The following is a 56433-nucleotide window of genomic DNA, read 5'->3' on the forward strand; positions in this document are numbered from 1 at the left end:
TGATCCGGCTCGGATGGCCGGTGGCGTTGCCCAGGTTCACCAGGCGGCCTTCGGCCAGCAGGATCAGGTAGTCGTCGTTGGTCGGGTCGACGGTCTTGCCGGTGCGGTGGATCTTGTGCACCTGCGGCTTGACCTCTTCCCAGCCCCAGTTGGCGCGCATGAAGGCGGTGTCGATCTCGTTGTCGAAGTGGCCGATGTTGCACACCACGGCGCGCTTCTTCAGCGCCTTGAGCATGCCGGCGTCGCACACGTTGACGTTACCGGTGGTAGTGACGATCAGGTCGATCTTGCCCAGCAGGGCCGCGTCGACGCTGGCTTCGGTGCCGTCGTTGATGCCGTCCTTGTAGGGGGAGACCAGCTCGAAACCGTCCATGCAGGCCTGCATGGCGCAGATCGGGTCGACTTCCGAGACCTTGACGATCATGCCTTCCTGGCGCAGCGACTGTGCCGAACCCTTGCCGACGTCGCCGTAGCCGACGACCAGCGCCTGCTTGCCCGACAGCAGGTGGTCGGTGGCGCGCTTGATGGCATCGTTCAGGCTGTGACGGCAACCGTACTTGTTGTCGTTCTTGCTCTTGGTGACCGAGTCGTTGACGTTGATCGCCGGAATCTTCAGGGTGCCGCCCTTGAGCATGTCAAGCAGGCGGTGCACGCCGGTGGTGGTTTCCTCGGTCACGCCGTGGACGCGCTCGAGCACCTGCGGATACTTGTCATGCAGGATCTGGGTCAGGTCACCGCCGTCGTCCAGCACCATGTTGGCGTCCCACGGCTGGCCGTCCTTGAGGATGGTCTGCTCGATGCACCACTCGTATTCTTCCTCGGTCTCGCCCTTCCAGGCGAACACCGGGATGCCGGCGGCGGCGATGGCAGCAGCGGCCTGGTCCTGGGTGGAGAAGATGTTGCAGGAAGACCAGCGCACTTCGGCGCCGAGGGCGATCAGCGTCTCGATCAGCACGGCGGTCTGGATGGTCATGTGGATGCAGCCGAGGATTTTCGCGCCCTTGAGCGGTTGCTCTGCGGCGTACTTGCTACGCAGGCCCATCAGCGCAGGCATCTCGGATTCGGCGATGATGATCTCGCGGCGGCCCCAGGCGGCCAGGGAAATGTCGGCGACCTTGAAGTCGGTGAAACCGGCAGGCGTCATGACAGCACTCATCGAAGAGTTCTCCATTCGTATAGATGCGAATGGGCGCCGTTGATGCGTTCTAGGAAACGCCCCATCCGAGCCTGACAGGCGTCCTCTGTGACAGAGCAGCCTGCTGCAGCGCCCCTCGGACAGGTGGCGGGCACGATCGAAGCGGAGTCGATCGGGAAAACCCGGCGATTATAGCTGCGCCGCTCGGCAATCCCAAGCCCGGCGCGACGCGAACTAGGTGGTTGGACGCGGGGTCGTAATTTCAGGTTCGGTGACCCTTGCCGGGCGAAACCGTTTCAGGAGACCGCCATGAACCCCATGCTTCGTCTTGCGCCCGTATTGCTTCTCGGCGCGTTCAGCCTTCCGGCTGCTGCCCAGTCCTGCTACGTACACAGCGAAACGTCCGGTGCAGTCCCGGCACCAGTGGTGACCGAGCAGTGTTTCGAGTTTCACGGTATGGATAACGACGACGCCATCGACTGGGTCTGTCAGGACAACGAGGCGGTGAAGAATTCCCGCCGCGAGATCCGCGACAGTTGCCCGGATGGCCACTTTGGCATCTGCACCGCGCGAATGACTCCGGAGACGCTGGCCAACGAGCGCGCCACCGGGTCCCAGGCAAAGAATGGCACCTTCCCGACCCAGGTAAATGACGACGCGACGATCGTCACTTACCACTACCACGCCAGCGATCGGGCGCAGGCCAAGATCGATTGCGAGAGTGCAGGCGGCAGCTGGTCGCGCTAGCGGGTCGCTCGGGCAATCTTTGCTGACGAAGTCAATGTCCGACTGATTTGTTCAGCGGTGCATGGGCGGGGATAATCCTGCGCTTTGCATCCATGAGTGGTTGAACCATGAAGTTGAGTCTGCTGAGCCTGCCCCTGATTGCCGCCCTCGTACTGACAGGCTGCGACCGGGTCGATCCTGACTCGCCTCTGGGCAAGCGCAAGGCGATCTACCAGGCGATGCTTGATACCAAGGAAGATCTCGGCGGCATGTTGCGTGGCCGCATTCCGTTTGACGCTGAGGGGTTCAGCACGGGCGCGGTGAAACTCGACGAGCTTTCGCGCCAGCCCTGGCAGCATTATCCCGAGGTCAAGGAAAAGCAGAGCGACGCGCGGGATGATGTCTGGCAGCGACAGGAGCGCTTCAACGAGCTGGCACGGGCGCTGGAGGCGACCACGGCAGAGCTGGCCAGCGTGGTCAGCTCGGAACCTGTCAGTGCGCAAAGCGTGGCGGCCCCCTTTCAGCGGGTCGAGGATGCCTGCGAAACCTGTCACAAGGAATTCCGCGCTTATTGAAGCGGGGTTCTAGCGGCGCAGCGTTTCGAGCTTTTCCCGGGACTTGGCCAGCTGATTGCGGCGCAGCTCGATCAGCTGCGCGTCGCCAGTGCCCAGCGCTTCGCGCAGCAGCGTCTCGCGGCGCTCTACCTGACGATTGATGTGCTCGTATTCGACCTGACGCGGATGCAGCGCGACCAGGCCCTGGCATTGTTCGGTCAAGGTCTGCAATTCGGTGCTGAGTTGCGTCTGGCGCAGCTTGTCGCCCTGCAGGCGAGCCTGCTGCAGCTGCTCGCGCAGGGATTGGCGTTGCTCGTGGCACTGGGTGTTGGTTTGTTGGGCTGCGGCGAGCAGCGGGCTGATGGCAGTGCAGCCGATCAGCAGGGCAATCGGCCAATGTCGCAAAGACATGCCTCGCCTCCATAATTGTTATCCAGCTCTTATCGACCGCGTCATTCGGTGAAAGTCCCTTCAGAAGCCGGAAATACCGACTGCTCGCAGTCGGTGCCGCAGTGCTTGCAGCTCCGCTGTGCGGAAGAAGGCATGCAGCTGGTCTGCGCGAGCCGGTCCGATACCCGGTTCGCCCTGCCATTGCGACACGGTACGCGCGGCCAGAACATCCCAGCTGGTTTCCGGAGCGAGCGAAATGCCGCCAGGCAGGCCGAGTGCCTTCAGCCATTGCGTCAGCGGCCGTTGGCGCGCCAGGGCGAAGCTCGCGGCGAGCTTGGCTGCGCGCACTTTGCCGATGCCTGGCGCCTGTTGCAGCGCTGCGGCATCCAGCTCCAGCCAGGCAAGCAGGTCGGGCAGCAAGCCGGCGTCCAGCAGCGCTTGCCAGCTACCGGCGCCTGTTCCGGGAAGATGAAGACCCTGCTTGCCGCTCAGCCAGACCAGACGGGCGATAAATTGCTGCTCACAGCCCGGCCTCGGCTGCCAGCAGCTGTGCGCGTGAAACTGCGACGGGTCTGGCGCCTCCACCGCTGCGCGTTCGGCGCTGCGCCAGATCACCGAATCCAATTGCGGGATGCTATGTCCGGCGAGTGCAACCGCGACCTGATCGCCGGGGCGCACATCCAGGGTTCGCCAGCGCTCTAGCGAGCCGAGGCTGAGCGTACGGATCTGCCGGTCATCCAGGCTTACCGGAGTTAGCCGCAGCAGCGGCGTGATTCGACCGGTACGACCGATACGAAAGTCCACGGCGCGAACCTCGGTCACCGCTGTACGCAGGGGATACTTCCAGGCGGCGGCCCAGTGCGGCTCGGCCTGCCAGCGTTCTGCCGGCGGTCGCCGGCCCTGGCGCAACACCACGCCATCGCTGGCGAACGGCAGGGGCTGCCGATACCACTGTACGCGCCAATGCCGCGCTTGTTCGAGACCCGCGAGCGGCAGGCTGAAACGCTGGCTGTGGGTGAAGCCCATCGCCGCCAGCCGTTCGAGACGCACGGTCATCGCTTCCGGGCCGTTTGGCCAGTCCCAGACGAACAGGCCGATCTGCTGGGCGGCTTCGGCGGTCAGCGGCCTGCCGGCCATTGCGCCGGCGACCTTTGCGCGCGCGCCGGCACCGCCAAGGGTGGCCTGCACATGCTGCTCCAGGCGCCAGTAGAGTTCGCCCTGGAGGATCACCTCGCTTGGCTCCGGTAGCAGGGATGGAATCGCCGGCAGTCGCCGGGCATTGGCCGTCCAGTCCTGGCCGCTGCGGCCGTCGCCACGGCTGATAGCCTGTTGCAGCAGGCCGTCGCGATAGACCAGGGTGACCGCCACGCCGTCCACCTTCGGTTGAATCCAAAGATCTTCGCGACGCGCGATCCAGTCCGCGACCGCCTGCTCGTCGGCGAGCTTGACCAGCCCGGTCTGCATCACCGGATGCGGTACCGGACCGCCGGCGCCGGCCAATGGCTCCGGAGCCGCGAGGGTGCTCGGGAAACAACGCTGCCAGTCGTGCAGGCGCGCACGGCTCTGGTCGTAGATTTCGTCATCCACCAGCGCCAGGCCGCGGCGGTGATAGGCATCGTCCCAGTGCTGCAGCTGCAGTTGGAGACTGATGATTTCCTGTTGCGCTCGCGCAGCGTTCCAGGTCGGACAGCTGGCGAGGCAAACGGACGAGAAGAGGCACAGCGATAGCGCGATCAGACGTTGCATGGCGAGCATCCTTGCTCTGATGAGGTGGGCTGGCCTCCGATCATTGAAGGCCAGTGACTCATTGTCGCCAGCTCGATGCGGCGCGACCGTGCGTTAGCGCATATTGAACAGTTCCTGGTGGAAATCCCTCGGTGGCAGACCGTGGCGTTGCAGGTCCTTGCTCAGATCCTGACCGAAGCCGGCCGGGCCGCAGAACCAGACGTCGCTGTCCTGCCACTGCGGTGCCAGCTGGCGAAGGCGCTCTGGCGTGAGGCGTCCGCCTTCGCTGGCCACCAGTACGTGCAGGCGCACCCGGGCGCGCTCGGCCAGTTGGCGGATGCGCTCGATAAAGCCCTGGTCCGGCGCGCTGGTGCAGTAGAACAGATCGACATTGTTGCCCTTGCCGCTCTCGGCGAGCGCCTGTAAGCGGCCAATGAACGGCGCGATGCCGATGCCGCCGGCGACCCAGATCTGTCGCGGCTTGCGGCTGTGGAAATCGAAACAGCCATAAGGCCCTTCGACCTTCACCGCGTCGCCCACCTTCAGGGTATCCGGCAGGGTGCGGGTGTAGTCACCGAGACCCTTGATGGAGAAGGCCAGTTTGCCGTCGTTGCACCAGGCCGAGGACAGGCTGAAGGGATGCGGCCCTTCCTTGTCGTCGAAGGTGACGAAGGCGAACTGCCCGGCCTTGTGGCCCGGCCAGGGGCCGTCGAGCTTGATATCGACGCGCAGCACGCGGTTGTCGCGGTGATGGGTCAGACTTTCGATACGACCGACCACCTGATGCTTGCGGCCGATACGGCGCAGCAGCGAGATGCAGGCGGCCACCGAGCCCGACACCAGCAGCACGGCGAGTGCCAGGCCCAGCGGCGATGTCCAGTAGTCGGGTGGGGTAAGTACCACCGCGTGCGCCACCAGCGCCAGATAGACCAGCGCCAGCCAGCGGTGGGTCTTGAAAAACCAGCGGTAGGGGAAGCGCTTGACCAGCGCCAGCACGATCAGGATCACTGCGGCGTAGAAAGCCCACTCGCCGATGGTCTCGGCGAGGCCGCGGAAGCGCTGCAGCAGCGCGAAGATGCCTTCATGCATCTGGCCCTCGCCCGCCCGTCGCGCCGGCTTTTCCAGCCAGCCGAAGCCGACCAGCCATTTCGGTATCTGCCCCCAGCCCCAGTGGAAGATGGCGATGACCAGGGCGCTGATGCCCAGCCACTTGTGCAGCCGATAGGTCTTGTCCAGGCCGTCGAAGAAGCGTTCGAAACGTCGCGGCCTTGCCGCCAGTATCACCGCCACGCTCATCGCGGCGATGCCAAGCACCCCGCTGTAGTGCACCATCACCTTGCGCAGCGGCCAGATCTGGTAACGCGCCATGACGAAGCTGTCGACCAGCAGCCAGAGCAGCGTCAGTCCGACGAACAGCGCGACGTAGGTGAGTTTTATCTGTCTCATCTCGGGATAGCCTCCTTGCTGGCGTCCACTTGCCAGCGCTTCCAAGCATGTATGTGTTGCCATTGCGTCGCCATGATCACGGTCACTGCGAGTCGTGACTGGCGGACGCGGCGGGCGCCTTGGGTTGCGTTTTTATCTACAATTCCGCCCCTGATTCCTTGAAGAGACGAGCCCGTGCAACCAGTGATCGCCATCGAGCAGCTCACCAAGACCTACGCTTCCGGCCACCCGGCGCTCAAGCGCATCGACCTCGACATCCGCAAGGGAGAGATTTTCGCCCTGCTCGGCCCCAACGGCGCCGGCAAGACCACGCTGATCAGCATCATCTGCGGCATCGTCAATCCCGGCAGCGGTCGGGTGTTGGTCGACGGCCACGACATCGTCGAGGACTACCGCGCCGCCCGCTCGAAGATCGGCCTGGTGCCGCAGGAGCTGTTCAACGAGGGTTTCGAAAGCGTCTGGGCGACGGTGCGGTTCTCGCGCGGGCTGTTTGGCAAGGCGCCGGATGATTCGTTCCTGGAGAAACTGTTGCGTGATTTGTCCCTGTGGGACAAGCGCAATGCCCGGATTCTGGAGCTTTCCGGGGGTATGAAGCGTCGGGTCATGATCGCCAAGGCGCTGTCCCACGAACCGTCGATCCTGTTTCTCGACGAACCCACCGCCGGCGTCGACGTCGAGCTGCGCCGCGACATGTGGGAAATGGTGCGCGGCCTGCGCGAGCGCGGCGTGACCATCATTCTCACCACGCATTACATCGAAGAGGCCGAGGAGATGGCCGACCGCATCGGCGTGATCAGTCGCGGCGAGATCATTCTGGTGGAAGACAAGGATGTGCTGATGCGCAAGCTCGGCAAGAAGCAGCTGACCTTGCACCTGCAGCGGCCGCTGGCCGAGATTCCGGCGGAACTGGCGAGCTACCCACTGGAACTCACCGATGCCGGCAACCAGCTGGTGTTCACCTTCGATGCTCAGCATGAGGACACCGGCATCGCCGAACTGCTCAAGCGCCTGGCCGCCCACGGTATCGATTTCAAGGATCTGCAGTCGAGCCAGAGCTCGCTGGAAGAGATTTTCGTCAACCTTGTTCACGGTCGCTGAGGAAAAGCCCGCATGAATTTCTACGCGATCCGCGCGATCTACCTGTTCGAACTGGCGCGCACCTGGCGCACCCTGCTGCAGAGCATCGCCACCCCGGTGATCTCCACCTCGCTGTACTTCGTGGTATTCGGCTCGGCCATCGGCGCGCGCATGGAAGCGATGCACGGCATCCCCTACGGCGCGTTCATCATCCCTGGCCTGATCATGATGGCGCTGCTTTCCGAGAGCATTTCCAACGCCTCGTTCGGCATCTACATGCCGCGCTACTCGGGGACCATCTACGAGGTGCTGTCGGCGCCGGTGTCCTATGTCGAGATCGTCATCGGCTACGTTGGTGCGGCGGCGACCAAGTCGCTGGTGCTCGGCGTGATCATCCTTATCACCGCGCGGCTGTTCGTCGACTACCAGATCCAGCATCCGCTGATGATGGCGCTGTTCCTGGTGCTGACGGCGATCACCTTCTGCCTGTTCGGCTTCATCATCGGCATCTGGGCCGATGGCTGGGAAAAGCTGCAGATCGTCCCGGCGTTGATCGTCACACCGTTGGCCTTTCTCGGTGGCAGCTTCTACTCCATCGAGATGCTGCCGCCGCTATGGCAGAAGATCACCCTGTTCAACCCGGTGGTGTACCTGATCAGCGGCTTCCGCTGGAGCTTCTACGGTGTCTCGGACATCAGCGTCGGCATCAGCCTGGCGATGATCCTCGGCTTCCTCGCCGCCTGCCTGCTGGCGGTGTGGTGGATCTTCAAGACCGGCTATCGGTTGAAGAACTGAGCCAGAAACGAAAACGCCCGCAGCTGCGGGCGTTTTCAATTACAGCGCTTGAAACTTACTTGCCGAACATCTTGCCGAGGCCGAGCACGGCATCCTTGGCCTGGGTCACGGCCTGGACCTTCTCGTCGAGCGCCGCGCCCTGGTCGGTAGCGCTGGCATTGGCCGCCAGTTCTTCGCTGTTCAGCTCTGCGCAGCCGCCTTCCACCTGGGCGATGGCGTTGCTGAGCTTCTCGTTGCCAAGCATGTGGCCGAGCATCTTGCCGGTTTCCAGTTTGTCTTGCTGGGCGGTCAGCTGCTGTTCGCACTTGGCCTGCGCATCGCTGGTGGCAGCCTGCAGCGAGGCGCTCGAGAGGGCGAGGAGGGCGCAGCCGAAGAGGTGGGAAATACGCATGGATAAGCTCCTTGTAATGTCGATCACGACAGGTGATCGATCGAGTCCGTTCGAAAGGGCGGCGATGATAGCTGTTAGCCTGCTGCGCGCAAAGGCTCTGGCATGCAGGTTTCGTGACGTGGTACGGGTTGCGTGGTGCTGGATGTATTCGGACCACCGTTCCTGAAAGCAGAAAACCCCGCGCGGCTGGCACCGGCGGGGCTTTCATTGGCCGGACGTCGCTTACAGTCCGGCGGCGGCGCGCAGCGCGTCGGCCTTGTCGGTGCGCTCCCAGGTGAAAGCGGTAAAGGTGTCGGCACCTACCGTCATTTCATAGGGGGTGCGACCGAAGTGGCCGTAGGCCGCGGTGGCGCGATACATCGGGTGCAGCAGGTCGAGCATGGTGGTGATCGCGTACGGGCGCAGATCGAAATGCTCGCGCACCAGGGCGATGATCTTGTCGTCGCTGAGCTTGCCGGTGCCGAAGGTGTTCAGCGAGATGGAGGTCGGCTGGGCCACGCCGATGGCGTAGGACACCTGGATCTCGCAGCGATCGGCGAGGCCGGCGGCGACGATGTTCTTGGCCACGTAGCGGCCGGCGTAGGCGGCCGAGCGGTCGACCTTGGACGGGTCCTTGCCGGAGAACGCGCCGCCGCCGTGACGGGCCATGCCGCCGTAGGTGTCGACGATGATCTTGCGGCCGGTCAGGCCGCAGTCGCCCACCGGGCCGCCGATGACGAACTGGCCGGTCGGGTTGATGTGGTACTGGGTGTCCTTGTGCAGCAGCTCGGCGGGCAGGCTGTGCTTGATGATCAGCTCCATCACCGCTTCGCGCAGGTCGCTCTGCTTGACGTCGGGGTTGTGCTGGGTCGACAGCACCACGGCGTCGATGCCGGCGACCTTGCCATTCTCGTAGCGGCAGGTGACCTGGCTCTTCGCGTCCGGGCGCAGCCACGGGAGCAGGCCGTTCTTGCGTGCCTCGGCCTGGCGCTCGACCAGGGCGTGGGAGAAACGGATCGGCGCCGGCATCAGCACGTCGGTCTCGTTGCTGGCATAGCCGAACATCAGGCCCTGGTCGCCGGCGCCCTGGTCTTCCGGCTTGCTGCGGTCAACGCCCTGGGCGATGTCCACCGACTGCTTGCCGATGATGTTGATGATGCCGCAGGTGGCACCATCGAAACCGACTTCCGAGCTGTTGTAGCCGATGTCGATGATGACATCGCGCACCAGCTGCTCCAGGTCGACCCAGGCCGAGGTGGTCACTTCACCGGCGACGATCGCCACACCGGTCTTGACCAGGGTTTCGCAGGCCACGCGGGCATGCTTGTCCTCGGCGATGATGGCGTCCAGCACCGCATCGGAGATCTGGTCGGCGATCTTGTCCGGATGCCCTTCGGACACGGACTCGGAGGTAAAAATCGAGTATTCGCTCATCTATCGGTTTCCTATTACCGGTGGGTGAGTCGGCTGTCAGGGGCGAGCCGGGAAAAGTACCGGGCCTGGATCTGAAAACCGTTCTTCAAGCCAATGTAGAGGCTCTCGCCGGGCGTGAGCCCCGCGGCATCGGCCCAACGGGCCAGATCGTCCTGTTCGAACCCCAACCACAGATCGCCGCAGGCCTCCCTGGCCCAACTCTGGTTGTGGCTGCACAGCTCCGTGACCAGCAGACTGCCGCCCGCGTTCACCAGTCGTGCCAGTTGTTTCATCGCCTCGCCTGGCGCCGCCAGGTGATGCAGCACCATGTTCAGTATCACGCAGTCGGCTGGCGGGCAGTCGTCGTGCAGGGCGTCGGCGAGCTTCAGCTCGACGTTTTCCAGTCCCGCCTCTTCGCAGCGCGCGCGGGCCAGATCGAGCATGGCCGGGCTGTTGTCCAGCGCCACCACGCGGGCGAAGCGCCGAGCCAGTTCCGGCAAAAAGCTGCCATCGCCCGGGCCGACTTCCAGTGCCGTGGCGCTGTTGTCGAAGTTCAGTGCATCGAGCAGCGCCAGCACGCTGTCGCGGTACTGCGGCAGACCGGCGATCAGGTCCTGGCGCGCCTGGAAGCTATCGGCCATGCGCGCGAAAAAATCTTCGCTGGCGGCGCTGCGCTGGGTGTGCACGGCAGCGATGCGGGCCTCGATCTCACGCGGCAGCTCCAGTCGGTCCGCCTCTTCCAGCAACGCTGCATGCAGCCTGCCACCGAGGCTGTCGGCCTGCGGCAGGCTGCGTCGATAGAACACCGCGTTGCCTTCACGGCGTGTCGCCAGCAGGCCGGCCTGGGTCAGCACCTTGAGGTGATGGCTCATGCCGGATTGGCCGATGGCAAAGATTTGCGCCAGCTCGAGAACGCCGAACGAATCACTGGACAGTGCGCGCAATACCTTCAGGCGCAACGCATCACCGCCGGCCTTGCACAGGGAGGCAAGCTGGTCGCTGGTGTCGTGGGATATCTGGGGCATGCGCAGGCTCATAAGCCGCGCAGTCTAGTCGGTCACTTTTCGTACAGCAAGGGCAGTATCAAAAAGTTTTGATATTGCCCTTGAGGGCGCACGGTTACTCCAGCAGGCGGGACAGTCCAAGGGTGCAGGAAACCAGACCCAGGCCGATGAGGAAGTAGTTGGGCAGGATATCCAGCAGGCGCTGGATCAGCCCTTCACCGGCCAGGCGCCGCGAGAGCAGGCTGTAGGCGAGCAGGATGCTCAGATCGATCGCCGCCCAGATCACGATCAGCACCGTCGCCTGCGGCGCGAACGGCTGTGCGGGCAGGATGAAACCGGGGAGGAAGGCGAGGAAGAACAGAATGTCCTTCGGGTTGGACAGGCCTACGGCCATGGCCCGCCAGAAGTAATGCGCTTCGCTGCGTTTTGGTGTGGCGGTTTCGCTGCGGCCGCCGCACAGACCGTCGCAACCGAGCCAGATCAGATAGAGCCCGCCGAGGATCTGTCCGGCTTCGAGCACCAGTGGGTCGAGGTCCAGCGCCAGATAGATCATTACCAGCGCGGCGATCATCAGGATTTGCGCCGAGATCGCGCCGCCGAGGATGGTCCACAGCGGCCAGCGGCGCCGGGCATCGGCCACCACCAGCGCAACCACCGGACCGGGGGAGGCGATCAGCAGTGCGACCGCGGCGGCGAAGGCGAGATAGGTGGCGTTCATAGTTCGGTCACCAGGCCGAAGACCCGGCTGCGCTGGCCCAGGCGCTCGGCGTAGAAGTTGGGGTTGGTGATGGCGAAGGCGCGCTGAATCCAGCGGTCGCTGCCGTCGAAGCGTGCACTGAAGGGGCTGCGCGCATGGGCACTGCGGCGATTGTCGATGATCAGCATGTCGCCGCAGTTCAGGCGCACCGGCTCGACCACCTCCCAGGCGATGGCGCGCAGCTTGTCCATCAGCTGCTGGGCCCGGCTGCTGAAGGCCAGCATGAACTGGGGGTCGAAGCGAAAGAAGGGTGCATCCGGGTCGCCATAAAGGATGGTTTGGTGGCGATTGATATCGATGCGCTGGTTCTTGCTCGTCGGGCCGTAGTCCGAGAGGAAGTTGTAGGGTTCGGTAAGGAAGAATGCCCGCTCCTCGAACGTCAGGCGCTCGAGAATTCGTTCGCTTGACGCGATATAGGTGACGGCTTCGGCGTCCGGGTCCTGGCGCAGGCAGAGCAGCACCAGGTAATCAGGCAGCACGGCATGGAAGGCATTTTCCGTATGCAGGTCCAGCTCTGTATCGAAACTGTCCGAAGTGGCCGCCCGGGAATGGGCCTGCTGGGGGAAGAAATTATTGACGATGCAGCCATCGGACTCCTGCACGTAACCAATCGGTTCGCCGAGCAGGGCAGTGGCCTGCAGCAGCAGGCGCTCGCTGCTGTCATCCGGCTTGCAGAGATAGTCGCGGCTCAACGGCGTCGGCGGGACTTCGCCGATGGGGAGGCTTTCGAGCGTCATGAAGCCTTTCTTGTTGCCGAAAAGCCTGAAATTCAGGATCTGACCGATCTGCTCATGCCGCAACGCACCTTTCTCTACCGCGTTGGCCAGAAGCGTTTCGTAGTATTTGCTCTGCATGGCGTCCTTTCCTGAGTTTTTATGGGTGCTCGGAGGCGTCGGGAGAAGACCGGGGTTGGTCTGAAACCCATTGCTGGCGAAGTATTGGTAGGCGGAAGAGGATTGGAAAATGGAAAAAACAGCCCATAAGGATGAGTTTTAGTCATGCCGGATTCGGTCATTGCAGCGTCACGCATGCCGCCTCTCTATGCCCTGCGGGCCTTTGAGGTGGCGGCGCGTTTCGGCTCGTTCACCCAGGCTGCGCAGAGCCTGTTCATCACCCAGAGTGCGGTGAGCCGGCATGTGAAGACGCTGGAGGAGCATCTTGGCTGCCAGCTATTCGAGCGGCATGGCTCGCGGTTGGCGTTGACCGACGCCGGGCGCTTGCTGGCGCAGGAGCTCAAGATCGGCTTTCGCACCATCGAGAACGCCTGCGTCGCTGTTACTCGTCAGCGCGGTGCGCTGCGCCTGAAAGCGCCGTCTACCCTGACCATGCGCTGGTTGCTGGGCACTCTGGAGGGCTTTCAGGTGGCCAATCCGCAGAGCCGCGTGCAGCTCACCAGCGCCTGGATGGACCTGGATACGGTGGATTTCAGTAGCGAGCCGTTCGACTGCGCGATCCTGCTCGGCAATGGCAGTTTTCCCGCCGACTGGCGGCGGGTGAAGCTGTTCGATGAATGGCTGGTGCCGGTTTGTGCGCCGGAGTTGCTCGGTGCCTTGCCCTGGAATACGCAGCACCTGGCCGAGGTCGAACTCATTCATCCGTCGCGCGATTGCCGGGACTGGCGACGCTGGTTGCAGCGTACCGGCCGCGCGGATCAGGTGGCCTGGCAGCAAGGCAAGCTGTTCGACACCCTGGAGCTGGGCATCTCCGCCGCGGCGCAGGGGCATGGCGTGTCGATTGGCGACCTGGCGCTGGTCGGCGCGGAGCTGCAGCGCGGCAGCCTGGTGCTGCCCTTTCAGCAGGCGGTGAAGTCCGGCGACAGCTATTACCTGGTCTGGCCGGGCGCGGGCAATGAGTCGGTCACCCTGACACGCATGCGCGACTACCTGCTCGAGCATCTGCCGGATATCACCAGCCAGGGCGTCGAGCTGTTGGATTGAGCGCGCCTGCCGGGCGATTCAGTCATTGCCGGGGCCACCCTCGGTAGGGGAAAATGGCCGCCTTTTTCTACGTACACCCCGCAGGAGATTCAGCGATGCCCAGCCGTCGTGAGCGAGCCAATGCCATCCGCGCCCTCAGCATGGATGCTGTGCAGAAAGCCAACAGCGGCCACCCGGGTGCCCCCATGGGCATGGCGGACATCGCCGAAGTGCTCTGGCGTGATCATCTGAAGCACAGCCCGACCAACCCGCAGTGGGCCGACCGCGACCGCTTCGTGCTGTCCAACGGCCACGGCTCGATGCTGATCTACTCGCTGCTGCACCTGACCGGCTACGACCTGTCCATCGATGACCTGAAGAACTTCCGCCAGCTGCACAGCAAGACCCCGGGCCACCCGGAGTTCGGCTACACCGCCGGCGTCGAGACCACCACCGGCCCGCTGGGCCAGGGCCTGGCCAACGCCGTCGGCTTCGCCGTGGCCGAGAAGGTCATGGCGGCGCAATTCAACCGCCCCGGCCACAACATCGTCGACCACAACACCTACGTGTTCCTCGGTGACGGCTGCATGATGGAAGGCATCAGCCACGAAGTCTGCTCGCTGGCCGGCACCCTTGGCCTGAACAAGCTGATCGCCTTCTACGACGACAACGGCATCTCCATCGACGGCGAAGTCCACGGCTGGTTCACCGACGATACCCCGCGCCGCTTCGAGGCTTATGGCTGGCAGGTGATCCGCAACGTCGACGGCCATGATGCCGACGAAATCCAGATGGCCATCGAGACCGCGCGCAAGAGCGACCGGCCGACGCTGATCTGCTGCAAGACCATCATCGGCTTCGGTTCGCCGAACAAGCAGGGCAAGGAAGAGTCCCACGGCGCTGCTTTGGGCGACGCCGAGATCGCCCTGACCCGCGAAGCGCTGGGCTGGAAATATGGTCCGTTCGAAATCCCGGCCGAGATCTACGCCGAGTGGGACGCCAAGCAGAAGGGCGCCGAAGCCGAGAACGAGTGGAACAAGCGCTTCGCCGCCTATGAGGCCGAATTCCCGGCCCTGGCGTCCGAGTTCAAGCGGCGCATGGCCGGCGAGCTGCCGGCCGACTTTGCCGAAAAGGCCAGCGAGTTCATCCGTGAAGTCGCCAACAAGGGCGAAACCATTGCCAGCCGCAAGGCCAGCCAGAACTGCCTGAATGCCTTCGGCCCGCTGCTGCCGGAACTGCTCGGCGGCTCGGCGGATCTCGCCGGTTCCAACCTGACCCTGTGGAAAGGCTGCAAGCCGGTGGTGGCCGAGGATGCCTCGGGCAACTACATGTATTACGGCGTGCGTGAGTTCGGCATGGCCGCGATCATGAACGGCGTCGCCCTGCACGGCGGCCTGATCCCGTACGGCGCGACCTTCCTGATGTTCATGGAATATGCGCGCAACGCCGTGCGCATGTCCGCGCTGATGAAGCAGCGGGTGCTCTACGTCTTCACCCACGACTCCATCGGTCTTGGCGAAGACGGCCCGACCCACCAGCCGATCGAACAGCTGACCAGCCTGCGCACCACGCCGAACCTGGACACCTGGCGCCCGGCCGACACCGTCGAATCGGCGGTGGCCTGGAAGCATGCGCTTGAGCGCAAGGACGGCCCGAGCGCGCTGATCTTCTCGCGCCAGAACCTGCCGTTCCATGTGCGTGACAACGAAACCGAAGCGGCCATTGCCCGCGGTGGCTACATCCTGAAGAACTGCGCCGGCGAGCCGGAGTTGATCCTGATCGCCACCGGTTCGGAAGTCAGCCTGGCAGTGCAGGCCGCCGACAAGCTGACCGAGCAGGGTCGCAAGGTGCGTGTCGTCTCGATGCCATGCACCAGCGTGTTCGACAGCCAGGATGCCGCCTGGAAACAGCACGTGCTGCCGGTGGAAGTCGGCGCGCGCATCGCCATCGAGGCGGCGCACGCGGACTACTGGTACAAGTACGTCGGCCTCGACGGTCGCATCATCGGCATGACCACTTACGGCGAATCGGCTCCGGCCAACCAGCTGTTCGAGGAGTTCGGCTTCACCGTCGACAACATCCTCGGCATCGCCGAAGAGCTGCTGGAGGACTGATCGCGAAGATGGGATGAGGTGGCTGCGGTCATCCATCCCATCGAGCCCCATCCGCGTTGGGTGGAGAGCCGTCTGCGGCTTTCCACCTGCAGGACCGACGAGAACCCATGGCCAACGCCCGTCCCTATCGCGTCGCCCTCAACGGCTACGGCCGCATCGGCCGTTGCGTGCTGCGTGCATTCTATGAGCGCGGCGCCGCCTTCGATTTCCAGTTCGTTGCCCTCAACGATCTGGCCGACATGGCCAGCCTGGAATACCTCACCCGTTTCGATTCCACACACGGCCGCTTCCCTGGTGAGGTGAGCGTGGACGGCGATTGCCTGCATCTGAACGGGCACTGCGTGAAGGTGCTGCGCGAGTCGACGCCCGAGGCGGTCGACTGGCGGGCGCTGGACGTCGACCTGGTGCTGGAGTGCTCCGGCGCCTACACCAGCCGTGCCGATGGCGAGCGCTTTCTCGCCGCGGGTGTGCCGCGGGTGCTGTTCTCCCAGCCGATGGCCAGTGCGGCGGATGTGGATGCCACGGTCGTCATGGGCATCAATCAGCAGCAGCTGACAGGCGCCGAGCGGCTGATCTCCAACGCTTCCTGCACCACCAACTGCGGTGTGCCGTTGCTCAAGCTGCTCAACGATGCGGTGGGCATCGAATACGCCTCGATCACCACCATTCATTCGGCAATGAACGATCAGCCGGTGATCGACGCCTACCACCATGAGGACTTGCGCCGCACGCGTTCGGCCTTTCAGTCGGTGATTCCGGTGTCCACCGGCCTCGCCCGCGGCATCGAACGCCTGCTGCCGGAACTCTCGGGGCGGATTCAGGCCAAAGCGGTGCGGGTGCCGACGGTGAACGTGTCCTGCCTGGACATCACGCTGCAAACGGCCTGCGATACCGATGCGCGAACGATCAACCGGGTACTACGCGAGGCCGCCGAGAGTGGCCCGCTGAAGGGGCTGCTGGCTTACACCGAGCTGCCCCACGCCAGCTGTGATTTCAACCACGACCCGCATTCGGCGATCGTCGACGGCAGCCTGACCCGCGCGTCGGGCCCGCGGCTGGTGAACCTGCTGGCCTGGTTTGACAACGAATGGGGATTCGCCAACCGCATGCTCGACGTCACCGACCACTTTTTGCGCGTGGCCGATCGCTCCTAGTGGCCCGCGCCTGGAATATCGCTTCTCGACCTTAAGGAAGACCAACATGACCGTTTTGAAGATGACCGATCTCGACCTCCAGGGTAAGCGCGTGCTGATCCGCGAGGACCTCAACGTGCCGGTGAAGGACGGCGCGGTGAAGAGCGATGCGCGCATCCTGGCCTCGCTGCCGACCATCAAGCTGGCGCTGGAGAAGGGCGCGGCAGTGCTGGTTTGCTCGCACCTGGGCCGTCCGGAAGAGGGCGTCTACAGCGAGGAAGACAGCCTCAAGCCGGTCGCCGACTATCTGTCCAAGGCCCTTGGTCGTGAAGTACCGCTGATCAAGGACTACCTCGACGGCGTCGAGGTCCAGCCGGGTGAGCTGGTGCTGCTGGAGAACGTGCGCTTCAACAAGGGCGAGAAGAAGAACACCGACGAGCTGGCGCAGAAGTACGCTGCACTGTGCGACGTCTTCGTCATGGACGCTTTCGGTACGGCCCACCGCGCTCAGGGCTCGACTCACGGCGTGGCCAAGTTCGCCAAGGTCGCCTGCGCCGGCCCGCTGCTGGCGGCAGAATTGGACGCCCTGGGCAAGGCGCTGAAGACCCCGGCCAAGCCAATGGTCGCCATCGTTGCTGGTTCCAAAGTGTCCACCAAGCTCGACGTGCTGACCTCCCTGGCGGACGTATGCGATCAGCTCATCGTCGGTGGCGGCATCGCCAACACCTTCCTCGCTGCTGCCGGCTATAACGTCGGCAAGTCGCTGCATGAGGCCGATCTGCTCGACACCGCCAAGGCCATCGCCGCCAAGGTCGCTGTGCCGCTGCCGGTCGACGTGGTAGTCGCCAAGGAGTTCGCCGAAACGGCCGACGCCACGGTCAAGGCCATTGCCGACGTCGCCGATGACGACATGATCCTGGACATCGGTCCGAAGACGGCGGCCATGTTCGGCGAAATGCTCAAGTCCTCGCAGACCATCCTCTGGAACGGTCCGGTTGGTGTGTTCGAGTTCGACCAGTTTGGCAACGGCACCAAGGTGCTGGCCCAGGCCATCGCCCAGAGCCCGGCGTTCTCCATCGCCGGCGGTGGCGACACCCTGGCGGCGATCGACAAGTACGGCGTGGCCGAGCAGATCTCCTACATTTCCACCGGCGGTGGCGCCTTCCTCGAGTTCGTCGAAGGCAAGGTCCTGCCGGCCGTCGAAGTGCTGGAGCAGCGCGCCGGCTGATCCCGTCGGCGAGGCGAATGCCTCGATCGGATCAGGTTGCCGGCGCCATGGCGCCGGCAACGTTAACCGCCTGCAGGCAACCCCGGCCGCTCGTCGTGGTCTTTGTTCTATCTTGAACAAGGAAAGGGGATGCACCATGCGCTATGCCGTCGTTGCACTTTGCTGTCTGGGCCTGGCCGGTTGCGCCGGTAATTCGCCGGATACTGCCTGTCAGGTGCTCGACCCGCCGCCGGTGCTCAGCCCGACCGCCGAGCATGATCAGCGCGTGGAAATTCAGGCCACGGGCGACCCGACCATCACGCAAGGCGGTCTGCAGGATTGCCCGTGATTGACGCTGCCAAGGAGAAGGAATGAAAAAAGGCCTGTCCATACTGATCGCAGCGTTGCTGCTCGGCGGTTGTGGCCATTGGCAATCCGGGCCGGACGCGCCGTTCGTACGCTGGAAGTGTCAGAGCCAGCAGAACATCGCCTGGCGTTACGCAGACGACAAACGAACTGCAATCGACCTGAAAGTTGGCAATAGCGAACGTATTCATACCCTGCGCAAGGAACCTGCAACGCGTGGCAGTTTCTATAGCGATGGCGTGATCGCCTTCCATGACAAGGGCAACGAGGCGCTGGTGTATCGCATCGCCGACGACAAGCTGCTCGCCCACGGCTGCAGTGCATCGCTCATCAGTATCTAGCGGTAAACGAGTAGAAGCTGCCCCGCCGATACGGGGCATGAATTGAAAGCGCTGGCGGGACGCTAGCATTTGTCGCTCCCGCCTCTACAATGCCGCGCCGCGTGCGGCGCTTGAACAGCGCCGGCCACTGCGGCAGGCTCTACACGATCAAACGACCCAGACCGGGAGAAAGGAAAACATGGCACTCATCAGCATGCGCCAGATGCTCGACCACGCCGCCGAGTTCGGCTACGGCGTGCCGGCCTTCAACGTCAACAACCTCGAGCAGATGCGCGCCATCATGGAAGCGGCCGACAAGACCGATTCCCCGGTGATCGTCCAGGCTTCCGCCGGTGCCCGCAAATACGCCGGTGCGCCGTTCCTGCGTCATCTGATCCTGGCGGCGATCGAAGAATTCCCGCACATCCCGGTGTGCATGCACCAGGACCACGGCACCAGCCCGGACGTCTGCCAGCGTTCGATCCAGCTCGGCTTCTCCTCGGTGATGATGGACGGTTCGCTGCAGGCCGACGGCAAGACACCGGCCGACTACGACTACAACGTCCGCGTGACCCAGCAGACCGTGGCCTTTGCCCATGCCTGCGGCGTTTCCGTGGAAGGCGAACTGGGTTGCCTGGGCAGCCTGGAAACCGGCATGGCCGGCGAGGAAGACGGCGTCGGTGCCGAGGGCGTGCTTGACCACAGCCAGCTGCTGACTGACCCGGAAGAAGCCGCCGACTTCGTCGCCAAGACCAAGGTCGATGCCCTGGCGATTGCCATCGGCACCAGCCACGGCGCCTACAAGTTCACCAAGCCGCCGACTGGCGACACCCTGTCGATCCAGCGCATCAAGGAAATCCATGCGCGCATCCCGGACACCCATCTGGTGATGCACGGTTCCTCGTCGGTGCCGCAGGAGTGGCTGCAGATCATCAACCAGTACGGTGGTGAAATCGGCGAGACCTACGGCGTGCCGGTCGAGGAAATCGTCGAGGGCATCAAGTACGGCGTGCGCAAGGTCAACATCGATACCGACCTGCGTCTGGCCTCCACCGGCGCGATTCGCGAGTTCATGGCGAAGAACCCCAGCGAGTTCGACCCGCGTAAATACTTCGCCAAGACCGTCTCGGCCATGCGCGACATCTGCATCGCGCGCTACGAAGCCTTCGGTACAGCCGGCAATGCCAGCAAGATCAAGCCGATCTCGCTGGAAGGCATGTTCCAGCGCTACGCCAGTGGTGAACTGGACCCGAAGATCAACTGATCGGTCCTGATATGAAAAAGCCCGCTTCGAGCGGGCTTTTTCGTTTGTGCCTGACCTCGTTCAGCTGGCGAGCAACTGCTGGATCTGGCTGCGCAGCGTATCCAGGGCGAAGGGTTTGGCCAGTACCGGCGCGGAGCGGGCGATCGGGCTGCCCGACTCGTAGATCTCGATGGGATAGCCGCTGATGAAGATCACTTTGAGGTCGGGCCGCAACTTGAGCGCAGGTTCGGCGATCATCACGCCCGAGACGTTGCCCGGCAGGCGGAAGTCGGTCACCAGCAGGTCCAGATGCGGCTTGGTCGCCAGGATTTCGAACGCCTTGGGCGCACTGTCCGCCTCCAGCACCTGATAGCCCTCGCCGGCCAGATAATCGGCGAGCAGGCTGAGGATATGCGGCTCGTCTTCGACGAGCAGGACGATTTTCGGCGGTGCGTGGTTCATGGTGGTCTCGATGTTGCCTTACGTGCTGCATGCCAGCCCGTTGCGAGCCGGACAGGGTTTCGACAGGCTGCGCGCTGCAAGTTTCAGTCCTGCAGCCAGACGGTCGTCACTTTCGCTGCGCTGCTGTGCGCTGGCGCACGTTGTGAACAGCATCCTCGCCGCTTCGGACGCTGCGCTCAAGGCCGACCTTAGCTGGGGGCGCCTAGCTGGGGGCGCCTAGCTGGGGGCGCCTAGCTGGGGGCGCCTAGCCGGGCGCCCCTGCTGGCCCTGGATGGCGGGCCGCGGTAGGGTGGTCGGCCAGGTATTGCAGGAGTTCAGCATGAGCGAATCGGAGCAGGCAGCGCAGCGCACCCTCGACTATTACCGCCTCAATGCGGAGGCTTTCCGCGAGGGCACCCGTGAGCATGACGTCAGCCAGAATCTCGATGCCCTTTTGCGTCACATTCAGGCACAGCCCCCGCTGCGCATCCTCGATCTCGGCTGTGGCCCGGGACGTGACTTGAAGGCATTGACCGCCCGCGGACATGTGGCAGTAGGGCTCGACGGAACCGAAGCGTTCGTCCAGATGGCTCGCGCCGAAAGCGGCTGCGAAGTCTGGCATCAGGACCTGTTGCACTTGCAACTGCCGTCCGAGTCGTTCGACGGCATTTTCGCCAACGCCGTGCTGTTCCATGTGCCGAGCGCTCATCTACCCAAGCTGCTGTCGCAGTTGCACGGCACGCTGAAGCCGGACGGGGTGCTGTTCTGCTCCAACCCGCGCGGGCAGGACGAGGAGGGCTGGAACGGGGACCGCTACGGCGTCTGGTATAGCTGGGCTACCTGGCGTACGCACGTGCTGGCGGCCGGTTTCGTCGAACTGGAGCACTATTACCGGCCGGCAGGACTGCCCCGAGCGCAACAGCCGTGGCTTGCCAGCGTCTGGCGCAAGGCCTGAACAGGCAGTGCAGGCCGCAGAATGCAACCTGCGTCACGCTTTGTATTGCGTTTTGCACGGCTTAATTCTTTTTGCTAATCGCATAAATAATTGATTTTAAAGGAAAAAATAATAATTCCGAGGTTGGCACGAACGCTGCTCCGTTAAGTCCGCTGGAACTTATTGGAGTACAGAACAATGACCGCCGCACAACAATTCCTTACTGCTGCCTTTCCTGAGTTCGAAGTGCTCACCGAGCCCCGCCCGGATGGCGGCTTGCTGCTGACCCTGCGCAACGACGACCGCACCCTGGTCAAGCGTGCACTGTCCAAGGGGCAGACCCAGACCCGAATGCAACTGGAATGGGTCGTCAGCTCGGTTCGCCGTGACCTAGCGCTGGAGGCGGGGATGTCGCCTTCCATCGCACACCTGCAGAGCCAGAGCCGTACCGCACTGCCTACCTACGAGTACGCCTGAGCCGCTCGGCTGCGGGATGACCGCAGCCACATTTTTCGACACCGGGCCACAGAGCTCGGTTCGTTTGCCGTTAAGCCGAAGAGGATTGCCGCATGAACGCCATCGACCTGCTGATTGAGGATCATGAGCGCGTAAAGGACCTGCTGACGCGCCTGACCGATTCCACCGAGCGCGCCGTGAAGACGCGTACCGAACTGCTGAGCAAGCTGGAAATGGAAGTGACTATCCACACGCAGCTGGAAGAGCAGATTCTCTATCCCGCCTACAAGGAAGCTGGCGGCAAGGAAGAGGCCAAGATGTACCACGAGGCCAAGGAGGAACACCGAGCTGTGGATGCGCTGGTGCTGCCAGATCTGAAGGCAACCGACCCGGGCAGCCTCGAATTCTCCGGCCGTGCCAAGGTGTGCAAGGAGTTGCTTGAGCACCACATCGAGGAAGAGGAATCCGAAATGTTCCCGCAGGCCCGCGAGCTGTTCGATGCCAAGCGCCTCGAAGAAATGGGCGAGCAGATGATTGCGCTGCGTAACCGTCTGAAAAAGGAACTGACGGCCAAGCAGGCCGCCTGAGTTCCGCGTCTCAACCGGGGCCTATAGCCCCGGTCTGCTCGACCATGGTCTGCCCCCGGACCACCTGCTTTGCTGACCTGCATCAAAACCGCCGCGTGGCTCCGCTGCGACCCTTGATGGCTCGATGGCATCATCTGGTGCATTCCCTCGACGCAACCCTTGCTCGTAACTGCATGGCGCGCAGTCCTAGTGGCGTGTGTCCAGCGTACAGGGGCGGGGATGGAAGACGAGCTGAAGGCACTGCTGCAACGAGTCGGGCTCGGCCTCGACCAGATTCTGGTGCGCAAACGTTACCTGCAGTGGCAGGCCAGTGACGGGCTGCGTCTGAACCGCGCCGCGGCGGAGCTGGAATCTGCGCACCCGGCCTTCATCGAAAAACTCTACGAACACCTGAATGCTTTCGGTCAACCCTCCGCCATGCAGAACGATTGCGTCGGGATCGCACGGCTGAAGCAACGCCAGCTGGAGTATTACCGCCGCCTGTGGAGCGGCCCATACGAGCGTGATTATGTGCGCGACCGGTTGCTGGTCGGGCTGGTGCACCAGCGTGTCGGGGTCGATTTGGAGTGGTATCTGGGGGCGTACCGCCTCTACCTGTCGGAAATGCTCCGGACGCTGCTGGGAGACGGCGACCAGCATGCGCTTTACGACAGCCTGCTGAAGATCGTCTTCTTCGACATGATCCTCGCGATCGACACCTACAGCGCGGCGCAGCGACATGCGCTGGAGGACAGCGAGGCGCGACTGACCCGGGCACTGCGCGGCTCCGAGGATGGTATCTGGGAGTGGGATGTCGAGCGCGATCAGCTGCACCTCTCCGAACGCTGGACCGCCATGCTGGGGATGCCGATGCAGGCCGGCTATTGCAGCCGCGGCTGGTTCGAGCGTGTGCACCCGGACGACCTGCCCGGGCTGCGCGAAGCGATCGCTGCTCACCTCAACGGGCACTCCCCTTCGCTGGCGCATGAATACCGCGTGCGCATGGAGACCGGTGAGTATCTCTGGGTGTTGGTGCGAGGGGTAGCCGAACGTTGTGAGCAGGGCACGCTGCGCATGGCAGGTTCGCAGACCGATATCAGTGCACGCAAGGCGGCGGAGGAGTGCCTGCGCCATGCTGCAAGGCATGATGCGCTCACAGGTCTGGCCAACCGCCTGCATCTCGATGAGCTGCTCAAGGAGGTGCAGCAGCGCCCGTATGGTCGAGCGGCTGCCTTGCTCTTCATTGACCTGGACCGCTTCAAGCTGATCAACGACAGCCTCGGCCATGGCGCTGGCGATCAGGTGTTGGTCGAAGTCGCGCAGCGGCTGTTGCACTGCCTGCGCCCCGGCGATCATCTGGCGCGCTTCGGGGGTGACGAGTTCGTTGCGTTGCTCGGTGATCTGGCCTGCGAAGCCGATGCCGAGCGCGTGGCGCAGCGGATGCTGGTCGCACTGCGCGAGCCGTTGCAGCTTGGTGAACGCACGCTGTCGGTCAGCGCCAGCATCGGCATCGCTCCCCTGCAGCGCGACGGACAGGCGCTGAACGTGCTGCAGGCAGCGGACCTTGCGCTGTATCGCGCGAAAAGCGCCGGCAAGGACCAATTCGCGCTGTTCTGCGATGGCCTGCATTCCAAGGCCGCACGCCAGCTGGAGCTGGAAAGTGCGCTTGCGCAAGCGCTGACGCGCCGGGAATTCACGCTGCATTACCAGCCGATCTGCCGCGTCGAGCAGGGCCAGCCCTATCTGCTCGGCGTTGAGGCGCTGCTGCGCTGGCGCTTCGAGGACAAGCCGGTTGCGCCGATGGAGTTCATCCCGGTCCTGGAGGAGTCGCGCGAGATCGTCCGGGTCGGCGAATGGGTGCTGCGTGAAGCCTGTCGCCAGGTCCGGCGTTGGCAGCAGGCAGGGCAGACGCAGCTCTACTGCGCGGTGAATCTGTCGATCCGTCAGTTGCAGCAGGTCGACTTTGCCGAGCTGCTGGCGCGGGTGTTGCGTGAAACCGGGCTGCCGCCGCAAAGCTTGCTGCTGGAGATCACCGAGACACTGCTGATGCATGACAGCGAGATGATGCTCAACTGCCTGCACGAAGTCGCTGCGCTGGGGGTGCGTCTGGCGCTGGACGACTTCGGCACGGGCTACTGCTCGCTCGGGTACCTGAAGCGCTACCCGCTGCATGTGCTCAAGGTCGATCGCAGCTTTATCGCGGCAGCCCCGGATGACGCCGATTCGGTGGCGATCAGCGGCGCCATCATCGGGTTGGGGCAAAGCCTCGGCTTGGCAGTGGTCGCCGAAGGGGTTGAGCGACCCGAACAGATCGAGTTTCTCGTCGCGCAGGGTTGCCGGGCAGTTCAAGGCTACTGGTTCAGCCCGCCGCGGCCGGCCCCCGAGCTGCAGGCGCTGTTCGATGGAACGCGCCGAGCCGACGGACTATGGGGCTTGCAGCAGCTCCGGTAGCAGTCAATCGATTGCACTGGTCCTCAGGATGACAGGCGCCGGATGCCGCCCGCAATCGGGCAGGCAGGGGCACTCTTGCGCCTCGAAGCGGTCAACCTTCTGTGAATCTGACGATTCAAGAATTCTCCGGCTATCCGTCGGACCACCCTGAAGGAGGTTAACCATGCGTCTTACCTATCTGCTGCCCCCCGTACTCGGACTCTTGCTGGTCGGTTGCGGCCCAGACGAAGACCGCGAGCGTGAGCCGACTCCGCCGCCAGCCACTACCGAGCAGCCTGCCGCACCTTCCACCGATACCACCACACCACCTGCAGGCACTGGCACCGGTACCGGAACTGCTCCGAGCACCGGAACGGGTACCGGCACTGGCACTTCTGGCGGCATGGCCACTCCGCCCGCTGACAACGGCAGCGGCCTGGGCACCGAATCCGGTTCGGGCACTGCGCCCAGCACTGGTACGGGCACCGGCACTGGCACCGGCACTTCGCAGTAAGCGCCGGTACCACCTGACCCAGGCACCTTGCGCATCGCGAGGTGCCTCCCGCAGGAGAAAGCAATGAAGTGGAATTATCTATTGGCCGGCGCCCTGAGCGCGCTTGCCATTGCGGGTTGTTCACCGGACGAAGAAGAGTCGGCGCTGGACAACAACACCCGCAACCAGCAGGAATATCAGAACACCGCGACCGATCCCGCAGGGCCGCGGGAGATCTCGCCGCCGTCCAACCGGACCAACGAATAAGCGAAGTGCTGCTGCGCTGGCTAGACGTACTGTCCGGCGGCGTAGCCAGACGCCCAGGCCCACTGGAAGTTGAAGCCGCCCAGGTGGCCGGTGACATCGAGGACTTCACCGACGAAATACAGTCCCGCGGATTTCTGCGATTCCATGGTCTTCGACGACACTTCCCGCGTGTCCACTCCTCCCAGCGTCACCTCCGCGGTGCGATAGCCTTCGGTGCCAGCCGGAACCAGCTGCCAGTCCGCGAGTTTCGCGGCGATCGCTTCCAGTTCACTGGGTACGTATTGCTTGAGCGGCTTGGAGTCGAACCAGTGCTCGCACAGCAGGCCGGCCATCTTGCGGGTGAAGACGTCACCCAGCACGGTTTTCAGCTCAGCGTTGGGGCGTTCCTGTTTCTGCGCTGATAGCCACTCGTTCAGGTCCAGATGGGGCAGCAGGTTGATATGCACCACGTCGCCTGGTTGCCAGTAGGAAGATATCTGCAGGATCGCCGGCCCAGACAGGCCGCGATGGGTGAACAGGATGTTCTCGCGAAAGCTCTGCCCGTTGCAGCTGACCAGGCAATCTTCTACCGATGTGCCGGATAGCTCGGTGCAGATGGTCTTGAGCTGTGGCTCGGTGATGGTGAACGGCACCAGCCCGGCCCGTGTCGGCAACACGCTATGGCCGAACTGCCGGGCAATCTGGTAGCCAGCGCCGCTGGCGCCGAGGGTGGGAATCGACAGCCCGCCGGTGGCGATCACCAACGACTGGCAGCGCACCGCGCCTACGCCGGTGTTCAACTCGTACCCTTCGTCACGCTTGGCAATCGACTCGACCGCGGTATCCAGGCGCAGGTCGACGCCGGCCTGGGCGCATTCGTCCAGCAGCATCTCGAGGATGTCGCTGGACTTGTTATCGCAGAACAGCTGGCCGAGCTTTTTTTCGTGATAGGCGACGCCATGGCGGCTGACCATCTCGATGAAGTCCCACTGGGTGTAGCGCGCCAGCGCGGACTTGCAGAAGTGCGGGTTGCTGGAAAGGAAGTTCGCCGGTTCGGTGTATAGATTGGTGAAGTTGCAGCGCCCGCCGCCGGACATGAGGATCTTCTTGCCGGCTTTGTTGGCATGATCAAGCAGCAGCACCCGGCGTCCGCGCGCCGCGGCGGTGAAGGCACACATTAGCCCGGCCGCACCGGCGCCGATCACCACCACGTCAGTCTGCACCACTGCTTACCTCGCGCAAAAGGCGCGATGGTACTCCTGCTGTTGGCTCGGTGCAGCCCGGCATCCGACGAGACGCTGACGCCGATTGGCGCACTTTGTGCTCTGATTGAAATTGATAGCACTTTGCCGGGGCAAGAGAACTTGACAGGCTTGCGACGTTTGCTTGGGTTGATATTGCTGCTGGCAAGCGCTTCGCTGCCCGCCGAAGTGCTACGTCTGGCCGGTAATCTGTGGCCGCCTTATACGGACCGGAGCCTGCCCGGCGAGGGCTTATCCGTTGAACTCATCCGCACGGCGCTTGGCCGTGGCGGTTACCAGGTGGAATACATAGAGGTGCCCTGGGAGCGCGCCCTGCTCGGGCTTCGCAAAGGCAGCTACGACCTGGTCAACGGCTGGCCGGCGGTAAAACGCGTCGACTATTCCCTGAGTTCCCGTGCGTTTCTGATCAACCGGATGCGCTGGGTCCAGCGACGCGGGAGCGGCATTCGTTACGACGGGCTCGACAGCCTGACCGGCTATCTGCTCGTGCTTAGCAGGGGTTACACGTACAGCGATGAGCTGGACGCCGATACGCGCCTGCAGAAGGGCTATGCCGCCAACTTTGTCCAGGCGGCCACGATGGTACTTGCCGGACGTGCTGACCTGACCTTGGAGGACGAGCGCACTGCACTGTTTCACTTCGAGCGGGAGCTGGGGCATGAGCGGGATGCGCTGGCGTTCGTGCCGGGTGAGTTCAGGCGCGTGGAGCTGTCGTTGCTTGTGCGGCGCGACCATCCACGGGCGACCGATATCATCGCTACCTTCAACCGGGAAATTGCCGCCATGCTCGCTGATGGCAGCTACGCGGCGATCTTTGTCCGCCACGCACTGCCGGTACCGGATGGGTTGCCTTAGCGCTGATCCTGGCCCTGACCCGCTGGCTGCTGCTTGAGCAGGTGCACGGCCATGCTGCGCAGCGGCGCGAGCTGGCGGCAGATCAATCCCAGCTGGGTCTGCACTAGGCGATGGGCATCATCCATCTCGTCCGGGGTCTGTTCCAGTTGCTGCGCCAGCGCCTCCTCCTCCTCGCTGTAGATGGCAATGGGCCGGTTCTGTGCCAGCGCGGCGGCGAGATCGTCGAGGCTCGCCGCCAGCTGCTGCGCGGCGCTTTCCAGCAGCGCGTCGCGCGCGTCGTCCGGCAGGCTCTCGCGATGGGCGCCGAGACCGGAGAGGTAGTTGAGCAGGGTGTGGGAAAGAATCAGGAAGCGAAAGCCGGTTTCGGCATCCTTACGAAAGTGTCCCGGTTCGAGCAGCATGTTGGACAGGGTGGTGGATAACGCCGCGTCGGCGTTATGGGCGTTACGCCGCGCCAGCCGGTAGGCCAGGTCGTCGCGCTTGCCGCTGTCGTACTGGCGCATGATCTGGCGCAGGTAATCGCTGTTGCAGCTGAGCGTGTTGGCGACCACCTGATTCAGGCGTCGCCCTTGCCAGTCCGGCAGAATGAGGAACACCGCAGCCGCGGCGATCAGGCTACCGAGCAGCGTATCGAACAGGCGCGGCCAGATCAGCCCGTAACCGTCGCCGACCTGGTTGAAGCAGAACAGCACCATCAGCGTGATGGCCGCGGTGGCCAGGGTGTAGCGCGTGCTGCGGGTGGCGAAGAACACCACGCCGGCGACCACCGCGAACAATGCCTGGATCGGCTGGCTGGGAAACAGATCGAACAGCGCCCACCCGGCGACGAGTCCCAGCACGGTGCCGCTGATGCGTTGTACCAGCTTGATGCGGGTGGCGCCGTAGTTGGGCTGGCAGACGAATACCGTGGTCAGCAGCACCCAATAGCCCTGTTCCGGATGGATGGCATGCAGCACGGCGTAGCCGGTGATCAGGGCAATCGTCATGCGCAGGGCATGACGGAACAGCAGCGAGGTGGGGGTCAGCTGCAGGCGAATGCGATTGAACGCTTCGCGCAGGGTTTGCGGTTGGCGATCCAGCAGGCTGTTGTCCTGCTCACCTTCCAGGGTGCCAGGGTCACTGGCGCTGGCGAGCTGGCGCTGCAGCGTGGAAAGGTTGCCCGACAGTGCGCGCAGTGATCGCAGCAGGCCACGCCAGGCCGGGTTGTTCTGCTCGCGCAGGTGTTCCAGCGACGCCTGCAGGTCCTCCAGCGCCTGTCCATTGGCTTCGCTGTAACGAAACGCCTGGCGCAGCTGGATGGTTTCACCGAGCTCGGCGCAGGCGCTGGCCTGCAGGCGCAACAGGCGCTGACAGCGAAACAGTACATCGCTGTGGAAGAAGGCTTCGGCCAGTGCCTGATAGGGGTAATGCGACGAGCTGACCCGCTCATGCAGATCCTGGGCGAGGAAATACAGTTTGAGGTAGTGATTGATCTTGCCTCCGGCCCGTCCATTGCCGAGGCGGTGCAGCAGCGTCTCCTTGGCCGCGTTCAGCGCGTTGACGACCCGGCCGTTCTGTTGTGCCAGTTCGAGGCGCCGCTGTTCCACGTCCAGCTGGCGCACCGGTTCGAACAGCGCAGCCTTGTAACGGAAATACAGTCCCAGCTCGCGGTACAGCCGCGCCAGGCTCTGCTGCACCGGTTGGTGGGCGAACAGCGCGTTCCAGCACACCGAGAGCAGGCCGTACCAGGCGGCGCCAGCCACCAGCAGCAGCGGGTCGCGCCAGAAGTGTTGCAGTTCACCGTTGCGCTGGTCGGCAGCGATCATGCTGTAGATGGCGAGAATCAGGGTTGCCTGGGCGATCGCCCCGTAGCGTTCGCCCAGCGCACCGAGCATCACCAGTGCAAAGGTGGAAACTGCCAGTCCCGCGACGAACAGCCAGGGATAGGGAAACAGCAGCTCGACGGCCACGGCCGCGATGCTGAAGCACAGCAGGGTGACCAGCAGTGCATTCAGCCGGCCCAGCCAGCTGTCATCGGTTTCCGCCAGCGCGCTGGCGATGATGCCGAGGAACAGCGGGATGATCAGCGTCGGCTGGCCGAGGTACCAACTCAGCCCCATGCTGCCAGCCATGGCGATAAGCACGCGCAGGCTGTAGCCGAACTTCTCCAGCGCCCAGAGGCGACGCAGGGATTGGCTGAGCGAGGGTTGCGGCATGAAGCGATCCGTTGGTGTAGGCCTGATAGGACGAAGCCACCGCGCACGCTGTCGCGGTTGGCTCGTGCGTTCAGCCAGCTGGTGCAGCGAACGCCGGCTGGCACCTGCGTTCGGCCGTTACCGGCTCCAGGCTTGTCAGAGCACGCGTACTTTCAGCGAGCGGCCCTTGATCTTACCTTCATTGAGGCGCTTGAGCGCCTGCTTGACCACACCGCGCTCGACGGCGACGAACGCCTGGAAATCGAAGATGGCGATCTTGCCGACCTGGGTGCCGGGAATGCCGGCATCGCCCGTCAATGCCCCGAGGATGTCGCCTGGGCGCAGCTTGTCCTTGCGCCCGGCGCCGATGCACAGGGTAGCCATCGGCGGCTGCAACGGCGCACCGCCCTTGGGCTTAAGGCCGTCCAGCGGCTGCCAGTTGAGCGGCGCCTGCTGCAGTTTTTCGATGGCCTGCGCGCGATGCGCTTCAGCCGGGGCGACCAGGCTCACGGCCAGGCCCTGATTGCCGGCGCGGCCCGTGCGGCCAACCCGGTGCACATGGATTTCCGCATCGCGCGCCAGCTCGACGTTGATCACCATGTCCAGCGCGTCGATATCCAGCCCGCGCGCCGCGACATCGGTCGCCACCAGCACCGACAGGCTGCGGTTGGCGAACATCGCCAGCACCTGGTCGCGGTCGCGTTGCTCGAGGTCGCCGTTCAGCGCCATGGCCGAGATGCCGTTGGCGCTCAGATGATCGACCAGCTCCTGGCATTGCTGCTTGGTGAAGCAGAAGGCCACGCAGCTTTCCGGACGGAAGCTGGCCAGCAGGCGCGTTACTGCCTCCATGCGCTGCTCAGGGTCGATTTCGTAGAAGCGCTGCTCGATCTGCGCATCATCGTGCAGCGCTTCGGCGCGCACCTGTTGCGGGTCGCGCATGAAACTCGCGGAAAGCTGTTTGATGCCGGCGGGGTAGGTAGCGGAAAACAGCAGGGTCTGCCGCCTGGCTGGCGTCTGGCCGATGATCTCGGCGATGGCGTCGTAGAAGCCCATGTCCAGCATGCGGTCGGCTTCATCGAGTACCAGAGTGTTCAGCCCGTCGAGCTTCAACGTGCCCTTCTTCAGATGTTCCTGCACCCGGCCCGGCGTACCGACGATGACATGCGCGCCATGTTCGAGGGAGGCGATCTGCGGGCCGATCGATACGCCACCGCAAAGCGTGAGGATCTTGATATTGTCCGCCGCCCGCGCCAGACGGCGCAGCTCCTTGGCCACCTGGTCGGCCAGTTCGCGTGTCGGACACAGCACCAGCGCCTGGCAGCCGAAATAGCGTGGATTCAGCGGCTCGAGCAGGGCGATACCGAAGGCGGCCGTCTTGCCGCTACCGGTCTTGGCCTGGGCGATCAGGTCGTGGCCTTTGAGCATGACCGGCAGGCTCTGCGCCTGAATCGGCGTCATCGCCGCGTAGCCGAGGGCGTCGAGGTTGGCCAGCATGGCGGCAGAAAGGGGCAGGGAAGAAAAGGCGGTACTGGGCACGGGAGAGTCTTCAGACGGGAATCGGTCTGCAGTCTATCAGGCTGCCGGCGCATGCGCCGGTCACGCGGCTTCGGTGTGGCGATAGGCCGGCATCGTGAAACGTTTTGAAAGGCCGGCAGACGGAACCCCAGGCGGGGGTTCTGATCGAAAATTGTCCACTATCCGCCCCCAGGAGGTTGTTTTGTCTCGCGTTCTTTTCCTTGCCGGACTGCTGGCGCTACCCGCGTTCGCCGCCGAGCCCACCCTCTACGGACGTTACGAACACATCAAGATCGAAGAGATCGGCAAGACCTTGCCCGCCAAGATGGATACCGGCGCCATGACTGCGTCGCTGTCGGCCCGGGACATCGAGCAATTCGAGCGGGATGGCGAAGACTGGGTCCGCTTCCGGCTGGCCGTCGACGGTGCCGATGACACTTTATATGAGCAACGCCTGCTCGGTATCAGCCGAATCAAGACGCGTGCCGAGGAGTCCGGCAACGTCGATCCGCACCGCGAGCCGCCACGAGCAGAGCGCCCGATTGTGGGGATGCAGCTGTGCATTGGCGATCAGTTGCGCGATGTGGAGGTCAACCTGACCGATCGCACCCACTTCAGCTATCCCTTGCTGATCGGCGCCGAGACCATCCGTGAACTGAACGCCGCCATCTATCCCACCGAGAAGTACACGGCGGGTCAGCCAGCCTGCTGACGCGGTGCCAGCGGCAACGGCGGCGAGTCGGCCAGACGGCGTCCGGTCTGGCCTGAGCTTCGCAGGCTGATCCAGCAGGGCGATGGCGCGCTGCTGCATCAGCCGAACGCCCCTTCGCGTCCAAGAGCAGCCGCTGCCGTTGGCTGGCAGCGGCGCCACCTGAATTCCTCCCCCGTCGAGCCGTCCCGCATGCGCCGGCGGGATCAGCCTGCCTGACGACGTGACAAATCGCCCCGTTTGGCGTTCGCTGGAAACCGCATCGTTTGCCATTAAAAGGCAATATAAGTGAGTTAATTTAGTTTCCTGTTATTTGTCGATATATACAAGTTTAAATCCTGCATATATTTAAAGTTCTCACTGGTTGAAGTTCTTGTTGTTTTGCCATTGTTTTTTTAGTTGGGAAGCGGCGAGATTAATTTGTGACTAGTCGGTATTGAGAGTGCTCCAGCGGGAGGGGCGAGTCGGGGTAGAGGTGCCGCGTCAGCTCGCCGCACGGATCGTGGTCAAAACCGTCTGCCACGAAGGTTACGGCGAGTAGTCCGTCCGATGGCTCGTGGCCACCCTGAGCGGGATTCTTCAGGAGGCTCTGCAATACGTGGTTTGGTCTTTGCGTGTTGTTCGTCAGACTAAAGTCGGGGCTTTCATTCAGAAAGGCACCCCTGTTAAATTCAGCATGTGGGTTCCCTTCACACGTAATAAAAATAAGGCGGAGAACGTCAATGGCCGACAACGATAAAGAAAATGCTGCTGCGTACTGGAAGGCGAATGTTCGCCTTATCACTTGGAGCTTAGTGGTCTGGGCTCTCGTCTCATACGGTTTCGGTATCCTCCTGCGTCCGCTGGTAGCCGGCATCCCCGTCGGGGGAACTGACCTAGGCTTCTGGTTCGCTCAACAGGGTTCCATCATCACGTTCATTGCGATCATCTTCCACTACGCGTGGCGGTTGAACAAATTGGACAAGGAATTCGGGGTTGAGGAGTAAGCCATGAGCCAATATTGGATCAACATGCTGTTCGTGGGCGCCTCGTTCCTGCTTTATATCGGGATCGCGGTCTGGGCTCGCGCTGGGTCGACTAAGGAATTCTACGTTGCCGGTGGTGGTGTTCACCCCGTGACCAACGGTATGGCGACCGCAGCAGACTGGATGTCTGCCGCTTCCTTCATTTCCATGGCCGGTCTGATCGCTTCCGGCGGTTATGCCACTTCCGTTTACCTGATGGGCTGGACCGGTGGCTACGTGCTGCTGGCGATGCTGCTGGCACCCTACCTGCGCAAGTTTGGCAAGTTCACCGTGCCGGACTTCATCGGTGACCGCTTCTACAGCCGCGGTGCGCGTCTGACTGCAGTTGTCTGCCTCATCCTCATCTCCGTTACCTACGTAATCGGTCAGATGGCGGGTGCTGGTGTGGCGTTCTCCCGCTTCCTGGAAGTGAGCAACTCCGCTGGTATCTGGATCGCTGCCGCAATCGTGTTCGCCTACGCTGTATTCGGCGGCATGAAGGGCATCACCTACACCCAGGTGGCTCAGTACATCGTTCTGATCATTGCCTACACCATCCCGGCCGTGTTCATCGCCATGCAGCTGACTGGCAATCCGATCCCGATGTTCGGCATGTTCGGTACCCACGTCGATTCCGGCGTGCCGCTGCTGGACAAGCTGGATCAGGTCGTTACCGATCTGGGCTTCGCTGCCTACACCGCTGACGTCGACAACAAGCTGAACATGTTCCTGTTCACCCTGTCGCTGATGATCGGTACTGCTGGTCTGCCGCACGTAATCATCCGCTTCTTCACCGTACCGAAGGTCGCTGATGCTCGCTGGTCCGCTGGCTGGACCCTGGTGTTCATCGCCCTGCTGTACCTCACCGCTCCGGCCGTTGCCTCGATGGCACGTCTGAACCTGGTTAACACCATCTATCCGGAAGGCCCGCAGGCCGAAGCGATCCGTTACGAAGATCGTCCGGAATGGGTGCAGACCTGGGAACGTACTGGCCTGATCAAGTGGGAAGACAAGAACGCCGACGGTCGTGTGCAGATGTACAACGACGCTAACGCCAAGTTCACCCCCACCGCTACAGAGCGTGGCTGGAACGGCAACGAGCTGACCGTGAACAATGACATCATCGTTCTGGCCAACCCGGAAATTGCCAACCTGCCGGGCTGGGTCATCGGTCTGATCGCTGCGGGTGCCATTGCGGCAGCCTTGTCGACAGCTGCGGGTCTGCTGCTGGCGATTTCCTCGGCAATCAGTCACGACCTGATCAAGACACTCATCAATCCGAAGATCAGTGAGAAGAACGAGATGCTGGCTGCTCGTCTTTCCATGACGGCGGCGATCCTGCTGGCTACCTGGCTGGGTCTGAATCCTCCAGGCTTCGCGGCGCAGGTAGTGGCACTAGCGTTCGGTCTCGCGGCAGCGAGCCTGTTCCCGGCGCTGATGATGGGTATCTTCTCCAAGCGCGTGAACAGCAAGGGTGCGGTTGCCGGTATGCTGGTCGGTGTGATTTCCACCGCCGTGTACATCTTCCTGTACCTGGGCTGGTTCTTCATCCCTGGCACTGCGAGCATCCCGAACACCCCTGATCAGTGGTGGATGGGCATCTCCCCGCAGGCCTTCGGTGCCGTGGGTGCCATGCTGAACTTCGCTGTTGCCTACGCTGTGTCGATGGCTACCGAAGCTCCGCCGCAGGAAATTCAGGATCTGGTCGAGAGCGTTCGTACCCCGAAAGGTGCTGGCGTTGCGCTTGACCACTAACTGATAATGCAGCCGAACGTCAGACCTGCTCTGACACAAGGTTGAAGTAGAAGTCGGGCTTCCATTTGGAAGCCCGATTTTTTTAGGGGGGTTGTATATGTTCTGGCATCTAATCGCGGCAATCGTCGCTGGTGTGGCGGGAGCCGGTATCGGCCTGATGCTGCGCTCACTGACGCGTAAGCGACTGCCGAAATGGATCATTCCGGTGTTCGCCGGGCTGGGCATGCTCAGTTACACCATCCATTACGAGTACACCTGGTTCGAGACCAAGCAAGCGCGTCTGCCGGAAGGCTCGCTGGTGGTAGCCAGTGAAGAGGGCGAGATGCTCTGGCGGCCATGGACCATGCTCTATCCGATGCCGCTGGCCTATACGGTACTGGACGGCGCGAACGCTCAGGTGCAGGACACCGATCAAGGCCGTCTTGGACGTTTCGTACTGTACCGCTTCGAGAAGCAGCACCTGATGTCGAGCGTGAAGAGCGCCAGTTATCAGCTGATCTGCACCGAGAGGGCAATGTTCAGGCTGAACGAAGCCGGCCAGGCGAAGATCGAGACGCTCACCGAGCTGGAAGCCGATTCACCGCTGTATCAGGCTATTTGTGAGGCCCGCCGGTAACTAGGCACTTGCACCCTGGGATATCGCGCATCAGCAACCCCTGATGCGCGCCGTGACGGAAGAGCGGGCCCGCAATGGGCTGATCGGTCAGCTGCAGTGAGTGGCAGCTGATGTCTGTAGGCATCGAATCGTTCGGCGACACTATTCCACCGCGACGCTGACAGCTGCCGGGGGCCACTCAGATCGAATTGAATGCGGCCTTGCGTGCGCGTTGCCAGCATCTGAGCCGCTGAGCCAGTTCGTCGAGGCTGGTCAGGCCCACCCGTTGTGCGCGGTGCAGCAGGATCAGGGCGATCTCTGCGGTCGCCATGGCATCGGCTGATGCGTTGTGGCGTTGCGGGATATGGATATTGAAGTAGTCGAGCCAGTGATCCAGGCCGCCGCGATGGATCATCGCTTCAGGAAATAGCATGGGTGCGAGATCGGCCACATCGAGGAATGTGTGGTCCATCGTGTAGCCCAGCTCTCTTTTCAGCGCGCGGCCGAGCATGCGTTGGTCGAACGGTGCGTGAAAGGCAAGGATCACGCTGCCGGCAGCAAACTCCATGAAGCTGAGCAGCGCTTCGGCTGGTGGCAGGCCGTTGGCCAGCTCACTCGGCGCGATGCCGTGGATGAGCACGCTTTCGGTAACCTTCACCTGACGGCACAGCGTGCATTCGAACTGCTGGGAATAGTCGATGGCACCGTCTTCGATGACAACTGCGCCAATAGCGATGACCAGATCGCGCTTGAGGTGCAGGCCGGTGGTTTCCAGGTCCAGCACCACTAGGCGCTGTTGCCGCAACGGGACCGTCTGCGGCGCAAGGGGAAGCGGCAGCTCGTCAATGCGCTGTTGCTGCTCGGGGGGCAGCTTCGGGCCGCGTGAGTTGAACCAGAACATACTCATAGTTGATAGCGCACCGCGAGACTGGCCTGCAAACGTTGGGCCTGGCGGAAGGACTCGCGCAGGATCCGACGGTCCAGCACATTGAGCGTATCCGGATCCAGGCGGTTGGAATAGGGCAGCTCGTCGCGCGCCTGTTGCTGGTGATGCTGCATTCGCGTCTGCTGAATGAAATGATAGGCCTCTTCGTAGGCCGCACCATCCTTCTTCTCGATAACGCCCTTTTCCACCAGCTTGCGCAGGCGCTCGAGGGTGTTGCAGGTGCCGATGTCATTGCTCAGCGCCAGCAGGCGGGCGCCATCGACGAAGGGCGTCAGCCCCTGCACCTTGAGGTCCAGGGTGTCCTTGCCTTCGCCCTTGCGCGCCACCACGAAGTCGCGAAAGCGGCCCACTGGCGGGCGATGGCGCAAGGCGTTGTCGGCCATCATGCGCTGGAACAGGCTGTTGCCCTTGATCTCGTCGAGCAGATCGCGGCGCAGTTGCTCGCAACCTTCCGACGGGCCCCAGATGCTGCGCAGATCGAAATAGATGGTGCTGCCGAGCAGGTTCTCCGGTGTCGCTTCGCGGACGAACGAGCTGAAGCGGCGGCTCCATTCCTGGCGCGACAGGCACAGCTGCGGATTGCTCGCCATGATGTTGCCTTTGCACAGGCTGAAGCCGCAGGTGTCGAGGTCGCGGTTGATGCGCTCGGCCAGTGGCAGCAGGCGGCCGCGGATATGCGCGGCTTCGGCAGCGTCGGCGGCCTCGAAAAGAATGCCGTTGTCCTGATCGGTGTAGAGGGTCTGCTCCTGACGCCCCTCGCTGCCGAAACACAGCCAGGTGAAGGGCACGCCCGGGTCACCCATGTGCTCGATCGCCAACTCGATCACCCGGCACACGGTGTGGTCATTGAGCAGCGTGACGATGTGGGTGATCTGCGTCGACGAGGCGCCATGGGCCAGCATGTTGTCGACCAGCTGTGCGATGCGGCTGCGGATGACCACCAGCGCATCGACGCGGTCTGCATGGCGGATGGTCTGCGCCAGATGCACCAGGTCCACTCGCTGCAGGGAAAACAGGTCGCGCTCGGAAATCACGCCCTGCAACAGACCGTTCTCCACCACGCAGACATGGGCGATATGCCGCTCGGTCATGGCGATGGCCGCATCGAAGGCGGTGGCGTCCGGCGGCAGATAGAACGGGTCATGCGTCATGAATTGCGAGATCGGCTGGCTCAGGTCCGTGGTGCCGGTGCCGATGGCTCGCCGCAGATCGCGCAGGGTGAAGATGCCTTGCGGATGCAGAGCCTCATCGACGATGACGATGCTGCCGACGTTCTCTTGCTGCATCATCGCCACCGCCTCGTTGAGCGGCCGGGACGGCAGGCACGAGACGGGGTGATGCAGCGCCAGTTCACCAATGCTGGTTTCCAGTGAGTACTGTTCGCCTAGGCTTTCCACCGCGCGCATCTGTGCCTGTTGGTTGACCAGGTCGAGCAGGCTGCTGACGCCGCGCATGGCGAAATCGCGGAACACTGGCGAGCTTGAGACCAGCTTGACGAAGGCGGGCTTGTTCAGCAGGAAACAGAAGGTGTCCTCGGCGGCCAGGTGCGCCGTGCGGGTCGCGCGTTCGCCCATGAGCGCGGCCATCGGAAAGCACTCGCCGACGATGACTTCGAAGGTGGTATCGGTGCCGCGCTTGGCGGTATGCGGGCGCTGTCCATGAACGCGCCCCTGCTTGACGATATAGAAATGCTGCACCACGCCGTCATCCGGGGAAATGATGCAGTCGCCTTCGGCATAGAAGCGCAGCTCACAGTTCTCCACCAGAAACGTCAGGTGGGCCGGCTCCATCTGGTTGAACGGGGCGTACTTGCGCAGGAACTCCATGGTGCCGTGGATATTCTGCAGTACGGCCGTCTTCCCAGCCTGAGAAAAGGCGTCGGGTGTGCTCATGCTTGGCGTCCATTTTTTGTTAATGGTGGGCTGCGGGCCGTTCGGACCCAATTGGACGTAAGTCTAGTCAGCACGGGCGTTGCAGGAGCTGATCAGGGTCAGCCTGGTGTTTCGGGCTGTTGCGATAGTACAGGCATAAAAAACCGCCCCGTAGGGCGGTTTCTTATCTGGCTGGCGAGCCTCAGGGCAGGGTGAACAGCACCTTGACCGAGCCATTGACGGCAGCACTGTCGACGTAGCCGATCGCATCGGCTTCGGCGGCGACCTTCGCCACTACTGCAGCGTCGTCAGCGACGGTGGGCAGAGGCTGGCCCTTGCCGGTGAAGATCAGACCGGACCAGTAGGACTTGAGCTGGGACTCGTTCTTGCTGGTCACGCCGGCATAGAAGGCTTCCTTGGCAGGTGTCCAGCCAGCCTGGTCGACGCCCTTCATGGACTTGTCCTTGCCCAGGAAGATGTTGGCGACCTCGGACTGCGACGGTGCCTTGGCTGCGCCGGGATTGACGATCACGGCGACCTCGGCCTGAGCCAGGGAAACCATGCCGAGCAGTGCGGCGGTGCCGAGGATGCGAATGGATGCTTTCATCAGGACGCTCCTCAGAATACGAAATCGACGCCGACGGAAACGATGTCGCCGTCGTAGTTGCGGGCGGGGGTGCCCACTGCGCCACCGAAGCGACCATTCACTTCATTGTCGAAGACCTCCTGCGCGCTGCGGGTAAACACGCCGTCATAGCCGTTCTTGGTATCGACGCGCTTGTACTCGCCCTTGACCACCACGGTCGGCGCGGCCTGGTAGTTCAGGCCCAGGGTCCAGGAGCTCTGACGGCCACCGTTGTCATCCAGTTGCGCATAGGTGACGTGCGGCAGGAAATCGCCGAAACGACGGCCACCCATCAGGTAGAAGGAGTCGATCGCTTCCATTCCGTCGTTCTCGATCAGGCGCGAGGTCCACTCGTTGCTGCTGATCCAGGTGCCGTTGTCGTACTGATAGCCGATCGAGGTGAACTTGCCTTTCTCTTTATTCAAGTTGAGCAGGGAAAGGGGTTCGTTGGCGCCAAAGCCAATGGCGGTCGCATCGACGGTGCCGGTGATATCCGTCTTGATATCCGCCTCGACATAACCGATGCGCAGCGTGCCGAAGTCATTGGTAGCCAGGCTGACGCTGGCGCCGAAGAGTTTGCCGTAATCGATATCGAACTGCTCGTCGTAGGCGTAGTAGTCACGGTTCTTCGCCTGGCCACCGGCAAGCTGGAAGGTCACTGAGCCGTACGACAGCGGCACGGTGTAGACCGCGTCGATGCCTTCGTAGTTGGTGACCTGCACCTGGCTGTAGACCTCGTCGGGCAGGCGCAGCCATGGGTAGCTGTAGCCGACGTCGAGGCTTTCGGAATACATGTAGACCGGGCTGCGCAGGCGACCGGCGCGGAGCATCAGCTGGTCGTTGGCCTGCAGCGACAGGTAGGCCCACTCGAGGTTGGCTTTCCACTCGTCCTGCTGCGCCTTGGCCGTGGCCTGGACGGTTACGCCCAGGGTGTCGGTGATGCCGTAGCTCAGCTGGGCGCCGAACTTGGACAGCTGATCGCCGCGCCAGGAATCGTTGGTCTGGCCCTGAATGCCATAGCTGCGACCATCATCTTCGCCGCCCAGGTGAGTGAAGCCGACGGTACCAAAACCGTTGAAGCGATGTTCACCCTGTTCCAGGGCGAAGGCAGGGGTGGCGGCCAGGCAGACAGCTGCCAGACCGGCGACACGAAGTGCAGTCATTTGATGCTCCAAATAATCGTTAAACACGGAATTGGCCCGTAGCCGCGCGCAGGTGGTCTCCGGTACTCACCAGTTGCTCGCCAAGACGGGCGGTGGCTTCGGCGCCGTTAGCGGTTGCTTGTGCGTCCTGCTGCAACACTTGGGTTTCTTGTTGGATGGAACTCGACAGGCCGATCTGTTCTTGCGTGAACTGAGCGATGCCGGCGTTGAGTTCGTCGATCTGGTTGACCGTGCGGGCGATGGTTTCCAGTAGCTGCGTGGCCTCGATCGAGCGCTGGATGCTCGCGCGGGATTTCTCGCCATTGCTGGTCATCACATTGAGTACGGTGTTGGCGCTGTTCTGCAGGCGCTGGATGATCTGCTGGATCTCGGCAGTGGAGGCGGCGGTTTTCTGCGCCAGGTTGCGCACCTCATCGGCGACCACGGCAAAGCCGCGGCCCTGCTCGCCGGCACGGGCGGCTTCGATGGCGGCGTTCAAGGCGAGCAGGTTGGTCTGCTCGGCGATGCTGCGGATCACGGTCAGTACCGAACCGACTTCCTGGGTTTCTTCCTCGAGCTGTTCCATAGCCTTGACCGCGCCCATCACGCTGTCACCCAGGTCACTGATGCCGGTCGACAGGCTGCCGACATGTTCGCGTGCGGTGGCGGCCTGGCGGGCGGCGGAGTTGGCCTCGTCGGAAGCCTGCTGTGAGCGCTGCGCCACTTCCTGAATGCTGCCGGTCATGGTGAGGATGTCGCGGGTGATCGAATCGGTGTGGTGCTGCTGCGACTTGGCGTTTTCTTCCGAGCCTTGGGTCAGCTTGTACAGCTCCTTCGAAACCTGGCCCAGTGGGGTCGCGGCATCGATGATCTGGCGAATGGTGCTCTGCAACTTGTCGAGAAAACTGTTGAACAGCTCGATCATCGCGCCGATTTCGTCGTTGGATTCGACGTTGACCCGCTGGGTCAGGTCGCCGTCGCCGCGGGCAATTGACTGCAGCGAAGCGATCACGCCGCGGATATTGACCATCACGCTGCGGATCACCAGCCAGGCGCCGAGGCTGACCAATATCACCAGCACCAGGCTGAGGATGATGCCCAGCCGCGTGGTGTTGGCGTTGGCTTCGCGGGTCTCGACCAGGGTTTGCTGGAAGCTGTCGTAGGCCTGTGCGCGGAAATCGCTGCCCAGCTTCTGCGCCTGGGCCAGGTCGCTCGCCATGCGGTCGAGGCTCGGTCGCAGGTCATCGAACGAGGCGCTGCCGTCGATCAGCTTGGTCGAGGCGGCGAGCGCGTTGTCGGCATAGTCGCGCACGGATTTGCGCCAGTCGCCCAGGGCTTGGTGCTGCTGGCGCTGATCGCTCAGCAGGGCTGCCAGGGATTGCTGCTGCGTATCGATCTGCTGCAGCACTTCACGAGCCTCGTCGAGCACACCGGGCTCGCCGGCAGCCACCGCGTTGTTCAGCAGAGCCGGCACGCGGGAAAACTGGAAGATCACCGCATCGGCCTTTTCCAGCGTCGGGTAGCCACGGTTTTCGAGAAAGACCAGCCGCGAATCGGTAGCCGAAAGCTGCAGCGAGGTATAGCCGACGTACAACACGAGCCCGAACAGGGCTACTGCCGGCACCAGGGAAAGCTTGGCGGTCAGCGAGAAGTTCTTCAGCATGCATCGACTCCAGGGCGGGCTGCAGGTACTGCGGGAGTTGCGCATATGGCCAAATGCTATCGCGCAACGATATTGTGACTGGAAATGCCTTTCGGGTCACGTTATCGGTTGTAACAGAGTGAACTTGAGAACCGTTCGGCGGATTCGAGGCATAAAAAAACCGCCCCGTAGGGCGGTTCTCTTGCAGCTGACTCGCTTGTTACAGGCCGTTCTTGGCCTTGAACTCACGACGGCGGCGGTGCAGTACCGGCTCGGTGTAGCCGTTGGGCTGCTTGGTGCCTTCGAGGACCAGCTCCAGGGCAGCCTGGAAGGCCACGCTGTTGTCGAAGTCCGGCGCCATCGGGCGGTACAGCGGGTCGCCCTGGTTCTGACGGTCAACCACCGGCGCCATGCGCTTGAGGCTTTCGACCACCTGATCCTTGGTCACCACGCCATGGCGCATCCAGTTGGCCACGTGCTGGCTGGAGATACGCAGGGTGGCACGGTCTTCCATCAGCGCGATGTCGTTGATGTCCGGCACCTTGGAGCAGCCGACGCCCTGTTCGACCCAGCGAACCATGTAGCCGAGGATGCCCTGCGAGTTGTTGTCCAGCTCGTTGCGCTTCTCTTCCTCGCTCCAGTTGGTGTCTTGCGCCAGCGGGATGGTGAGGATGTCGTCGATGGACGCCTTCTCGCGCTTGGCCAGTTCGACCTGACGCGCCTGCACGTCGATCTTGTGGTAATGCATGGCGTGCAGGGTGGCAGCAGTCGGCGACGGCACCCAGGCGGTGTTGGCACCGGCCATGGGGTGGCCGACCTTCTGCTCGAGCATCGCCGCCATCAGGTCAGGCATGGCCCACATGCCCTTGCCGATCTGCGCCTTGCCCTGCAGGCCGCAGGCCAGGCCCACGTCGACGTTGTTGTTCTCGTAGGCGCTGATCCACTTCTCGGCCTTCATGGCCGCCTTGCGCACCATCGGGCCGGCTTCCATGGAGGTGTGGATTTCGTCGCCGGTGCGGTCGAGGAAGCCGGTGTTGATGAACACCACGCGCTCGCGCGCTTCCTTGATGCAGGCCTTGAGGTTGATCGTGGTACGACGCTCCTCGTCCATGATGCCAACCTTCAGGGTATTGCGCGGCAGACCGAGGACGTCCTCGACGCGACCGAACAGCTCGGTGGCGAAGGCCACTTCTTCCGGGCCGTGCATCTTCGGCTTGACGATGTACATCGAGCCGGTGCGGGTGTTCTTGCGGCTGGTGTTGCCGTTGAGGTTGTGCACTGCGATCAGGCTGGTGAACAGGCCGTCCATGATGCCTTCCGGCACCTCGTTGCCTTCCTTGTCGAGGATGGCATCGTTGGTCATCAGGTGACCGACGTTACGGATGAACAGCAGCGAGCGGCCATGCAGGGTCAGCTCGCCGTTGCCGTCGGCCTTGGTGTAGACGCGGTCCGGGTTCATCGCGCGGGTGATGCGCTTGCCGCCTTTTTCAAGCTCCTCGACCAGGTCGCCCTTCATCAGGCCGAGCCAGTTGCGGTAGACGACGGTCTTGTCGTCGGCGTCGACGGCAGCGATGGAGTCTTCGCAGTCCATGATGGTGGTCAGCGCCGATTCCATCAGGATGTCCTTCACGCCGGCCGCGTCGGTCTGGCCGATCGGGCTGGCCGGGTCGATCTGGATCTCGAAGTGAATGCCGTTGTTCTTCAGCAGCACGGCGATCGGTGCGCTGGCTTCGCCCTGGAAGCCCTGCAGCTGGGCCGGGTTCTTCAGGCCGGTGGTGCTGCCGTCTTTCAGCGAAACAACCAGCTTGCCGCCTTCGATGCGGTAGCCGGTGGAATCGACGTGGGAGCCGGTTTCCAGCGGTGCGGCTTCATTGAGGAAGTTGCGCGCGTAGGCGATGACCTTGTTGCCGCGGATCTCGTTGTAGCCCGGGCCCTTGCTGGCGCCGTCTGCTTCGGAGATCGCGTCGGTGCCGTACAGCGCGTCGTACAGCGAGCCCCAGCGGGCGTTGGCGGCGTTCAGGGCGAAGCGCGCGTTCATGATCGGCACCACCAGCTGCGGGCCGGCCATGCGGGCGATTTCTTCGTCGACGTTCTCGGTGGTGGCCTGGAAGTCTTCGGCTTCCGGCAGCAGGTAGCCGATTTCCTGCAGGAAGCTCTTGTATGCCACTGCGTCGTGGGCCTGACCGGCGCGAGCCTGGTGCCAGGCGTCGATCTGCGCCTGCAGGTCGTCGCGCTTGGCCAGCAGCGCGCGGTTCTTCGGCGCCAGGTCGTGGATGACGCTGTCGGCGCCGGCCCAGAAGGCGGCGGCATCGACGCCGGTACCGGGAATCGCTTCGTTGTTCACGAAGTCGTACAGGACTTTGGCGACCTGCAGGCCACCGACTTGAACGCGCTCAGTCATTACTCGCCTCACTTGGTTCTTCTAATTCGACGGACAGTCTCGTTTCTTGTAGTCCGAGTCGCCGGATACTACATGAAGCGCCGGGGAAAATCAGTCCGCCGAAAGAGCCCCCCTGCGACGACGGGGAGGGTGCGGCAGGCTGCCATCGAGGGCGACCGCCTGCTATACCTAATGGGCCGCCGCTACCGCGTGAGCGATTCCCCAGCACAGGAGCAGTCCATGGATCACCTCGTTCTTACCGTCATTGCCGAAGATCAGCCGGGTCTGGTCGAACGTCTGGCCAAGTGCATCGCCGATCATGGCGGTAACTGGCTGGAGAGCCGCATGTCGCGCATGGCCGGGCAGTTCGCCGGCATTCTGCGGGTGGCCGTGCCGCAGCAGGCCCATGCCGAGCTTACCGCTGCGCTACAAGGGCTGGAGGCGCAGGGCATTCGCGTCCTGCTGGCGCACAGCGGCACGGAGCCGGTAGAGAGCTGGCAGGAAATCCAGCTAGAGCTGGTCGGCAATGACCGTCCGGGCATCGTGCGCGACATTACCCATCTGCTGGCCACGCACGGCGTCAACCTGGAAAGCCTGGATACCGAGGTGCTGCCGGCGCCGATGAGCAGCGAGCTGCTGTTCCGCGCCGAGGTGCGCCTGGCCGTGCCGAGCGAGCTGTCGCTGGAGGTCCTGCAACAGCGGCTGGAAGCGCTGGCCGATGACCTGATGGTCGAACTCAAGCTGCAACCTGCTGAGAAACCCTAGCCGGCCGCCGGCATTTCAGCCGGCGCTTTTACGCATGATGCGCCAGGCGTCCAGGCTGTACACCGCAAGCCCCGCCCAGATGCAGAAGAACGCCAGCTGACGGTCGACCGGGAACGGCTCGCCGAACAGCTGCACGGCGAGGATCAGCAGCAGCGTCGGCGTCAGGTACTGCAGGAAGCCCAGGGTCGAATACGGCAGATGACGCGCCGCGGCGTTGAAGCCGAGCAGCGGAATCAGCGTCACCGGCCCGGCGGCCATCAGCCAGAGCGCATCGCTGCTGGTCCAGAATGCCGGCTCGGTGCTGGTGCCGCTGCTGAACCAGAACAGCCAGACCAGCGCTACCGGCAACAACATCCAGGTCTCCACCACCAGCCCGGGCAACGCGGCCACCGGTGCCAGCTTGCGTAGCAGACCGTAGCTGCCGAAGCTCAGCGCCAGCACGATGGAAATCCACGGAAACTCACCGAGCATCAGCAACTGCAGGCTGACACCGACAGTGGCCATCGCCACAGCCAGCCACTGCAGCGGGCGCAGGCGCTCGCGCAGCACGAGCATGCCGAGCAGCACGTTGACCAGCGGATTGATGTAGTAGCCCAGGCTGGCTTCGACCATCCGGTCGTGGTTCACCGCCCAGACGTAGATCAGCCAGTTGGCGGCGATCAGCACGCTGGAGATGCCGAGCACGCCGAGGCGACGTGGATGTGCCAGCAGTTCGCGCCACCAGCCTGGATGGCGCCAGACCAGCAGTACCAGCGAGCCGAACACGGCCGACCAGATCACGCGCTGGGTGACGATCTCGAGCGCGCCGTATTGTTCGAGTGCCTTGAAGTAGAGCGGGAACATGCCCCAGATGCTGAAGGTGGCCAGCCCCAGCAGATAACCCTTGCGCAGATTGGCGGTAGCCATGACGTCCTTCGACGAGCAGCGGAGAGCCGGCCATTTTGCGCCTTCGGCCAGAGGAGAGAAAGGTTAGTCAGCTAACGTAGACACTCGGTGCGACCGGCTGCGTGCGCCGGGCTAAAGAGGGGAACGCGCGCCGCCTCGTTCCGTCTGATTTGCATACAGATCGAAACGGCATCGCGCCCGTCAGGGCGTGCGGAGGGTCGCAATGCGCTTGCAGAATCAGGTGGCTCTGGTCACCGGCAGCACCCAGGGCATCGGCCGCGGCATCGCCTTGCGCCTGGCCGAGGAGGGCGCCGACATCGTCATCAACGGCCGCCAGGACGACGAGCAGGCCCGCGAGAGCCTCGAACAGGTACACGCCCGGGGCCGGCGGGTGTGCTTCATCGCCGCCGATGTCGGTGACGTCGAGCAGTGCCAGCGGTTGGTGCGCGAAGGCATCGAACAGATGGGGCGGCTGGATATTCTGGTCAACAACGCCGGTGTGCAGCGGCACGCGGCATTCCTCGACGCGCAGGCGGATGATTACGATCAGGTGCTGAACGTCAACCTGCGTGGGCCGTTCTTTCTTGCCCAGGCCTTCGCCCGTTATCTGCGCGAGCATGGCCGCGGCGGACGCATCATCAACAACAGCTCGGTGCACGAAGAGCTGCCGCATCCCAACTTCACCGCCTACTGCGCGAGCAAGGGCGGACTGAAGATGCTGATGCGCAACATCGCCATCGAACTGGCGCCGCTGGGCATCACGGTGAACAACGTGGCGCCCGGCGCGGTGGAAACGCCGATCAATCGCGAGCTGATGAACCAGCCGGAAAAATTGGCCAGCCTGCTGCAGAACATTCCGGCCGGGCGCCTTGGCCGGCCGCACGACGTCGCCGGGGTCGTCGCCTTTCTGGCCTCACCGGATGCCGAGTACATCACCGGGACGACCCTGGTGGTCGACGGCGGCCTGCTATGGAACTACAGCGAACAATGACCGATATCGCGCCGTGCCAGCCGTTCACCTACGATGTCAGCGCCATCTCGCTGGCCGATACGCTCACCCCCGCCGAGCGCTATCAGGAATTGTTCGTCGCCGTGCAGATGCAATGCATCTTTCCCGACAGCAAAACCTTCGTCGACTGCGCGCCTCTGCAGCATCCCGAAGCCATCCTGGCGGACTATCGAGGGCGTTGCGACGAGCCGGGCTTTGACCTCGCCGCGTTCGTTCGCGAGCATTTCAGCCTGTATGAAATGCCGGTCAAGGAGTTCGTCGCCAACCCCGACGACAGCCTGGCCGAGCACATCGACCGGCTCTGGCCGATCCTCACCCGCCATCCGCAGGACCATCCCGAGCATTCCTCGCTGCTGCCGCTGCCGCACGACTACGTGGTGCCGGGCGGACGCTTCACCGAGCTGTATTACTGGGATTCCTACTTCACCATGCTCGGCCTGGACGAAAGTGGGCATTGCGATCTGCTGCGCGCCATGGCGGACAACTTCGCCTACCTGATCGACACCTACGGCCACGTGCCCAACGGCAATCGCACCTACTACCTGGGCCGCTCGCAGCCGCCGGTGTTCGCCCTGATGACCGAGTTGTTCGAGGAAACCGGCGTCTATCGCGCCAGCGATTACCTGCCGCAGCTGCACAAGGAGTACGCGTTCTGGATGGACGGGGCCGATGCCTTGCGCCCGGGTGAGGCGCATCGGCGTTGCGTCTGCCTGGCCGACGGCGTGGTGCTCAACCGCTACTGGGACGAGCGCGACACGCCGCGCGAGGAGTCGTATCGAGAAGATGTCGAAACCGCGCGCTCCAGCTGCCGGCCGCGGCACGAGGTCTATCGCGATCTGCGCGCCGGGGCCGAATCGGGCTGGGACTTCAGCTCGCGCTGGCTGGATGACGCCCACCGGCTGGCGACCATCCGCACCACCAGCATCCTGCCGGTCGACCTCAACGCGCTGCTCTACAAGCTGGAGCGGCAGATCGCCGAGTTGTCCGCGGTGAAGAACCAGCATGCCTGCGCCGAGGACTTCGCGCGACGCGCCGCGGCCCGGCTCAGTGCCATCGACAACTACCTGTGGAACCCGAATGCCGCTGCTTACTTCGACTACGACTGGCAGCGCGGCCGGCAGCGCGACAACCTCACTGCCGCAACACTGGCCCCGCTGTTCGTCGGCATGGCTAGCGCCGAGCAGGCGGCCGCTGTCGCCCTGACTGTGCAGGCACGATTGCTCGTGCCGGGTGGCCTGGCGACGACGGAAATCGGTGGCAGTGGCGAACAGTGGGACCGCCCCAACGGCTGGGCACCGCTGCAGTGGATCGGCATTCGTGGCCTGCAGCGCTACGGCCATGATGCGCTGGCGCTGGAGATCGAAGAGCGCTGGCTGACCATCGTCAGCCACCTCTTCGAGCGCGAGAACAAGCTGGTGGAGAAATACGTGCTGCGGCCCTGCACCGAGCATGCCGGTGGCGGTGAGTATCCGCTGCAGGATGGCTTCGGCTGGACCAACGGCGTGACCCGCAAGCTGATGCAGGAAGATCCCGGCCACGAAGCCAACCGCTGCCGCGCCGGGCACTGCCGGACGGCCTCGTAGCTGACCAAAGCGCATCTGTGGGGCTGTATTTCCCTACAAATGCAATGGATCAATAGTTATCGTACAACTGCTGGGCTATGATGACGGTTGCTTCCGCTTCTCAGAGATCGCCGTCCATGGATAATCAGAGCGCCCAGCCCCGCGCCCGTCGCAAACACCGCAGCCTCGCCCAGGAACTGGTCGCCGAGCTTTCGCAACAGATCCGCGACGGCCTGATGAAGCGTGGCGACAAGCTGCCGACCGAGTCGGCGATCATGCAGGCGCAGGGCGTGAGCCGCACGGTGGTGCGCGAGGCGATCTCGCGGCTGCAGGCCTCGGGGCTGGTGGAAACGCGGCACGGTATCGGCACCTTCGTGCTGGATACGCCGAGCACCACCGGACTGCGCATCGACCCGGCGACCATCGGCACGTTGCGCGATCTGCTGGCGATCCTCGAGCTGCGCATCAGCCTGGAAGTGGAGTCGGCCGGCCTCGCCGCGCAGCGTCGCACGCCCGAGCAGCTGGCGGCGATGCGTGCCTTTCTCGATCAGCTGAATCAGAGCGCGGCGCATTCCAGCGACGCAGTGGCGTCGGACTTCCAGTTCCATCTGCAAATCGCCGAGGCCACCGGCAACCGCTATTTCACCGACATCATGAGCCACCTCGGCACGACGCTGATCCCGCGCAGCCGGGTCAATTCCGCGCGCCTGGCCCATGACGATCAGCAGCACTATCAGGCGCGTCTGGGCCGCGAGCATGAGCAGATCTACGAGGCCATCGCGCGACAGGACCCGGAGTCGGCGCGGGCGGCCATGCGCCTGCACCTGACCAACAGCCGCGAGCGGCTGCGTCAGGCCCATGAGGAGGCGGAGGCGAGCAAGGTCGGCTGACCCCGCGCCTCGTCAGCCAGCCGCCGCGCCCTGCGGCGGGCTGGCCTTCGGCAAGGCCTAGCGGCGGTACGCCAGCAGGACGACACCGCCGACCACGATCAGGCCGCCGACCACCTGCATCGCCCCGAGCAGCTGGCCGAGCACCAGCCAGCCCAGCAGCATGCCGGCCACCGGCTCCATGTTCATCACCGGCGCGTTGCGCGCGATGTTCAGCCGTGGCATGCAGATGAACAGCGTCGAAAACGCCGCGCCGTAGAGCAAGACCAGGCAACCCAGGGCGATCCAGCCGGCGGATGCGTTGGGTAATCCAAGCCCACCGGGAATCAGGTCACTGGCGCCAAGCAGCGCCGACGCACCGAACACTACGAGCAGCGTCAGCATGCTGCGCACCGAACCGGCCATGTTCGACAGCTTGTGCTCGGTGACCCACAGCGCTACCGCGAACACTGCCGCTGCCGTCAGGCTGAAGAGGATGCCAGCGACCCACTGGCCATCCGGCGCCTCGGCGCTCATCAGGCGTGCTGGCACATCCAGCACCAGCACCAGGCCGATCAGGATCAGCCCCATGATCGCCAGCGCCTGGCGGGTCGGCCGCGGCCCGCCGAGCGCCCAGGTGAGCAGTGCCAGCAGAATCGGCGACAGGTTCACCACCAGCAGCGCCAGCGCCACCGGAATGCGCGCCACCGCCGAATAGATGCAGAAGCTCTGCACCGCGATCAGCAGGCCGAGCAGGATCTGCCAGCGCCAGGTTGCCGGGCTCAGACGCAGCGATTCACGACGCCAGAACACCAGCGCAGCCAGCGCCAGCAGCGTCACCCCGGCGCGGCAGAGCATGGCCAGTAGCAGGCCGGTGCCATGGTCGAAGGCGATCCGCGCGGCGATGTGGTTGGCGGCGAATGAACAGGCCAGAGTGGCCAGGATCAGCACGGCGATGTGGCGTGGAAATGGCGTGGCTAACATGGCAGGGCGATACGTCCTTAAACGAGGCGCTGCGCACAAGGCGGCTTTGCTTGGGCGAGTAGCTCGGCAAACGATGCAGCGAAGCAGGCAGTGTGTGAGATCTTGCGAGCTAGAGCCCTACAAGGCAAAAACAGGCGAGGAAGCGGAGTTTACTTTTGTAAATGAGCATTCCGAGCCTGTTTTTAACGCAGGAGGGCCGACGCGCAGCAGATCGTGAGCTGGATCAGAGCACTACGCTCGGCAGCCACAGCGAAATCATCGGGATATAGGTCACTGCCATCAGCACCGCGAACAGCGCGGCGTAGAACGGCAGCAGGGCCTTTACCGTGTTCTCGATGGTGACCTTGCCGATGGCGGCACCGACGAAGAGTACCGCACCGACCGGCGGGGTAATCAGCCCGATCCCGAGGTTGACCAGCATGATCATGCCGAAGTGCACCGGGTCGACGCCGAAGGAAACGACTACCGGCAGCAGGATCGGCGTCAGGATCAGGATCAGCGGTGCCATGTCCATCAGCGTGCCCAGCACCAGCAGCATGAAGTTGATGCACATGAGGATCACGTAACGGTTGTCCGACAGCGCCAGGAACGCGGTGGTGATCTTCGACGGGATCTGCATCAGGGTCATGATGTAGCCGAAGCTCGCGGCGAAGGCGATCAGGATCATCACGATCGACAGGGTGCGCACCGTGCGATGCAGCATTCTCGGCAGCTCGCTCCACTTGTAGTCGCGGTAGATGAACATGGTCACGAAGAACGCCCAGACCACTGCCACCGCGGCGGACTCGGTGGCCGTGAACACGCCGGAGAGAATGCCGCCGAGGATGATGACCATGGTCATCAGGCCCCACAGCGCCTCGACGCAGATCTTCAACGCCTGGCGCAGCGGTACTACTTCGCCCTTGGGGTAGTTGCGCTTGCGGGCGAACAGCAGGCACAGGGTCGCCATGGTGGCGCTGAGCAGCAGGCCCGGACCGATGCCGGCGACGAACAGCGCGGCGATGGATACGGTGCCGCCGGCGGCCAGCGAATAGATCACCGAGTTGTGGCTGGGCGGCGTCAGCAGTGCCTGTACCGAACCGGAAATGGTCACCGCGGTGGAAAATTCCCGCGGGTAGCCCTTCTTCTCCATCTCGGGGATCAGCACCGAGCCGACCGAGGCGGTGTCCGCCAGGGATGAGCCGGAGATGGCGCCGAAGAAGGTCGAGGCGGTGATGTTGACCAGTGACAGGCCGCCGCGAACGAAGCCGACCAGCACTCCGGCGAAGGCGACCAGGCGCCGGGCCATGCCGCCTTCAGCCATGATCGCGCCGGCCAGAACGAAGAAGGGAATGGCCAGCAGGGAGAATTTGTTCACGCCGCCGGCGATCTGAATCATCACGGCGTGCAGGGGAATGTCGATCCACCAGGCACCGACCAGGGTGGCCAGGCCGAGGGAGTAGGCGACCGGAACACGTAGCAGAATGAGGACGATGAAGCTGCCCAACAGGACGACGGCATCCATTACACGGACTCCTTGGACTCTTCACGGGCTTCGTAATCGACGACCCGGCGCTTGCTCTGGTCGCCGTACAGCAGTTGCTCGATGACGAACAGCAGGGTGATGAAGCCGCCCAGTGGAATCGGTGCGTAGCTGATGCCGACCCGCATCCAGGTCAGGGTGCTGAGGTACTGGTTCCAAGTGGCGACGCACAGCTTGTAGCCCCAGATCAGCATGAACAGGCTGATGGCCGCCATGGCCAGGCGCACGAACAGGATGATGAAGGGCTGGGCCAGCGGCGGCAGGCGATCGCTGAGCACCTGCACGGCCATGTGTGCGCCGGCGCGGTAGCTGGCGGCGGCGCCGACGAAGGTGAACAGCACCATCAGCAGAATGGCGATGGGTTCGGGCCAGCCGAGGCCCTGACCCAGTGCGTAGCGGCTGAACACGCCCCAGGGAATGATCGTCGCCATGATCACGATCGCTGTGGCGGCGACGATGACGCAGGCGCGGTAGATGGCGTCATTGACGCCTAGAACCAGGTTTTTCATGAGACTCCACCGATTGCATCGCGGCGGTGCAGGCCGCCGCGATGCGCTTGCACGAGGGTTACTGAACGGCTTCGATGCGCTTGATCAGCTCGGCGAACTGCGCGCCGTACTTCTCGCGGACCGGGGCGGTGGCGTCGTAGAAGGGCTTGGTGTCGACCTCGATGAACTCGACGCCCTCGGCCTTGAGCTTCTCGTTGCTGGCGGTTTCCTTGGCCACCCAGAGGTCGCGCTCTTCCAGCTGGGCTTCCTTGGCCAGTTTCTTCACCGTCGCCTGCTGCTCGGGGCTGAGCTTGTTCCAGGTGTCCTTGGACATCAGCAGCGGCTCGGGCAGGATCAAATGGTGGGTCTGGGTGTAGTGCTTGGCCACGCGGAAGTGGTTGTGTTCGAGCAGGGTCGGCGAGTTGTTCTCGGCGCCGTCGATCACGCCGCTCTGCAGGGCGCTGAAGATTTCGCCGGTGTCCATGGCGATGCCGTTGGCGCCCATGGCGTTGAGGGTGTCGATGAACAGCGGGTTGCCGATCACACGGATCTTCATGCCCTTGAGGTCTTCGATGCGGCGGATCGGTTTCTTGGTGTACAGGCTGCGGCTGCCGGCTTCCATCCAGGCCAGGCCGACCATGTTGAAGTCCGAGTTGGTGATGGCGTCGAGGATCTCCTGACCGATCTCGCCGTCGACCACCTTGCGCATGTGGTCGATGTCGCGGAACACGAACGGCATGTTGAACACGTTGGTGGCCGGCACTACCGGACCTACCGAGCCGAGGCTGACGCGGGTCAGTTGCACCGCGCCAATCTGAGTCTGCTCGATCACTTCCTTTTCGGAACCGAGTACGCCGCCGGCAAACATGCGCGACTTGATCTCGCCGTTGGTGGCGGTTTCCAGCTTCTTGCCAAGGTTTTCCATGGCGACCACGGTCGGGTAACCGGCCGGGTGGATCTCGGCGATCTTCAGCGTCATGGCGTGGGCCAGCCCGCTGATGCAGAAGGCGAAGGGAAGGGCGGTAACGAGCAACTTGCGTTTGAGGTTCATGACACTCTCCATCTTGTTTTTGTTGGTGTGCAGCGTTGCGAGAAGCGAGGTCGGGCAAGCGGCCCTTCCCTGGTTTTTTCAGCTGAAAGCGGGTTCCTCCAGTCCGGTAACACCGGGGTTCAGGGCAAAGACGCCACCGGCCAGCGGTTGGTCGCTGAGGTCGCCACCGGGGCGGATCGAGGTGACGAACAGGGTGTCCAGCCGCGCGCCGCCAAAGGCGCACATGCTCGGTTTCTTCACCGGCACGGCGAGCGAACGGTCCAGGCGGCCATCGGGCGTGAATCGGTGGATAAAGCCGGCATCGTTGCCGCAGATCCAGTAACAGCCATCGGCATCCACCGCGGCGCCGTCGGGCCGGCCGGGGTGATCGAGCATGTCAACGAACAGCCGCCGACGGCTTGGCGTGCCGCTATCGATGTCGTAATCGAAGGCCCAGATCTTCTGCACGCTGGGGTGCGAGTCGGAGAGGTACATGGTTCGTCCATCCGGGCTGAAGGCCAGGCCGTTGGGCACGATAAAGCCGTCCAGTTGTGGCACCAGCGGGGCGTCGATGGATTTGCTGTCCAGCCGGTAGAGCGCGCCGACCGGGTGCCCGGCGGCCATGTCCAGCGCCATGCTGCCGGCCCAGAAACGGCCCTCGCGATCGCAGCGGCCATCGTTCATGCGCATCGCGGGCAACTGGTGATCGATGGTGGCCAGCAGATGGCTGTCGAGGCGGCCATCCGGGCGCGTTTGCAAAGAGAAGAAGCCGCTCTCCATGCCGGCCACCCAGCCGTCGCCATGACGGGCGATGCAGGCGAGCATCTCGTCGCCCTGCCAGCGAGAAATCTGGCCATCGGCGGCATTCCAGCGCAGCAGCTCGCGGTTGGGGATGTCGACCCAGTACAGCGCCTGTTCGGCGGCGACCCACACCGGGCTTTCGCCGGTGGCGCAGCCGAGGTCAACGATGAGTTCAGCTTCACTGGCCATTGCGTTTCTCTTTGTTGTTCTACGCGGGCGAAGGTGGTCGATCAGTCGAAGGGGCCGGCCGCGACGAAGGCGCCACCCTGGTAGATGCCGGCGGGGTCGTCAGCGCTGTATGGCGGTTGCTGCTCGACCTTGTCGCGGAACACCTCGGAGCTGTCCTGCGCGCTGAAGCCCAGGTGCGCCGCGAGATGGTTGTCCCACCAGACGTCGCGGTTGGCGGACATGCCGTAGACCACGGTATGGCCGACCGCTGGCGTGAACAGCGCGCAGCGCATCAGCTCGGTGAGGTCGCGGAAGCTCAGCCAGGTGCTCATCATTCGACGATTGGCCGGCTCGGGGAACGAGGAGCCGATGCGGATGCTGACGGTCTCGATGCCGTAGCGGTCGTAATAGAAGTTCGCCATGTCCTCGCCGTAGGACTTGGACAGGCCGTAGTAGCCATCCGGGCGGCGCGGTGAATGGGCATCCAGGGTTTCGGTCTGCGGGTAGAAGCCGATCACATGGTTGGAGCTGGCGAACACCACGCGCTTGATGCCATGCAGACGCGCCGCTTCGTAGATATGGAAGGTGCCGCGGATATTGGCGTCGAGGATTTCTTCGAATGATCGCTCGACGGAGACGCCGCCGAAATGGGCGATGGCATCGACGCCTTCGCACAGGGCATGCACGGCCGCCTTGTCGGCGAGGTCGCAGGGCATGACTTCCTCATGCGCGCCGGCTGCCGGGGCCATCGGCGCGATATCGGACAGTCGGATGATGCGGGCATAGGGCTGCAGGCGTTCACGCAGCTCCTTGCCGAGGCCGCCCGCTGCACCGGTGAGCAGAAGACGGCCGAATTGGGGTGTCGGAGTGGTAGTCATCGGGGTGCCTGTCGTTATTGTTCTTGGAGTCATCTGTTGTCATATGACATGCGCTAAATATCAACATTTGCCCGCATCAATGTCAACAGGCTTAAAGTCGTATTTGATGAGATATATCGCTTGTCAGCGCCGCTTGCAGGGAGCTGGTCAAGCTAAAGCGCGGCGACAGAGGGCTGCAGAGAAGCGGCGCCCCAGACTGATAAAGCCGTGGCACCGTCTTCAGTTTTCTATTAGTTGTATGATGACTATCCGAAAAGAGCGTTGCGCAACGAGGGCGGTGCGCGACCGCTCGATGTCGAGGCGCTGCTGGTGCGCCCCCGTTATGGCTGCATGCAGGGGGTGATCCGGCTGGAGCGGCTGCGATCAGCCGCCACTGCTCAGAATTGCCTGGTCAGCGCCGCGGCGAGGATACCGGCGGCAATCGCCGGCAGCGGCTTCTTCACTACCAGCATGGTCACCGCTGTGGCCAGCAGTGCCAGCCGCGCGCCGCTGTCGCCCTGCCAGGCCATCGGCGCGATTATCGCCACCAGCACCGAGCCGGACATGGCGGTGATGAACTGGCGGACGCGGTCGCCGATGGGCACGAAGGCCATGACGAAGACGCCGCCCCAGCGCGTCGCCAGGGTCACCAGTGCCATGACCAGCACCAGGATCAGCGCGCCTGCGCCCGTCGCATCAAGATTCACGCATCTTCTCCTTCCACAGCACACCGGCCAGGCCGCCAGCGAGGGCGCCGACCACCACATGGCTGTTCTCCGGCAGGTAACGGAAGGCGAGCAGCGAGGCGCCGGCGGCAATACCCCAGATCGCCAGCATGCGCAGGTTCTTTTCGCCGCCCACCACCATGGCCAGCAGGAAGCAGCCCATCACCATGTCCAGCCCCAGGCGCTTCGGATCGCTGACCGCACTGCCGAAATGGATGCCCAGCCAACTGCCCACCACCCAGAACGACCACAGCGCCAGGCCGCCACCGAACAGCAGGCCAAAGCCCGGACGGTTGCGGTTGAAGGCCTGCATGGCCATCGCCCAGTTGGCATCCGAGGCGATCAGCATCACTCCGTAGCGTCGGCGCGTCGGCAGCTGGCGCAACCAGGGGTAGAGCGTGGCGCCCATCAGCAGGTGCCGGGCGTTGATGGCGAATACCGTGAGCATCAGGGTGAACAGCGGCACCTGCGTGCCCCACAGCTCCAGCGCGGCGAACTGCGAGGCGCCGGCGAACACCAGCGCGCTCATCGCCAGGATCACCGTATCGTCCAGCCCGGTCTGCACCGCGGCGAGGCCGAAGGCGGCACCGAACAGGGTGACGAAGATGGAAATCGGCGCGAGCTGGCGAAAACCGGCCCAGACCATGCGCCGGTCGAAATGATGCAGATCGATCTCTGCGTCGTGCATGCCAAAAATCCTCAGGTTGAGCACGGCGTGCTGGCGGCGATGCCCGTCCAATGCCCGGTCAGCCAGATTAGGACCTGTTCGACCAGCGGAACAGTTCAGTTGCGCACCGATCGGCCGGTACAGATTTGCGCGATTTGCTGCGGCTCAGCGTAGAGGCTGATCTGTGTATTGATGAAGTCATGGATACGTAAGCGCAGTAAGTGGCCGAGCAAGCCGGCGAGCCACATGCGCCGCCAACCGCCCGGCCATCCGAGCCGGGTGGCACGTCGCGGCACTCGCATGACTCGACCGAGTGTTTGGGGCGAACCCGCGGGCGATCGGCCGGAGCGGTGCCGGCGGCGACGGGCGGGC

At 63.5% G+C, this 56433-nt stretch carries 54 protein-coding genes and 1 riboswitch (1 of these 55 cut by a window edge); of the genes, 26 read left to right on the forward strand and 28 right to left on the reverse strand.

The window, feature by feature from the left end:
* Positions 1-1156: the 5' portion of an adenosylhomocysteinase gene (ahcY, locus tag PSEST_RS01555; protein WP_015275320.1), read on the reverse strand. It extends 251 nt beyond the left edge of the window; the window shows 1156 of its 1407 coding nt (coding positions 1-1156); it begins with the start codon at positions 1154-1156; its stop codon lies off the left edge, out of view.
* A 24-nt stretch (positions 1157-1180) separates the two neighbouring features.
* A riboswitch (S-adenosyl-L-homocysteine riboswitch) is annotated at positions 1181-1279 on the reverse strand.
* 165 nt (positions 1280-1444) lie between these two features.
* On the opposite strand from ahcY, the gene PSEST_RS01560 reads away from it, so the two are divergent.
* Both PSEST_RS01560 and PSEST_RS01565 read left to right on the forward strand, forming a co-directional pair.
* Positions 1445-1882, forward strand: a complete 438-nt coding sequence (locus PSEST_RS01560; protein WP_015275321.1) for a hypothetical protein — start codon at positions 1445-1447, stop codon at positions 1880-1882.
* 107 nt (positions 1883-1989) lie between these two features.
* Positions 1990-2436, forward strand: a complete 447-nt coding sequence (locus tag PSEST_RS01565; protein ID WP_015275322.1) for a c-type cytochrome — start codon at positions 1990-1992, stop codon at positions 2434-2436.
* 9 nt (positions 2437-2445) lie between these two features.
* On the opposite strand, the gene PSEST_RS01570 is transcribed toward PSEST_RS01565, so the two are convergent.
* The 3 genes from PSEST_RS01570 to PSEST_RS01580 all read right to left on the reverse strand — a co-directional run bounded on the left by PSEST_RS01570 (position 2446) and on the right by PSEST_RS01580 (position 5976).
* Positions 2446-2826, reverse strand: a complete 381-nt coding sequence (locus PSEST_RS01570) for a DUF1090 domain-containing protein (protein ID WP_015275323.1) — start codon at positions 2824-2826, stop codon at positions 2446-2448.
* A 60-nt stretch (positions 2827-2886) separates the two neighbouring features.
* Complete coding sequence (gene ligB, locus PSEST_RS01575) at positions 2887-4551, reverse strand: NAD-dependent DNA ligase LigB (protein WP_015275324.1); 1665 nt, start codon at positions 4549-4551, stop codon at positions 2887-2889.
* A gap of 93 nt (positions 4552-4644) precedes the next feature.
* The gene (locus tag PSEST_RS01580; protein WP_015275325.1) at positions 4645-5976 is read right to left on the reverse strand and encodes a ferric reductase-like transmembrane domain-containing protein; all 1332 of its coding nucleotides are present in this window, start codon (positions 5974-5976) and stop codon (positions 4645-4647) included.
* 174 nt (positions 5977-6150) lie between these two features.
* Here PSEST_RS01580 and PSEST_RS01585 point away from each other — a divergent pair, with 174 nt between their 5' ends.
* Positions 6151-7074: an ABC transporter ATP-binding protein gene (locus PSEST_RS01585; protein ID WP_015275326.1), complete on the forward strand. Its 924-nt coding sequence runs from the start codon at positions 6151-6153 to the stop codon at positions 7072-7074.
* Between the two features lie 12 nt (positions 7075-7086).
* Positions 7087-7848 (forward strand): ABC transporter permease, encoded by a 762-nt coding sequence (locus PSEST_RS01590; protein ID WP_015275327.1) that lies wholly within the window; start codon positions 7087-7089, stop codon positions 7846-7848.
* A gap of 55 nt (positions 7849-7903) precedes the next feature.
* Here the strand turns inward: PSEST_RS01590 and PSEST_RS01595 are convergent, their stop codons facing one another.
* The 5 genes from PSEST_RS01595 to PSEST_RS01615 form a co-directional block, all read right to left on the reverse strand.
* The gene (locus tag PSEST_RS01595; protein ID WP_015275328.1) at positions 7904-8239 is read right to left on the reverse strand and encodes a hypothetical protein; all 336 of its coding nucleotides are present in this window, start codon (positions 8237-8239) and stop codon (positions 7904-7906) included.
* A 222-nt stretch (positions 8240-8461) separates the two neighbouring features.
* Positions 8462-9652, reverse strand: a complete 1191-nt coding sequence (gene metK / locus PSEST_RS01600; protein ID WP_015275329.1) for a methionine adenosyltransferase — start codon at positions 9650-9652, stop codon at positions 8462-8464.
* Between the two features lie 14 nt (positions 9653-9666).
* A complete protein-coding gene (locus PSEST_RS01605; RefSeq protein ID WP_041756407.1) occupies positions 9667-10668 on the reverse strand; it encodes an ArsR/SmtB family transcription factor in 1002 nt (333 codons plus the stop codon).
* Between the two features lie 82 nt (positions 10669-10750).
* Positions 10751-11353: a LysE family translocator gene (locus PSEST_RS01610; RefSeq protein ID WP_015275331.1), complete on the reverse strand. Its 603-nt coding sequence runs from the start codon at positions 11351-11353 to the stop codon at positions 10751-10753.
* On the reverse strand, positions 11350-12246 hold the full coding sequence (locus PSEST_RS01615) for a TauD/TfdA family dioxygenase (protein ID WP_015275332.1): 897 nt from the start codon (positions 12244-12246) through the stop codon (positions 11350-11352). Before PSEST_RS01615 ends, PSEST_RS01610 begins: the two co-directional genes overlap by 4 nt.
* 144 nt (positions 12247-12390) lie before the next feature.
* Here PSEST_RS01615 and PSEST_RS01620 point away from each other — a divergent pair, with 144 nt between their 5' ends.
* The 7 genes from PSEST_RS01620 to fba all read left to right on the forward strand — a co-directional run bounded on the left by PSEST_RS01620 (position 12391) and on the right by fba (position 19712).
* Complete coding sequence (locus PSEST_RS01620; protein ID WP_015275333.1) at positions 12391-13329, forward strand: LysR substrate-binding domain-containing protein; 939 nt, start codon at positions 12391-12393, stop codon at positions 13327-13329.
* 95 nt (positions 13330-13424) lie between these two features.
* Complete coding sequence (gene tkt / locus PSEST_RS01625; protein ID WP_015275334.1) at positions 13425-15422, forward strand: transketolase; 1998 nt, start codon at positions 13425-13427, stop codon at positions 15420-15422.
* 107 nt (positions 15423-15529) lie between these two features.
* Complete coding sequence (gene epd / locus PSEST_RS01630) at positions 15530-16576, forward strand: erythrose-4-phosphate dehydrogenase (protein ID WP_015275335.1); 1047 nt, start codon at positions 15530-15532, stop codon at positions 16574-16576.
* Positions 16577-16622: 46 nt separating this feature from the next.
* Positions 16623-17783, forward strand: coding sequence for a phosphoglycerate kinase (locus PSEST_RS01635; protein WP_015275336.1), 1161 nt, complete (start codon positions 16623-16625; stop codon positions 17781-17783).
* Between the two features lie 136 nt (positions 17784-17919).
* The gene (locus PSEST_RS01640; RefSeq protein ID WP_015275337.1) at positions 17920-18111 is read left to right on the forward strand and encodes a hypothetical protein; all 192 of its coding nucleotides are present in this window, start codon (positions 17920-17922) and stop codon (positions 18109-18111) included.
* Positions 18112-18133: 22 nt separating this feature from the next.
* Positions 18134-18469, forward strand: a complete 336-nt coding sequence (locus PSEST_RS01645) for an MliC family protein (RefSeq protein WP_015275338.1) — start codon at positions 18134-18136, stop codon at positions 18467-18469.
* 178 nt (positions 18470-18647) lie between these two features.
* The gene (gene fba, locus PSEST_RS01650) at positions 18648-19712 is read left to right on the forward strand and encodes a class II fructose-bisphosphate aldolase (RefSeq protein ID WP_014818785.1); all 1065 of its coding nucleotides are present in this window, start codon (positions 18648-18650) and stop codon (positions 19710-19712) included.
* Between the two features lie 60 nt (positions 19713-19772).
* Here fba and PSEST_RS01655 read toward each other — a convergent pair whose 3' ends face one another.
* Positions 19773-20153: a response regulator gene (locus PSEST_RS01655; RefSeq protein WP_015275339.1), complete on the reverse strand. Its 381-nt coding sequence runs from the start codon at positions 20151-20153 to the stop codon at positions 19773-19775.
* Positions 20154-20472: 319 nt separating this feature from the next.
* Between PSEST_RS01655 and PSEST_RS01660 the strand changes: the two genes are divergently transcribed.
* From PSEST_RS01660 to PSEST_RS01685, 6 genes are all read left to right on the forward strand, one after another.
* Positions 20473-21087: a class I SAM-dependent methyltransferase gene (locus PSEST_RS01660; protein WP_015275340.1), complete on the forward strand. Its 615-nt coding sequence runs from the start codon at positions 20473-20475 to the stop codon at positions 21085-21087.
* Between the two features lie 177 nt (positions 21088-21264).
* Positions 21265-21543, forward strand: coding sequence for a DUF3509 domain-containing protein (locus PSEST_RS01665; RefSeq protein ID WP_015275341.1), 279 nt, complete (start codon positions 21265-21267; stop codon positions 21541-21543).
* A gap of 92 nt (positions 21544-21635) precedes the next feature.
* Entirely contained in the window at positions 21636-22109 is a 474-nt protein-coding gene (locus PSEST_RS01670; RefSeq protein ID WP_015275342.1) for a hemerythrin domain-containing protein, read from the forward strand.
* Positions 22110-22328: 219 nt separating this feature from the next.
* Complete coding sequence (locus tag PSEST_RS01675) at positions 22329-24539, forward strand: putative bifunctional diguanylate cyclase/phosphodiesterase (protein WP_015275343.1); 2211 nt, start codon at positions 22329-22331, stop codon at positions 24537-24539.
* 163 nt (positions 24540-24702) lie between these two features.
* The gene (locus PSEST_RS01680) at positions 24703-25032 is read left to right on the forward strand and encodes a hypothetical protein (RefSeq protein ID WP_015275344.1); all 330 of its coding nucleotides are present in this window, start codon (positions 24703-24705) and stop codon (positions 25030-25032) included.
* Positions 25033-25095: 63 nt separating this feature from the next.
* Entirely contained in the window at positions 25096-25278 is a 183-nt protein-coding gene (locus PSEST_RS01685) for a hypothetical protein (RefSeq protein ID WP_015275345.1), read from the forward strand.
* A 20-nt stretch (positions 25279-25298) separates the two neighbouring features.
* Here PSEST_RS01685 and PSEST_RS01690 read toward each other — a convergent pair whose 3' ends face one another.
* Entirely contained in the window at positions 25299-26483 is a 1185-nt protein-coding gene (locus PSEST_RS01690) for an NAD(P)/FAD-dependent oxidoreductase (protein ID WP_015275346.1), read from the reverse strand.
* Positions 26484-26507: 24 nt separating this feature from the next.
* On the opposite strand from PSEST_RS01690, the gene PSEST_RS01695 reads away from it, so the two are divergent.
* Positions 26508-27374 (forward strand): substrate-binding periplasmic protein, encoded by an 867-nt coding sequence (locus tag PSEST_RS01695; protein ID WP_015275347.1) that lies wholly within the window; start codon positions 26508-26510, stop codon positions 27372-27374.
* Here PSEST_RS01695 and yccS read toward each other — a convergent pair.
* Both yccS and dbpA read right to left on the reverse strand, forming a co-directional pair.
* Complete coding sequence (yccS, locus tag PSEST_RS01700) at positions 27371-29569, reverse strand: YccS family putative transporter (RefSeq protein WP_015275348.1); 2199 nt, start codon at positions 29567-29569, stop codon at positions 27371-27373. The genes PSEST_RS01695 and yccS overlap by 4 nt on opposite strands.
* 135 nt (positions 29570-29704) lie before the next feature.
* Positions 29705-31084, reverse strand: coding sequence for an ATP-dependent RNA helicase DbpA (dbpA, locus tag PSEST_RS01705; RefSeq protein WP_015275349.1), 1380 nt, complete (start codon positions 31082-31084; stop codon positions 29705-29707).
* 181 nt (positions 31085-31265) lie between these two features.
* On the opposite strand from dbpA, the gene PSEST_RS01710 reads away from it, so the two are divergent.
* The 4 genes from PSEST_RS01710 (at position 31266) to PSEST_RS01725 (ending at position 35147) form a co-directional block, all read left to right on the forward strand.
* Positions 31266-31775: an ATP-dependent zinc protease gene (locus PSEST_RS01710; protein ID WP_015275350.1), complete on the forward strand. Its 510-nt coding sequence runs from the start codon at positions 31266-31268 to the stop codon at positions 31773-31775.
* 719 nt (positions 31776-32494) lie between these two features.
* Positions 32495-32758: a DUF4212 domain-containing protein gene (locus PSEST_RS01715; protein ID WP_003282672.1), complete on the forward strand. Its 264-nt coding sequence runs from the start codon at positions 32495-32497 to the stop codon at positions 32756-32758.
* A 3-nt stretch (positions 32759-32761) separates the two neighbouring features.
* The gene (locus tag PSEST_RS01720) at positions 32762-34531 is read left to right on the forward strand and encodes a sodium:solute symporter family protein (protein WP_015275351.1); all 1770 of its coding nucleotides are present in this window, start codon (positions 32762-32764) and stop codon (positions 34529-34531) included.
* A gap of 97 nt (positions 34532-34628) precedes the next feature.
* Positions 34629-35147, forward strand: a complete 519-nt coding sequence (locus PSEST_RS01725) for a hypothetical protein (protein WP_015275352.1) — start codon at positions 34629-34631, stop codon at positions 35145-35147.
* 178 nt (positions 35148-35325) lie between these two features.
* Here the strand turns inward: PSEST_RS01725 and PSEST_RS01730 are convergent, their stop codons facing one another.
* The 6 genes from PSEST_RS01730 to PSEST_RS01755 all read right to left on the reverse strand — a co-directional run bounded on the left by PSEST_RS01730 (position 35326) and on the right by PSEST_RS01755 (position 43753).
* Positions 35326-36033: a PolC-type DNA polymerase III gene (locus PSEST_RS01730; protein ID WP_015275353.1), complete on the reverse strand. Its 708-nt coding sequence runs from the start codon at positions 36031-36033 to the stop codon at positions 35326-35328.
* Positions 36030-37964 (reverse strand): putative nucleotidyltransferase substrate binding domain-containing protein, encoded by a 1935-nt coding sequence (locus PSEST_RS01735; RefSeq protein ID WP_015275354.1) that lies wholly within the window; start codon positions 37962-37964, stop codon positions 36030-36032. Before PSEST_RS01735 ends, PSEST_RS01730 begins: the two co-directional genes overlap by 4 nt.
* A gap of 181 nt (positions 37965-38145) precedes the next feature.
* Positions 38146-38550, reverse strand: a complete 405-nt coding sequence (locus PSEST_RS01740) for a hypothetical protein (protein ID WP_015275355.1) — start codon at positions 38548-38550, stop codon at positions 38146-38148.
* 11 nt (positions 38551-38561) lie between these two features.
* Positions 38562-39731, reverse strand: coding sequence for a hypothetical protein (locus tag PSEST_RS01745; RefSeq protein ID WP_015275356.1), 1170 nt, complete (start codon positions 39729-39731; stop codon positions 38562-38564).
* 19 nt (positions 39732-39750) lie between these two features.
* Positions 39751-41373, reverse strand: a complete 1623-nt coding sequence (locus PSEST_RS01750; RefSeq protein WP_015275357.1) for a methyl-accepting chemotaxis protein — start codon at positions 41371-41373, stop codon at positions 39751-39753.
* A 199-nt stretch (positions 41374-41572) separates the two neighbouring features.
* Entirely contained in the window at positions 41573-43753 is a 2181-nt protein-coding gene (locus tag PSEST_RS01755) for a malate synthase G (protein WP_015275358.1), read from the reverse strand.
* A 219-nt stretch (positions 43754-43972) separates the two neighbouring features.
* Here PSEST_RS01755 and PSEST_RS01760 point away from each other — a divergent pair, with 219 nt between their 5' ends.
* Positions 43973-44497 carry a glycine cleavage system protein R gene (locus tag PSEST_RS01760; protein WP_015275359.1) on the forward strand — a complete coding sequence of 175 codons (525 nt, stop codon included), beginning with the start codon at positions 43973-43975 and terminating at the stop codon, positions 44495-44497.
* 15 nt (positions 44498-44512) lie between these two features.
* Here PSEST_RS01760 and rarD read toward each other — a convergent pair whose 3' ends face one another.
* Entirely contained in the window at positions 44513-45403 is an 891-nt protein-coding gene (rarD, locus tag PSEST_RS01765) for an EamA family transporter RarD (RefSeq protein ID WP_015275360.1), read from the reverse strand.
* A gap of 202 nt (positions 45404-45605) precedes the next feature.
* Between rarD and PSEST_RS01770 the strand changes: the two genes are divergently transcribed.
* From PSEST_RS01770 to PSEST_RS01780, 3 genes are all read left to right on the forward strand, one after another.
* Positions 45606-46373 (forward strand): SDR family NAD(P)-dependent oxidoreductase, encoded by a 768-nt coding sequence (locus tag PSEST_RS01770; RefSeq protein ID WP_015275361.1) that lies wholly within the window; start codon positions 45606-45608, stop codon positions 46371-46373.
* Positions 46370-47974: an alpha,alpha-trehalase TreF gene (gene treF, locus PSEST_RS01775; RefSeq protein WP_015275362.1), complete on the forward strand. Its 1605-nt coding sequence runs from the start codon at positions 46370-46372 to the stop codon at positions 47972-47974. The genes PSEST_RS01770 and treF overlap by 4 nt, the downstream gene beginning before the upstream one ends.
* A 116-nt stretch (positions 47975-48090) precedes the next feature.
* Positions 48091-48843 (forward strand): FadR/GntR family transcriptional regulator, encoded by a 753-nt coding sequence (locus PSEST_RS01780; protein WP_015275363.1) that lies wholly within the window; start codon positions 48091-48093, stop codon positions 48841-48843.
* Between the two features lie 57 nt (positions 48844-48900).
* Here the strand turns inward: PSEST_RS01780 and PSEST_RS01785 are convergent, their stop codons facing one another.
* From PSEST_RS01785 to PSEST_RS01820, 8 genes are all read right to left on the reverse strand, one after another.
* A complete protein-coding gene (locus tag PSEST_RS01785; RefSeq protein ID WP_015275364.1) occupies positions 48901-49803 on the reverse strand; it encodes an EamA family transporter in 903 nt (300 codons plus the stop codon).
* Between the two features lie 223 nt (positions 49804-50026).
* Positions 50027-51307, reverse strand: coding sequence for a TRAP transporter large permease (locus PSEST_RS01790; RefSeq protein ID WP_015275365.1), 1281 nt, complete (start codon positions 51305-51307; stop codon positions 50027-50029).
* Positions 51307-51834, reverse strand: coding sequence for a TRAP transporter small permease (locus PSEST_RS01795; RefSeq protein ID WP_015275366.1), 528 nt, complete (start codon positions 51832-51834; stop codon positions 51307-51309). Before PSEST_RS01795 ends, PSEST_RS01790 begins: the two co-directional genes overlap by 1 nt.
* A 58-nt stretch (positions 51835-51892) precedes the next feature.
* Positions 51893-52864, reverse strand: a complete 972-nt coding sequence (locus PSEST_RS01800) for a TRAP transporter substrate-binding protein (protein ID WP_015275367.1) — start codon at positions 52862-52864, stop codon at positions 51893-51895.
* A 78-nt stretch (positions 52865-52942) separates the two neighbouring features.
* On the reverse strand, positions 52943-53833 hold the full coding sequence (locus tag PSEST_RS01805; protein WP_015275368.1) for an SMP-30/gluconolactonase/LRE family protein: 891 nt from the start codon (positions 53831-53833) through the stop codon (positions 52943-52945).
* Between the two features lie 41 nt (positions 53834-53874).
* Positions 53875-54690 carry an NAD-dependent epimerase/dehydratase family protein gene (locus PSEST_RS01810; protein WP_015275369.1) on the reverse strand — a complete coding sequence of 272 codons (816 nt, stop codon included), beginning with the start codon at positions 54688-54690 and terminating at the stop codon, positions 53875-53877.
* A gap of 377 nt (positions 54691-55067) precedes the next feature.
* Positions 55068-55376: an AzlD family protein gene (locus PSEST_RS01815; RefSeq protein ID WP_015275370.1), complete on the reverse strand. Its 309-nt coding sequence runs from the start codon at positions 55374-55376 to the stop codon at positions 55068-55070.
* Entirely contained in the window at positions 55366-56082 is a 717-nt protein-coding gene (locus tag PSEST_RS01820; RefSeq protein ID WP_015275371.1) for an AzlC family ABC transporter permease, read from the reverse strand. Before PSEST_RS01820 ends, PSEST_RS01815 begins: the two co-directional genes overlap by 11 nt.
* Between the last annotated feature and the right edge of the window lie 351 nt (positions 56083-56433).

The organism is Stutzerimonas stutzeri RCH2 (assembly GCF_000327065.1).
GTDB lineage: Bacteria > Pseudomonadota > Gammaproteobacteria > Pseudomonadales > Pseudomonadaceae > Stutzerimonas > Stutzerimonas stutzeri_AE.

Bases quoted from the DNA above. Each gene is read 5' to 3' on its own strand.
- PSEST_RS01640 (WP_015275337.1), top strand. From the start codon at position 17,920: ATGCGCTATGCCGTCGTTGCACTTTGCTGTCTGGGCCTGGCCGGTTGC.
- PSEST_RS01820 (WP_015275371.1), bottom strand. From the start codon at position 56,082: ATGCACGACGCAGAGATCGATCTGCATCATTTCGACCGGCGCATGGTC.
- PSEST_RS01675 (WP_015275343.1), top strand. From the start codon at position 22,329: ATGGAAGACGAGCTGAAGGCACTGCTGCAACGAGTCGGGCTCGGCCTC.
- PSEST_RS01715 (WP_003282672.1), top strand. From the start codon at position 32,495: ATGGCCGACAACGATAAAGAAAATGCTGCTGCGTACTGGAAGGCGAAT.
- PSEST_RS01565 (WP_015275322.1), top strand. From the start codon at position 1,990: ATGAAGTTGAGTCTGCTGAGCCTGCCCCTGATTGCCGCCCTCGTACTG.
- PSEST_RS01680 (WP_015275344.1), top strand. From the start codon at position 24,703: ATGCGTCTTACCTATCTGCTGCCCCCCGTACTCGGACTCTTGCTGGTC.
- PSEST_RS01620 (WP_015275333.1), top strand. From the start codon at position 12,391: ATGCCGGATTCGGTCATTGCAGCGTCACGCATGCCGCCTCTCTATGCC.
- PSEST_RS01570 (WP_015275323.1), bottom strand. From the start codon at position 2,826: ATGTCTTTGCGACATTGGCCGATTGCCCTGCTGATCGGCTGCACTGCC.
- PSEST_RS01560 (WP_015275321.1), top strand. From the start codon at position 1,445: ATGAACCCCATGCTTCGTCTTGCGCCCGTATTGCTTCTCGGCGCGTTC.
- fba (WP_014818785.1), top strand. From the start codon at position 18,648: ATGGCACTCATCAGCATGCGCCAGATGCTCGACCACGCCGCCGAGTTC.
- PSEST_RS01580 (WP_015275325.1), bottom strand. From the start codon at position 5,976: ATGAGACAGATAAAACTCACCTACGTCGCGCTGTTCGTCGGACTGACG.
- PSEST_RS01805 (WP_015275368.1), bottom strand. From the start codon at position 53,833: ATGGCCAGTGAAGCTGAACTCATCGTTGACCTCGGCTGCGCCACCGGC.
- PSEST_RS01795 (WP_015275366.1), bottom strand. From the start codon at position 51,834: ATGAAAAACCTGGTTCTAGGCGTCAATGACGCCATCTACCGCGCCTGC.
- PSEST_RS01745 (WP_015275356.1), bottom strand. From the start codon at position 39,731: ATGACTGCACTTCGTGTCGCCGGTCTGGCAGCTGTCTGCCTGGCCGCC.
- PSEST_RS01740 (WP_015275355.1), bottom strand. From the start codon at position 38,550: ATGAAAGCATCCATTCGCATCCTCGGCACCGCCGCACTGCTCGGCATG.
- tkt (WP_015275334.1), top strand. From the start codon at position 13,425: ATGCCCAGCCGTCGTGAGCGAGCCAATGCCATCCGCGCCCTCAGCATG.
- metK (WP_015275329.1), bottom strand. From the start codon at position 9,652: ATGAGCGAATACTCGATTTTTACCTCCGAGTCCGTGTCCGAAGGGCAT.
- PSEST_RS01810 (WP_015275369.1), bottom strand. From the start codon at position 54,690: ATGACTACCACTCCGACACCCCAATTCGGCCGTCTTCTGCTCACCGGT.
- rarD (WP_015275360.1), bottom strand. From the start codon at position 45,403: ATGGCTACCGCCAATCTGCGCAAGGGTTATCTGCTGGGGCTGGCCACC.
- PSEST_RS01730 (WP_015275353.1), bottom strand. From the start codon at position 36,033: ATGAGTATGTTCTGGTTCAACTCACGCGGCCCGAAGCTGCCCCCCGAG.
- PSEST_RS01750 (WP_015275357.1), bottom strand. From the start codon at position 41,373: ATGCTGAAGAACTTCTCGCTGACCGCCAAGCTTTCCCTGGTGCCGGCA.
- PSEST_RS01760 (WP_015275359.1), top strand. From the start codon at position 43,973: ATGGATCACCTCGTTCTTACCGTCATTGCCGAAGATCAGCCGGGTCTG.
- PSEST_RS01660 (WP_015275340.1), top strand. From the start codon at position 20,473: ATGAGCGAATCGGAGCAGGCAGCGCAGCGCACCCTCGACTATTACCGC.
- PSEST_RS01695 (WP_015275347.1), top strand. From the start codon at position 26,508: ATGGTACTCCTGCTGTTGGCTCGGTGCAGCCCGGCATCCGACGAGACG.
- yccS (WP_015275348.1), bottom strand. From the start codon at position 29,569: ATGCCGCAACCCTCGCTCAGCCAATCCCTGCGTCGCCTCTGGGCGCTG.
- PSEST_RS01735 (WP_015275354.1), bottom strand. From the start codon at position 37,964: ATGAGCACACCCGACGCCTTTTCTCAGGCTGGGAAGACGGCCGTACTG.
- PSEST_RS01725 (WP_015275352.1), top strand. From the start codon at position 34,629: ATGTTCTGGCATCTAATCGCGGCAATCGTCGCTGGTGTGGCGGGAGCC.
- ligB (WP_015275324.1), bottom strand. From the start codon at position 4,551: ATGCAACGTCTGATCGCGCTATCGCTGTGCCTCTTCTCGTCCGTTTGC.
- PSEST_RS01755 (WP_015275358.1), bottom strand. From the start codon at position 43,753: ATGACTGAGCGCGTTCAAGTCGGTGGCCTGCAGGTCGCCAAAGTCCTG.
- PSEST_RS01615 (WP_015275332.1), bottom strand. From the start codon at position 12,246: ATGCAGAGCAAATACTACGAAACGCTTCTGGCCAACGCGGTAGAGAAA.
- PSEST_RS01645 (WP_015275338.1), top strand. From the start codon at position 18,134: ATGAAAAAAGGCCTGTCCATACTGATCGCAGCGTTGCTGCTCGGCGGT.
- PSEST_RS01665 (WP_015275341.1), top strand. From the start codon at position 21,265: ATGACCGCCGCACAACAATTCCTTACTGCTGCCTTTCCTGAGTTCGAA.
- treF (WP_015275362.1), top strand. From the start codon at position 46,370: ATGACCGATATCGCGCCGTGCCAGCCGTTCACCTACGATGTCAGCGCC.
- PSEST_RS01785 (WP_015275364.1), bottom strand. From the start codon at position 49,803: ATGTTAGCCACGCCATTTCCACGCCACATCGCCGTGCTGATCCTGGCC.
- PSEST_RS01790 (WP_015275365.1), bottom strand. From the start codon at position 51,307: ATGGATGCCGTCGTCCTGTTGGGCAGCTTCATCGTCCTCATTCTGCTA.
- PSEST_RS01770 (WP_015275361.1), top strand. From the start codon at position 45,606: ATGCGCTTGCAGAATCAGGTGGCTCTGGTCACCGGCAGCACCCAGGGC.
- PSEST_RS01595 (WP_015275328.1), bottom strand. From the start codon at position 8,239: ATGCGTATTTCCCACCTCTTCGGCTGCGCCCTCCTCGCCCTCTCGAGC.
- PSEST_RS01720 (WP_015275351.1), top strand. From the start codon at position 32,762: ATGAGCCAATATTGGATCAACATGCTGTTCGTGGGCGCCTCGTTCCTG.
- PSEST_RS01800 (WP_015275367.1), bottom strand. From the start codon at position 52,864: ATGAACCTCAAACGCAAGTTGCTCGTTACCGCCCTTCCCTTCGCCTTC.
- PSEST_RS01670 (WP_015275342.1), top strand. From the start codon at position 21,636: ATGAACGCCATCGACCTGCTGATTGAGGATCATGAGCGCGTAAAGGAC.
- PSEST_RS01655 (WP_015275339.1), bottom strand. From the start codon at position 20,153: ATGAACCACGCACCGCCGAAAATCGTCCTGCTCGTCGAAGACGAGCCG.
- PSEST_RS01685 (WP_015275345.1), top strand. From the start codon at position 25,096: ATGAAGTGGAATTATCTATTGGCCGGCGCCCTGAGCGCGCTTGCCATT.
- epd (WP_015275335.1), top strand. From the start codon at position 15,530: ATGGCCAACGCCCGTCCCTATCGCGTCGCCCTCAACGGCTACGGCCGC.
- PSEST_RS01605 (WP_041756407.1), bottom strand. From the start codon at position 10,668: ATGAGCCTGCGCATGCCCCAGATATCCCACGACACCAGCGACCAGCTT.
- PSEST_RS01780 (WP_015275363.1), top strand. From the start codon at position 48,091: ATGGATAATCAGAGCGCCCAGCCCCGCGCCCGTCGCAAACACCGCAGC.
- PSEST_RS01610 (WP_015275331.1), bottom strand. From the start codon at position 11,353: ATGAACGCCACCTATCTCGCCTTCGCCGCCGCGGTCGCACTGCTGATC.
- PSEST_RS01590 (WP_015275327.1), top strand. From the start codon at position 7,087: ATGAATTTCTACGCGATCCGCGCGATCTACCTGTTCGAACTGGCGCGC.
- PSEST_RS01635 (WP_015275336.1), top strand. From the start codon at position 16,623: ATGACCGTTTTGAAGATGACCGATCTCGACCTCCAGGGTAAGCGCGTG.